Annotated in this window: 42 protein-coding genes (2 of these 42 running past the window's edge); 19 read left to right on the top strand and 23 right to left on the bottom strand. The window is 72.6% G+C overall.

Features of this window, described 5'->3' with window-relative positions:
* On the bottom strand, positions 1-1597 hold the 5' portion of the coding sequence (locus ABTZ54_RS28185) for a FlgD immunoglobulin-like domain containing protein (RefSeq protein ID WP_351668350.1). It extends 1784 nt beyond the left edge of the window; 1597 of the gene's 3381 nt are visible here — the first part of the coding sequence; its start codon is at positions 1595-1597; its stop codon lies off the left edge, out of view.
* Between the two features lie 191 nt (positions 1598-1788).
* Complete coding sequence (locus tag ABTZ54_RS28180) at positions 1789-3747, bottom strand: S53 family peptidase (RefSeq protein WP_351668348.1); 1959 nt, start codon at positions 3745-3747, stop codon at positions 1789-1791.
* A gap of 411 nt (positions 3748-4158) precedes the next feature.
* Between ABTZ54_RS28180 and ABTZ54_RS28175 the strand changes: the two genes are divergently transcribed.
* Positions 4159-5676: a chitinase gene (locus tag ABTZ54_RS28175; RefSeq protein WP_351668346.1), complete on the top strand. Its 1518-nt coding sequence runs from the start codon at positions 4159-4161 to the stop codon at positions 5674-5676.
* 63 nt (positions 5677-5739) lie between these two features.
* Here ABTZ54_RS28175 and ABTZ54_RS28170 read toward each other — a convergent pair whose 3' ends face one another.
* The 5 genes from ABTZ54_RS28170 to ABTZ54_RS28150 all read right to left on the bottom strand — a co-directional run bounded on the left by ABTZ54_RS28170 (position 5740) and on the right by ABTZ54_RS28150 (position 16476).
* Positions 5740-6282 carry a hypothetical protein gene (locus ABTZ54_RS28170; RefSeq protein ID WP_502997326.1) on the bottom strand — a complete coding sequence of 181 codons (543 nt, stop codon included), beginning with the start codon at positions 6280-6282 and terminating at the stop codon, positions 5740-5742.
* Between the two features lie 62 nt (positions 6283-6344).
* Entirely contained in the window at positions 6345-8036 is a 1692-nt protein-coding gene (locus ABTZ54_RS28165) for a helix-turn-helix domain-containing protein (protein ID WP_351668342.1), read from the bottom strand.
* A 76-nt stretch (positions 8037-8112) separates the two neighbouring features.
* A complete protein-coding gene (locus tag ABTZ54_RS28160; protein WP_351668340.1) occupies positions 8113-10416 on the bottom strand; it encodes an ADP-ribosyltransferase domain-containing protein in 2304 nt (767 codons plus the stop codon).
* A gap of 27 nt (positions 10417-10443) precedes the next feature.
* Entirely contained in the window at positions 10444-11802 is a 1359-nt protein-coding gene (locus ABTZ54_RS28155) for a lamin tail domain-containing protein (RefSeq protein WP_351668386.1), read from the bottom strand.
* Between the two features lie 333 nt (positions 11803-12135).
* Positions 12136-16476 carry a ricin-type beta-trefoil lectin domain protein gene (locus ABTZ54_RS28150; RefSeq protein WP_351668338.1) on the bottom strand — a complete coding sequence of 1447 codons (4341 nt, stop codon included), beginning with the start codon at positions 16474-16476 and terminating at the stop codon, positions 12136-12138.
* Positions 16477-16780: 304 nt separating this feature from the next.
* Between ABTZ54_RS28150 and ABTZ54_RS28145 the strand changes: the two genes are divergently transcribed.
* Positions 16781-23803 (top strand): ricin-type beta-trefoil lectin domain protein, encoded by a 7023-nt coding sequence (locus tag ABTZ54_RS28145; RefSeq protein WP_351668336.1) that lies wholly within the window; start codon positions 16781-16783, stop codon positions 23801-23803.
* A 91-nt stretch (positions 23804-23894) separates the two neighbouring features.
* On the opposite strand, the gene ABTZ54_RS28140 is transcribed toward ABTZ54_RS28145, so the two are convergent.
* A complete protein-coding gene (locus ABTZ54_RS28140; RefSeq protein WP_351668334.1) occupies positions 23895-25517 on the bottom strand; it encodes an FAD-dependent oxidoreductase in 1623 nt (540 codons plus the stop codon).
* 230 nt (positions 25518-25747) lie between these two features.
* On the opposite strand from ABTZ54_RS28140, the gene ABTZ54_RS28135 reads away from it, so the two are divergent.
* The 3 genes from ABTZ54_RS28135 (at position 25748) to ABTZ54_RS28125 (ending at position 27843) form a co-directional block, all read left to right on the top strand.
* A complete protein-coding gene (locus tag ABTZ54_RS28135; protein WP_351668332.1) occupies positions 25748-26416 on the top strand; it encodes a GAP family protein in 669 nt (222 codons plus the stop codon).
* A gap of 93 nt (positions 26417-26509) precedes the next feature.
* Positions 26510-26893 (top strand): BlaI/MecI/CopY family transcriptional regulator, encoded by a 384-nt coding sequence (locus ABTZ54_RS28130; RefSeq protein ID WP_351668330.1) that lies wholly within the window; start codon positions 26510-26512, stop codon positions 26891-26893.
* On the top strand, positions 26890-27843 hold the full coding sequence (locus ABTZ54_RS28125) for a M56 family metallopeptidase (RefSeq protein ID WP_351668328.1): 954 nt from the start codon (positions 26890-26892) through the stop codon (positions 27841-27843). Before ABTZ54_RS28130 ends, ABTZ54_RS28125 begins: the two co-directional genes overlap by 4 nt.
* A gap of 84 nt (positions 27844-27927) precedes the next feature.
* On the opposite strand, the gene ABTZ54_RS28120 is transcribed toward ABTZ54_RS28125, so the two are convergent.
* The 5 genes from ABTZ54_RS28120 to ABTZ54_RS28100 all read right to left on the bottom strand — a co-directional run bounded on the left by ABTZ54_RS28120 (position 27928) and on the right by ABTZ54_RS28100 (position 33827).
* Positions 27928-29334, bottom strand: a complete 1407-nt coding sequence (locus ABTZ54_RS28120) for an MATE family efflux transporter (protein WP_351668326.1) — start codon at positions 29332-29334, stop codon at positions 27928-27930.
* A gap of 6 nt (positions 29335-29340) precedes the next feature.
* On the bottom strand, positions 29341-30372 hold the full coding sequence (locus ABTZ54_RS28115; RefSeq protein ID WP_351668324.1) for a cysteine synthase family protein: 1032 nt from the start codon (positions 30370-30372) through the stop codon (positions 29341-29343).
* Positions 30373-30446: 74 nt separating this feature from the next.
* Complete coding sequence (locus tag ABTZ54_RS28110; RefSeq protein WP_351668322.1) at positions 30447-31805, bottom strand: type III PLP-dependent enzyme domain-containing protein; 1359 nt, start codon at positions 31803-31805, stop codon at positions 30447-30449.
* Entirely contained in the window at positions 31802-32791 is a 990-nt protein-coding gene (locus ABTZ54_RS28105; RefSeq protein ID WP_351668320.1) for an ornithine cyclodeaminase family protein, read from the bottom strand. Before ABTZ54_RS28105 ends, ABTZ54_RS28110 begins: the two co-directional genes overlap by 4 nt.
* A gap of 43 nt (positions 32792-32834) precedes the next feature.
* Complete coding sequence (locus tag ABTZ54_RS28100) at positions 32835-33827, bottom strand: TauD/TfdA family dioxygenase (RefSeq protein WP_351668318.1); 993 nt, start codon at positions 33825-33827, stop codon at positions 32835-32837.
* A gap of 373 nt (positions 33828-34200) precedes the next feature.
* Between ABTZ54_RS28100 and ABTZ54_RS28095 the strand changes: the two genes are divergently transcribed.
* From ABTZ54_RS28095 to ABTZ54_RS28080, 4 genes are read left to right on the top strand one after another with little or no spacing between them, the layout of a single operon-like run.
* The gene (locus ABTZ54_RS28095) at positions 34201-35760 is read left to right on the top strand and encodes an ABC transporter substrate-binding protein (protein ID WP_351668316.1); all 1560 of its coding nucleotides are present in this window, start codon (positions 34201-34203) and stop codon (positions 35758-35760) included.
* Entirely contained in the window at positions 35757-36827 is a 1071-nt protein-coding gene (locus ABTZ54_RS28090; RefSeq protein WP_502997325.1) for an ABC transporter permease, read from the top strand. Before ABTZ54_RS28095 ends, ABTZ54_RS28090 begins: the two co-directional genes overlap by 4 nt.
* On the top strand, positions 36824-37666 hold the full coding sequence (locus ABTZ54_RS28085) for an ABC transporter permease (protein WP_351668314.1): 843 nt from the start codon (positions 36824-36826) through the stop codon (positions 37664-37666). The genes ABTZ54_RS28090 and ABTZ54_RS28085 overlap by 4 nt, the downstream gene beginning before the upstream one ends.
* Complete coding sequence (locus ABTZ54_RS28080; RefSeq protein ID WP_351668312.1) at positions 37666-39780, top strand: ATP-binding cassette domain-containing protein; 2115 nt, start codon at positions 37666-37668, stop codon at positions 39778-39780. The genes ABTZ54_RS28085 and ABTZ54_RS28080 overlap by 1 nt, the downstream gene beginning before the upstream one ends.
* 7 nt (positions 39781-39787) lie before the next feature.
* Here the strand turns inward: ABTZ54_RS28080 and ABTZ54_RS28075 are convergent, their stop codons facing one another.
* The 4 genes from ABTZ54_RS28075 to ABTZ54_RS28060 all read right to left on the bottom strand — a co-directional run bounded on the left by ABTZ54_RS28075 (position 39788) and on the right by ABTZ54_RS28060 (position 42745).
* Positions 39788-40414: a hypothetical protein gene (locus tag ABTZ54_RS28075; RefSeq protein WP_351668310.1), complete on the bottom strand. Its 627-nt coding sequence runs from the start codon at positions 40412-40414 to the stop codon at positions 39788-39790.
* Between the two features lie 6 nt (positions 40415-40420).
* Entirely contained in the window at positions 40421-41251 is an 831-nt protein-coding gene (gene efeU / locus ABTZ54_RS28070; protein WP_351668308.1) for an iron uptake transporter permease EfeU, read from the bottom strand.
* Between the two features lie 181 nt (positions 41252-41432).
* Positions 41433-42374: a M48 family metalloprotease gene (locus tag ABTZ54_RS28065; protein ID WP_351668306.1), complete on the bottom strand. Its 942-nt coding sequence runs from the start codon at positions 42372-42374 to the stop codon at positions 41433-41435.
* On the bottom strand, positions 42371-42745 hold the full coding sequence (locus ABTZ54_RS28060) for a BlaI/MecI/CopY family transcriptional regulator (RefSeq protein ID WP_351668304.1): 375 nt from the start codon (positions 42743-42745) through the stop codon (positions 42371-42373). The genes ABTZ54_RS28065 and ABTZ54_RS28060 overlap by 4 nt, the downstream gene beginning before the upstream one ends.
* Before the next feature lie 229 nt (positions 42746-42974).
* On the opposite strand from ABTZ54_RS28060, the gene ABTZ54_RS28055 reads away from it, so the two are divergent.
* The 5 genes from ABTZ54_RS28055 to ABTZ54_RS28035 are packed head-to-tail and all read left to right on the top strand — an operon-like array spanning position 42975 to position 47007.
* A complete protein-coding gene (locus ABTZ54_RS28055) occupies positions 42975-43643 on the top strand; it encodes a DedA family protein (RefSeq protein WP_351668302.1) in 669 nt (222 codons plus the stop codon).
* Entirely contained in the window at positions 43643-44248 is a 606-nt protein-coding gene (locus ABTZ54_RS28050) for a phosphatase PAP2 family protein (RefSeq protein WP_351668300.1), read from the top strand. Before ABTZ54_RS28055 ends, ABTZ54_RS28050 begins: the two co-directional genes overlap by 1 nt.
* The gene (locus ABTZ54_RS28045) at positions 44245-44922 is read left to right on the top strand and encodes a phosphatase PAP2 family protein (protein ID WP_351668298.1); all 678 of its coding nucleotides are present in this window, start codon (positions 44245-44247) and stop codon (positions 44920-44922) included. Before ABTZ54_RS28050 ends, ABTZ54_RS28045 begins: the two co-directional genes overlap by 4 nt.
* Before the next feature lies 1 nt (position 44923).
* Positions 44924-45586 carry a response regulator transcription factor gene (locus tag ABTZ54_RS28040; protein WP_351668296.1) on the top strand — a complete coding sequence of 221 codons (663 nt, stop codon included), beginning with the start codon at positions 44924-44926 and terminating at the stop codon, positions 45584-45586.
* The gene (locus ABTZ54_RS28035) at positions 45583-47007 is read left to right on the top strand and encodes a sensor histidine kinase (RefSeq protein WP_351668294.1); all 1425 of its coding nucleotides are present in this window, start codon (positions 45583-45585) and stop codon (positions 47005-47007) included. Before ABTZ54_RS28040 ends, ABTZ54_RS28035 begins: the two co-directional genes overlap by 4 nt.
* On the opposite strand, the gene ABTZ54_RS28030 is transcribed toward ABTZ54_RS28035, so the two are convergent.
* Positions 46925-47740: a COG4705 family protein gene (locus tag ABTZ54_RS28030; protein WP_351668292.1), complete on the bottom strand. Its 816-nt coding sequence runs from the start codon at positions 47738-47740 to the stop codon at positions 46925-46927. The genes ABTZ54_RS28035 and ABTZ54_RS28030 overlap by 83 nt on opposite strands.
* Positions 47741-47885: 145 nt before the next feature.
* Here ABTZ54_RS28030 and ABTZ54_RS28025 point away from each other — a divergent pair, with 145 nt between their 5' ends.
* Positions 47886-49133: a cytochrome P450 family protein gene (locus tag ABTZ54_RS28025; protein WP_351668290.1), complete on the top strand. Its 1248-nt coding sequence runs from the start codon at positions 47886-47888 to the stop codon at positions 49131-49133.
* 200 nt (positions 49134-49333) lie between these two features.
* Positions 49334-49663, top strand: a complete 330-nt coding sequence (locus ABTZ54_RS28020) for a hypothetical protein (RefSeq protein WP_351668289.1) — start codon at positions 49334-49336, stop codon at positions 49661-49663.
* 23 nt (positions 49664-49686) lie between these two features.
* Here the strand turns inward: ABTZ54_RS28020 and ABTZ54_RS28015 are convergent, their stop codons facing one another.
* The 4 genes from ABTZ54_RS28015 to ABTZ54_RS28000 all read right to left on the bottom strand — a co-directional run bounded on the left by ABTZ54_RS28015 (position 49687) and on the right by ABTZ54_RS28000 (position 53745).
* The gene (locus ABTZ54_RS28015) at positions 49687-50724 is read right to left on the bottom strand and encodes a vWA domain-containing protein (RefSeq protein WP_351668287.1); all 1038 of its coding nucleotides are present in this window, start codon (positions 50722-50724) and stop codon (positions 49687-49689) included.
* Positions 50725-50799: 75 nt separating this feature from the next.
* On the bottom strand, positions 50800-51219 hold the full coding sequence (locus ABTZ54_RS28010; RefSeq protein ID WP_351668285.1) for an SRPBCC family protein: 420 nt from the start codon (positions 51217-51219) through the stop codon (positions 50800-50802).
* Between the two features lie 121 nt (positions 51220-51340).
* Positions 51341-52540, bottom strand: coding sequence for an MFS transporter (locus ABTZ54_RS28005; protein ID WP_351668283.1), 1200 nt, complete (start codon positions 52538-52540; stop codon positions 51341-51343).
* A gap of 83 nt (positions 52541-52623) precedes the next feature.
* The gene (locus ABTZ54_RS28000; protein WP_351668281.1) at positions 52624-53745 is read right to left on the bottom strand and encodes an AraC family transcriptional regulator; all 1122 of its coding nucleotides are present in this window, start codon (positions 53743-53745) and stop codon (positions 52624-52626) included.
* Between the two features lie 121 nt (positions 53746-53866).
* Between ABTZ54_RS28000 and ABTZ54_RS27995 the strand changes: the two genes are divergently transcribed.
* Positions 53867-54241, top strand: coding sequence for a PadR family transcriptional regulator (locus tag ABTZ54_RS27995; protein WP_351668279.1), 375 nt, complete (start codon positions 53867-53869; stop codon positions 54239-54241).
* A complete protein-coding gene (locus ABTZ54_RS27990) occupies positions 54238-54834 on the top strand; it encodes an HAAS signaling domain-containing protein (protein WP_351668277.1) in 597 nt (198 codons plus the stop codon). The genes ABTZ54_RS27995 and ABTZ54_RS27990 overlap by 4 nt, the downstream gene beginning before the upstream one ends.
* Positions 54835-54865: 31 nt before the next feature.
* Here ABTZ54_RS27990 and ABTZ54_RS27985 read toward each other — a convergent pair whose 3' ends face one another.
* On the bottom strand, positions 54866-55891 hold the full coding sequence (locus tag ABTZ54_RS27985; protein ID WP_351668275.1) for a LacI family DNA-binding transcriptional regulator: 1026 nt from the start codon (positions 55889-55891) through the stop codon (positions 54866-54868).
* A 202-nt stretch (positions 55892-56093) separates the two neighbouring features.
* Here ABTZ54_RS27985 and ABTZ54_RS27980 point away from each other — a divergent pair, with 202 nt between their 5' ends.
* Positions 56094-57671, top strand: the 5' portion of a protein-coding gene (locus ABTZ54_RS27980) for a fructose-specific PTS transporter subunit EIIC (RefSeq protein ID WP_351668273.1). It continues 498 nt past the right edge of the window; the window shows 1578 of its 2076 coding nt (coding positions 1-1578); the start codon lies at positions 56094-56096; the stop codon falls past the right edge of the window.

Below are 57671 nucleotides of genomic sequence, written 5' to 3'. Positions count from 1 at the left end.
AGTCGGAGAGCTTCACCGAGCGCAGGGTCGCGCCGGTGCGGACGTCGACGGCGTCGACCGTGCCGGGGGCGCCGCCGGTCGAGCTCTGCGACCAGAGGGTTCCGCCCTCCAGCGAGGTCGCCTGCCCGGTGAAACCGCCACGGGCGAAGACGATCTCGCCGGTGTCGAGGTCCAGGACCTTCTGCATGCCGTTCAGGGAGAGGAAGGAGGCGTACCGCCCCGAGGCCTCGACGTCACCGATGACGCCCCCCTCGACGACGGTGGTTCCGGGCAGCTGCTTGCCGGCGTCGACGACGACCAGGTTTTGGTGAACGTTCTGGTAGACGATCCGTCCGTCGCCCGTCGGTACGAGCGTGGGGCACTCGGACTCGTCCGCGCAGTGGGCGTCGAAGTCGCGGTCCGTGCCCCAGTCCTGCACCGGCTCGGCGCTGAGCGGGTCGGAGACGGAGAGCCGGGTACCCCGCAGGCGGGGCGTCTTCCACGGGATCTGGTCCACGGAGCTCAGCTCGCCCTGGGCGACCGCGATGCGGTGGCGGGAGGTGGGCACGAACGGGATCTGGTGGACCGTGTCGACGCGGAGCACGCCCATGTTGGCGTCGTTGCGGAGCGCGTGGACGGTACGGGTGACATCGGTGCCGAACCGGATGGCGAGCAGGCGCCCGTCCGGGGTGGGCCGGATGGTTCCGTGCACCTGGTCGAGGACGACGCGTCCCGGCCCGCCGTAGGTGGAGTACGCCGTCAGCGTGGACTCGTCGGGGTCGAAGGCCGAGCGGGCGATCACATCGTGGCCGACCATGCCGATCGGGGTGGTCTCCTCCGGCCAGTCCAGCTCGTAGAGGGGGGTCTGGCCGCCGTAGAGGCTCGCGTCCCAGACCTGGAGCCGCTTCTCAGGGGTGACGACGAAGACGTAGTCGCCCGCCGCGCTCACCTGCTGCGCGTTCTCCAGCGTCCACAGGCCGAGGGTCTCGGCCTTGATCCAGGCCGTCCGCCGCTGCCCGTCCAGCTTGTACGAGAGGAGGAAGCCCTTCGGGTTGGCCCCGCCCCCCACAGAGATGTCGGTGGTGCCTGGCCGGAAGCCCCAGACCGTGCGGTCCTTGGCGACTCCGTCGACGACGGACAGGGCGTGGACGGCGACGACCGCTCCGTCCTTGTACTCCCGGGTGATGACCTCGGTCCCCATCACGTCGGCGAACTCCTGGCCCGACGGGATGGTGACGGTCGTCTTCGTCCCGCCGAGGACATCGGTGAAGTCGACCTTGTCCTGCGCTCCGTTCAGCCGGGCGATCAGGTCGCGTCCGGTGCCGAAGAGCTGCGCGTCGGCGGGGCTCGCGTACGGGATGACCGCTCCCCCGTCGTACGGGACCCACTTGAGCCCCGTCTCCCGCTCTCCTCTGAGGAAGCCGGTGGAACCGGTCGCCTGCAGCCGTCCGGCGTACAGCTCCGCGTTCCGCTCGGCCGGAATCACGAGTTCGGCCGGAGCCGAGGGTGCCGCGGTCGCCGTGCCGGCGCCGAGTGGTGACACCGTGGCCAGCGCCGCCGTCAGCGCGACGGCTATCGCCGCGATACGCGCACGGCGGCGCGTTCGTATCTGTCGCAAAGAAGGGTCCCTCCCCGTATGCGTCCCTGCGGAGGTGAGGGCCGCGCTCCGCGCGGGGACCCCCCGGTCCATGCCCCCCACCTGCCTCAACTCCCCCGACAGTAACAGTGGGTCGCGGATGACGGAGGCCCCGGACACGTCGTGTCCGGGGCCTTCGTCCCTCTTCCGCCGTCCGCCTCGCGGCGGCGCTTCTAGCGCCGGGAGGCGAAGCGGTAGGAGTCCACGTAGCCGGGGGCCGGGGACCCGACCCCGGTGACCGCGTCGTAGCCGCGCACGGCGGTCAGCGAGCTGTCCTTGCCGAGGCTGCGCACCGAGGTGACCAGACCTTCGGAGGCGTCCGTGCCGTTCGCGAAGTCGTTGCGGGCGACGGCCAGATCACGGTCCTCGCCCAGCGGGTGGTCGGTGACGTCGTGGTAGAGCGGGGAGCCGTACCGGGCGTAGATGCCGGGGTTGGCGAAGCCGATCGGCAGGTGCCTGGCCTGCTGCGCCAGCGCCTGGACGCCCGCGACGACCGGGGCGGCCAGCGAGGTGCCGCCGATGCGGTACTCGTCGTACGACACGGAGCCGTCGGGCCAGGTCTGCGTCTGGCCGACCAGGAAGCCGGTGTTCGGGTCGGCGATGGCCGCGATGTCAGGAACCGTTCGCATCCGCGACGTGCCGGTCGCCTTGGCGAGCGCGTCGGGCACCACACCGCGCTGGTAGTCGGGCTGACGGACCGTCGCACTGGTGCCGCCGCCCGCTCCGCTGGTGTACGCGCCCGGGAAGCCGGTCCAGCTCGCGCCGTCCGCGGCGAGGGGCGCCTTGAGGGTGCCCCAGCCGGTCTCGAACTGGTAGCCGTCGTTCTTCCCGACGGCGAGCGAGGTGCCGCCGACCGCCGTCACCCAGGCCGAGTTGGCCGGGGTGTCGACCTGCTTGGTCCCGGTGTTGGCGACCTCGTCGCCGTCGTCGCCGGAGGAGAAGTAGAAGCCGATGCCCTCGATGGCGCCCAGCTTGAAGGTCCGGTCGTAGGCGGCCGCGATCTCCGGGGTCTCGTTGGCCTCGATGTCTCCCCAGGAGTTGGAGACGATGTCGGCGAGCCGCTTGTCGACGATCTTGTTGAGCGCGTCCAGCAGGTCCGGGTCGTTGCAGGAGGCTCCGGCGACGTAGACGACGTCGGCGTCCGGGGCGACGGCGTGCACGGCCTCGACGTCGAGGGTCTCCTCGCCGTACCAGCCGGACGCGTCGCAGTCCTCGGTGTGCGTGTACTCGGCCGGGGTGACCTGCCGGAGCTGGCCGGCGCGGTACGCCTTGTCGCCGTTGCGGGCGGCGTACGTCCGCGCGTCGGCCGCGATGGTCGGGCTGGCGTAGGCGTCGGTGATGGCCACGGTGACGCCCCGGCCGGTGTAGCCGCCCGCGCCGTAGGCGGCGCGCAGCTGCTTGCCGGTGTAGCCCTTGACCGCGTACGGGACCTTCGCGCCGTACGCGTCCGGGAGGGACTTCGCGATGCTCGACCCGTAGTACGTGGAGAAGGGGCCCGCGTTGCGGAATCCGGCGCCGGGGCCGGGCAGGGTGTCCTGGTGGGTGGAGCGGTGCGGGGCGTTGTCGAGGCCGGTCACCGTGAGCACCGCGTCCGCGAGGGCGCCCGGCGCGGAGGGGGTGGAGGTGGGGGCGCGGTAGACGGCCGAGCCCTTGCGGTAGTCGTGCAGCTGGGTCGCGAAGGCCTTCTGGGCGGCGGCCACGTCGCCCGAGACGGCTATGTAGTGCTCGTTCGTCCCGGTGACGGTGAGGCCGGACGCCTTGAGCCACCGCGTGACGGCCTCGACCTGCTGCGGCGTCGCGCCGAAGCGGGCGCGCACCTGGTCGGGCGTCAGATAGGCGCCGTAGAGCGCCGACTTCGGGTCGGAGACGGCCTCGGCGTAGGCGGTGAGGCCCCGGGGATCCCGTCCGGCCAGGTAGACGCGGGCGTCGACCCGCGCGGTCCGCGCGGTGCTGCCCTTGTCCGCGGCGTCGGTGGCCCAGCCGGGCCGGGCTCCCTCCAGCGCCACCCGGCCGCCGGGCACCGGAGTCGCGGCCTGCGCGGCCGGGATCCCGACGGCGAGTGCGCCGGCGAGCAGCGGCAGGGCCGCCGCGATGACCATTGATGTGCGCCGCATCGTACGGCTGCTTCCCATGTCTTCCCCTGTGGTGAGGCGTCCGCGAACTGCGCGCGGAGCGCGGCGGGTACGGCGCCACTCTTGTCAGGATCAGTTCACGCAGGGGGCAGGGGGTGATCAAGAGAGGTCAAAAACCTGTCAACGAAAAGGAATTGAGGGAAAGGGGGGCGGGCGGGGCCGGGGACATCTCCGCGTATGAGGGCCCGGTCCCTGGCTCACTGGACCAATCCGGCCACCCGCGCGCATCGCTCCAGCAAGCGCCCGTACCGGCTGGATGTACCACGCAACGAACGACGAAATTGGTCTAGTCCAAGTTTGGTCCAGGCCATTGACGTGCCCATGGCGCCGGGGTTACTCCGTATCCCGACACTCGTGCGTGACAAGGACGTCGACGCACCCTCCCCGCCCCCCCACAGTCATTGGATCGCCATGAGACGACGTTCGCTCCGCTCGGCGCTCACCGCCGCCGTGACCGCCGTGGCCGCCCTCGGCCTCGCCACCATCGCCACCTCCCCCGCCCAGGCGGCGACCCCGCTGCCCGCCCGGGTCTTCGCCCCCTACTTCGAGTCCTGGACCGGGGAGAGCCCCGCCGCCCTCAGCGCGCAGTCGGGCGCCAAGCACCTGACGATGGCGTTCCTCCAGACCGCGACCAAGGGCTCCTGCACCGCGTACTGGAACGGCGACACCGGACTGCCCATCGCCCAGGCCTCGTTCGGCGCCGACATCAAGACCATGCAGTCCCGCGGCGGCGACGTCATCCCCTCCTTCGGCGGCTACACGGCCGACACCACCGGCACCGAGATCGCCGACAGCTGCACCGACGTCAACCGGATCGCCGCCGTGTACGAGAAGGTCATCACGACCTACGACATCACCCGGCTCGACATGGACATCGAGGTCGACTCCCTCGACAACACGGCCGGCATCGACCGCCGCAACAAGGCCATCAAGCTGGTCCAGGACTGGGCCGCCACCAACGGCCGCCAAATCCAGATCTCGTACACCCTGCCGACGACCACCCACGGCCTCGCCGCGAGCGGGCTCGCGGTCCTCAAGAACGCCGTGACCAACGGCGCGCGCGTCGACGTCGTCAACCTGATGACCTTCGACTACTACGACAACGCCGCCCACGACATGGCCGCGGACACCAAGACGGCCGCCCAGGGCCTCTACGACCAGCTCGCCAAGCTCTACCCCACGAAGACGGCCACCCAGCTCTGGGGCATGGTCGGCATCATCGAGATGGTCGGCGTCGACGACTTCGGCCCGGCCGAGACCTTCACCCTCGCCAACGCCCGTACGGTCTACGACTGGGCGGTGGCCAAGGGCATCAACACCCTCTCGTTCTGGGCGCTCCAGCGCGACAACGGCAGCTGCCCCGGCGGTGCGGCCGCCGACGGCTGCTCCGGCATCCAGCAGAACACCTGGGACTTCTCGCACATCTTCGCCCCCTTCACCAGCGGGACGACCACCCCGACCGACGACTTCTCGGTGACCGCCACCCCGGCCGCCGCCACCGTCACGGCCGGAGCGTCCACCTCCACCACGGTGAAGACGGCCGTCACGGCCGGTACGGCGCAGACGGTGAACCTCACGGTCAGCGGCCTGCCCGCCGGTGTCAGCGCCACCCTCAGCCCCGCGTCGGTGACCGCCGGGGGCTCCTCGACCCTGACCGTGAACACGACGGCGGCCACGGTCTCCGGCACCTACCAGATCGTGGTCAACGGAGCGAGCCCGTCGGCCGGCCACGCGGCGGTCTTCTCCCTGACCGTCACGGGCGGCGCCACCCAGTGCACGGCGGCCCCGTGGGTCTCCTCCAGCGTGTACACCGGCGGCCAGCAGGTCTCGCACAAGGGACACACCTGGAAGGCCAAGTGGTGGACGACCGGCGAGGAGCCGGGCACCACGGGCGAGTGGGGCGTCTGGCAGGACCTCGGCGCCTGCTGATCCCCTGCCTTCGACAGGTCTGGGGCCCACCTCGTGGCGGGCCCCAGACCTGTCTTCGCGTGCTCAGGCGCCGATGCCGACCGAGGAGACGTAGCTGTACGCGTTGTAGTCGGAGTCGAGGTCGCTGATGACGTCGTCCCAGATCTCGTCCACGGTGCTGCCGTCCTGGGCGGCCCAGGCGTCGACGAGGTCGCTCCAGATGTAGCGGACGGTGATGGAGCGCTGGGACAGGCCGGGGCGCAGGCGCTCGGCGGGGACGTGGGACTGGTCGACGGGGTAGATCTCCATCCGGCGGCCGCGGCCGTCGTTGTCGAGGTGGCGCTTGAGCCAGCCGGAGCGGATCAGGTTCTCCCGCCGACGGAACCAGTAGGCGGCGTCGACCCGCTCGCGGTTCGCCGCGGTCGGGGTCACCTTTCCCTTCGACTTCATCCACGACCGGATCGTGCGCGCGGACACGCCCTGCTCGCGCAGGGCGGCGCGGCCCGCCGGACTGTCGAGGTAGCGCAGGCGGGCGACGAGTCCGCGCTTGGTGGTGATGGGTGAGGAGATTCCGGAGGAGTAGACGATGCGGTTGAGTTCCAGGATCAGGGCTTCGCCGCCCTTCATCCCCTGCGCATGGAATTTACGGAATTCACCCCAGCGGGACCACAGGTCCGGAGATCCCGACATCAGCGCTTACCTCCGAGGATGTAGCTTTCCTTTTCCTTGACCTGGTTCAGATCCCGCCCCTCCGGGAAGACCGTGCGCCAGTCGCCCGCCACGTGGAGCTCGTCCGTGCCGGAGATCTCCACGATCCGAAGTCCGGCCCTGTGGGCCTTGTTCGCCTTCATCCAGAGGTTCGCGAACGCCTTCGAGCGGATGATGTGCATCCAGTCCGGGCGGCGGATCTCACGGTTCGCACTGGACTCGCCGATCGTCGACACGAACTTGGAGTACATGGCCTTCACATAGGCCACCGTCAATTCATCGCCGTCCGCGGTCGCTTTCTTCCTGGTTTCCGCGAGCGCGCGGCGCAGCTTCTCCAGCAGCGCTTCCGAGGCGCCGGAGACGAGGGAACGGTGGATCACCGGGGCCTCGGCGAGGCCTTGGCGGGCGCAGTCGAGCATCAGGCGCAGCGTGGATTCGGTGACCCACAGCTCCCCCGGCTCCATGCGGGCGCCGAGCGGGGCGGGAAGGTCGTCGTGGTGCCAGTCGGGCGGGGTGACGAGGTGGACGCCGGCCTTCTTCGGATCGTGGACGCCGCTGGTGTCCTCGCGGAGCTGACCGATGGGCAGCCAGCACTTGAGCGCGGAGAGGTAGGCCGCGTTCATGTCCAGCGCGGTCACTTCGATCCGCTCGCCCTTCTTCGCCGCGGCGAAGAGCTCCGGGTTGCGCCACTTCGGGCGGCCCTCCCAGATGTCGTCCGCGCCCTTCTGTGACTTCTTCCGCAGGATCTCGGCGGTCGGCGGGAATTCCGAATGCTCGTACCGGCCTCCCACCCGCGAGGCCTTCAGCAGGCTCATGACGTCCGGGATCGCCGCCTTGATCAGCTCCGCCTGCGCGGCCTCGACGTCGCCGGAGCACGCGGACAGGACCTCGTGGACCCGGTCGGTGATCTGCTCCACGAGGGTGGCGGAGGCGTAGCCGGGGGCGCTTCGCGCGGGGCGCGGCGTGGCGTGCGTCGTGGCTTGCGCTGCCGGGGGGGCGGTCGGGGCCGACTCCGGTTCCGCAGGTGTTGCGGGCTCGTCGACAGGTGTCGGCTCGTCGACCGGCGCGGGCGTCTCGGGCGCCGCGTCCGCTGCCTCGGCGACCGCCGCCGCGCACTCCTCCGCGGTCAGGTGCTGGGGGAAGCCGTCGAGTTCGAGGGATGCCGGCTGCCCGCACAGCACACACGGGTGCCCCGGCACCCCGTCCGGCTCATCCGGCTCATCCGGCTCATCTGGCTCGGCACGGGCCGGTACGGGCGCCGGGTCGGGCGCCGGGGACGGGGTGACGGGAGCGGGCGGCTCGGGCGCCGGGGACGGGGTGACGGGAGCGGGCGGCTCGGGCGTGGGAGCCTCGGTGGTGGGAGCCGCGGCGGGTCGTTCTCGGGCCGGGAGTGGCGCGGCGAGCGCCTGAGTGCCGCCCTGGAGGCTGGGCACGGCTCCGTGCAGTACGCCCACCGCGTGCGTCGGCCCGGCCAGCACGTCCAGCGGATGCAGCCCGTAGTGGGCGGCGAGCAGGTCCACGTCCTCCAGGGACCAGTGGGACTTGCCCGCCTGCTTGCGCGAGACCTGCGCCTGCGACTGCCCGAGGCCGGCGGCCAGATCGCCCTGTCGTTCACCGGTCCGCGTCATCAGCGCGGCGACCGTGAGTCTCAGGACGTCCTCCATACCCATCATGGCGCGACACTAGCAAAACCTGTATGCGTCTTCCGCATTCAGGATCCGAGCCGCGCATGCCGCACCGCTTCCCCGCTCAGGAGACGAGCGGCGTGTCCACCTCCTTCAGCTTGACCGTGGACAGGCCGCCCCGTTCCGTCGTCACGTCCGTGACCTCCAGTTGGGTGCCGGGGGCGAGGATGTACTCCTCCTCCCCCGTGAACGCGGAGAAGCTGCGGATGCCCACCGCGCGGGCCGGGGTCACCTCGAACAGGGTCCGCTTGCCGCGGCTGCCGAGGAAGGAGCGGGCGACGCTCAGCTGCGAGGTGCAGGACGAGACGCCCCACCAGGTCACGGTCCCTCCGACCGGGTACTGCCGCCGCAGGTCCAGGCCGACGCCACGCCACAGGGGGCGGTGCTGGGCGGGGAGCTGCGAGACGGCGGAGAAGAGGAGTCGGAGGTAGGGGAGGTACGGGACGACCCGGGCGCGGTCCGGGGAGCGCAGGACGGCGTTGATGTCCCGGTAGAAGCCGGACTCGCAGGTGTAGAGGAAGAGCGCGGCGATCGTGTCGGCCGACAGTCCCTGCCCGGTCTGCCCGGTCTGCTCGTCCGCCCGCCGCTTGCCGAACTCGCGCGAGCGGTCGATGTGCCGGCCGAGCCCGGACAGCACGCCGGTGACCGGGGCGATGGCCTCCTCGAAGGGCATCAGCGGGGTGTCGAACACTCCGGTGAGCGGGGGCAGGACCCGGCCCTCGTCCTGGACGCTGGTCAGCCGCTCCAGGTACAGCTGGTGCAGCTCCATGGTCGAGGCGATGAAGGCGCCCATCCGAGCGGCCGCCTCGGACTCCGCGCCGGTGCCCTGCCCGCTCGCGGGCGGCTGGTCCCAGCCCTTGCTCGGCAGCCAGTCGATCGCCTCGGCGCCGAGTGACCGCAGGGCGTCGTTCACCGTGGTGAAGTGGTCGCCCTCGCAGAACAGGTCGCCCTGTGCCGCCGGGTTGGCGTGGTCGATGTGCCGGACCTCGACGTCCGGGTACTTCTTCTGCAGGCGCAGGACGGTCCGCTTCAGGCTGCGGGCGTGGGCGCCCCACCAGGCGAAGACGACCCCGCGGTCCTCCTCGTCCACGGCCTCCTGTTTGGCCCGGAGGATCTCCTCGACGATCCGTTCGGCCACCGGGCGCCAGAACCCGGTGTGCTGGTCGGTGCCCATGGCGCCGTCGGCGCTCGCGGTGAGGGAGGCGTTCAGGAGCAGCACGCCCTGGGTGAGCATCGCCTGGAACCACTCGGGCGGCTGGACCGTGTCCCGTTCCTTCAGCAGGGCGCGGACGTCGCCCACGGGTGTCTTCTTGGGGATGCCGTACTTCCACATGGCCGCCGCCTTGATGAGGCAGCGGATGCTGACGACCCGGCCGAACTGGCTGTCCTTCCAGTCGTTGAAGGTGTTGTCGAACATCGCGATGCCGGTGGCGCTCTCCGGCCGCGGGTACGGGTTCTGCCCGAAGGCGACGACCTTCCATTTGTGCGGCGGGTTGGGCTTGAGCGCCTGGAAGGTGAGCTCCCGTACGGGGACGACCTGGGGGCTGCGGCCGGGGCCGATGAAGGCGGCGGCGTCCGGGCGTGCCTCGATGACCGGCCCGAGGAGCGGGAGCCAGGGCTCCGCGCCGCCCGTGAACAGGGCGGTCAGGCCGAGCGGGTCGTTCGCGTCGGGCCCTTTCGGCGGTGTGATCCGCACCCTCGTGGTGGCCGGTGCCTGGTCGATGCCGGCGAGCTGGGCGGTGATGGTGGCGCGGAGCTCGTCGTCGTCCTCGAACCAGTGGTCGTGGAAGAGCGTGTAGCCGGTCCACATCAGATTCGCGCAGACGCGGGCCGGGACGCCGCCGGTCCTCGCTCCCATGCCGACCAGCGCGACCGAGCGGATGCTGCCCGGCGCGCGCCGGTTCTGCCGGTGCACGGCCTGGAAGGCCGCCGCGCAGGCCATCGCCACGTTCAGCGTCTCGCTCACGTCCTGCGCGGAGCGCACCATGGTCGGCGTCGAGATCACGAAGCGCGGGACTGCCGCCCCCGACGGGACGCACACGGCGCTGCCGACGGGCAGGCCGCCGGCGAAGCGGTCCTTGATCGCCCGCTTCACCCGCAGCTGGATGCCCGCTCCGAGGTGGCGCTTGATCACGGCGTCGACGCCGCCGTCCATCCTGCCCGCCGCGTTCGTCGGCGTGACCCACGCGTCCACGTTCTCGTCGAGGATCGAACCCCGGCGGATCTCGATGCCCGGCGTGTCGGCGAACGCCGCCCGCCACGCCTTCACCACGCCCTCGTTCACGTCCGTCAGCACGACCCGGAGCGTCGGCTCCGCGCAGCCCTCGGCCATCATGTATCCCCCTGTCAGGAAGGCTTCTTCCAGCACCTCCGACGCTAGTGGGGACCACTGACATCAGCAGGTGACGGTGCCCCTGCGGATCGCGTGACCGCTGGTGTTGCTGTCGTCCGACCAGTAGACGGGCTTGCTGCCGCCCACGCACTCGTCGGCCGCGGCGAGCGCGAAGCCCTCGTTGTTCAGGTTGGCCATGCCGGCCGGGCGGTTGTAGACGCCGGCCAGGGCGAAGCTGCCGTCGGTGCCGATCTTCAGGGTCCGGTGCTGGCCGGAGCAGGTGTCGTCGCAGACCAGCCACAGGCGCGCGGCCTGCGGCTCCCACTGGAGCTCCATCACGCCGGCCATGCCGCTGCCGATCGTGGCGACGCGGGTGGCGGTGCCGCCGTCCTCCAGCACGTACCCGTAGACGGATCCGGTGCCCTCGACACCGACGAAGAAGACGCCGCCGGTGTGCGCGCCGAAGCGGCTGGGGTCGTAGGCCGTGCCGGTCGACTCGTCCTTGAAGCCCGCGGCGGTCAGGGTGGCGTCGGGGATCCAGGTGAGGGCCTCGAAGCCGGCGTTGGAGCCGACGGCCGGCAGGCCGGCGGTCAGGTTCCACTCCTTGGTGGCGGTCAGGGTGGTGCCGGAGCCGGTGGTGACGTCGTAGCGCAGGACGGAGAGGCGGCTGGTGCCGGAGGCGTCGCCGTTGCGCTCGCTGGCGACGTACGCGCCGCCCGTGGCGCCCGCGCCGGTCAGGGTGACGGCCTCGCTGTCGGGCGTGCCGCTGCCGCCCGGGAAGCGCAGGGTCTTGCCGGAGGTCCAGCCGTTGGCGGTGTCCGGGCGCCAGCCGCCGGAGCCGTCGCGCACCAGCCGCCACAGCTTGCCGGAGTTCTGGGCGCCCCACAGCACCGAGCCCTCCTCGTACAGGCCGCTGAGGTCCGAGCCGAAGACGTTGGAGCCGTCCGCCGTCGCCACCGCGCTGCCGCCGGGCCAGGCCTGGGGGGCCGTACCGCCGCCGGAACCGCAGTTGTTCGGCGCGCCGAGCGTCAGGGCCGCCTGGCCGAAGGCGCCGGTGCCGTCCGGGCACCGCGACCAGGAGGTGGCGGAGTGGCTGGTCCAGGTGAAGCTGTCCACCAGAGTGCTGCCGCCGGGCAGGTACAGGCGGGCCTTGTCGCTGGAGCCGAGGCCGAACGACGCGGAGACGTCGAAGGCGCGCACGGCGCCCGCCGCGAGCGTCGTGCCGGACGGCACCGTGAACTTGGAGCTGTTGTTGTCGTCCTTGAGGATCCAGCCGGAGACGTCCACGGCGGCCGTTCCCTTGTTGAACAGCTCGATCGAGTCGTTGACGCTGCCGGTCGTCACCACCTCGTTGATGCGGATGTCGTCCGCCGGGGCCGCCTGGGCCGCGGGCGCGAGCAGCATGGCCGCCGCGGCGGCCATGGTGGAGCCGACGACGCCGAGGCGCAGCGAGGCATGGCGGAGAGCGCGGGGTGAGCGGGGAGAACCGGGAGCGCGTACGGCTTCGAGCACGATGTGTCCGTCCTGGGTGGAGGGCAGGGGCAGGGAGACTGGGCGAGACGAGGCTCCCGGTCGCTGCCGAACACCGGTCGGCATCGACCCACTCCCCATGTGAACGCACGCCGAACGGCAGGGCGACAGGCATCGGCCATCCGGCCGAGCCGCTCCGCCCCGGTCGCCGCTCCCCCGCGCCAACGGGAACGCCCCGTCCGCGAGGGACGGGGCGTTCGACGGGCCGCATGTGCCGCTGCTGTCCTACGGATTGACCGGCAGCGCGGGTGTGAAGATCGCGGGGACGCTCCACTGTTGGGCCGGGGTGCCGTTGCAGTCGAAGAGCTGGAAGACGGTGCCCCAGGCGCGGTTCGCCCAGGGTACGTCGAGGCAGCGGCCCGACTGCGGGTTGTAGATCGAGCCGTCGGCGCGCGGCTGCCACTGCTGGCCGCCCTCGCCGAGGCACTGCCAGAAGATCACGCCGCTCTGCGACGTGGTCTGGTTGCCGACGACGGCGACGCACTGGCCCTGCTGGGTCAGGGTGCCGTTGGCGTTGACGCTCAGCTTCTGCGCGTCGGTGCCGTTGCAGCCCCACAGGGCGGGGTGCATGCCGTTGCCGCTGTTGTTGTTCGGGGCGTCCACGCAGAGGTCCGGGGAGGCCGCGAAGCGGATCGGGCTGCCGGCGGTGGTGATCTGCGGGGTGTAGCCCTGGTAGACGGCGAGGTTGCTGACCCGGCCGGCCAGCCAGTTGCTGGACTGGCTCTGGTACCTGTACCGGCCCATGACCAGCTTGCCGCTGGGCGCCGGGCTGCTGTTCGCCGCGTGGAAGCCGCTGGAGGCCAGGCGGCCGTTGACGTACAGGCTCATGGAGCCCGTGGTGGCGTTGTACGTCGCCGTGAGCTGGGTCCAGGCGCCGAGCTGGAAGGTGTTGGCCGCGTTGAGCGTGGCGTTGAAGTCGTACGGCCAGCCGTCGTCGTCACCGCGGGCGATGGCGAAGCGCCAGTTCCCGGAGTCGGCCCACAGCATGAACGCGCTGCCGTGGACGCTGTCCTGACTGACGATCACACCGTCGGGCTTGTCCAGCTTCGCCCAGGTGCTGATGGTGAAGCTCTGCCGGGTGTCGACGGAGGCCGCCGGTGCGGTGAGGCTCGACTTCAGGGTGTCGTTGAAGACGGCGACGGTGACCGGGCGGCCGTCCACGGTGTCGCTCGCGTAGCTGATGTTCGCCTCGACGGCGTCGTTGCCCGCGGGGACGGACTTCTTGTTGTCCAGGCGCCACTGCACCGTCGGTGCCTGGGTGTTGCCGCGCGTGTGGTAGCCGTCGAAGCCGTTCACCGCGCCCGCGTTCACGGTGCCCGCCCAGGCGTGCAGCGTGCCGGCCGTGTCGAGGGCCCAGAAGTCCGGCACCCCGTCGTCGGTGACGTCGCCGTCGGAGCCGACCCGCGGGTAGCCGGTGCCGTTGATGCCCCAGCCGATACGGGTCGTCGGCTGAGCGGTGACGCCGGTGAACACGGTGTAGGTGAGGCCCAGTTCGTCGGTCCGGGTGGCGGTGGACAGCTTGTACTGGAAGATGTCGCCGCTGGTGCGGTTGCGCACCCACAGGGCCGGGGCCGTGTCGGTGGTGGTGGCGGTGGACACGGCCAGGGTGTTGCCGGGGACCATCAGGTCCTTGTCGTCCCAGTCACCGGTGCCCGACACCAGGGACGGCGGGGCGAGGGTCTGGTTCGACTTGACCGGGTAGAACCACAGGTTGCCGGACTCCACCGAGAGCAGGCCGGTGGCATCGGACACCTTGCGGCTCGGCGTCCGCGAGGTGCGGGCCGGGCCGGTCGGGGTGATCTGGCTGGAGTACTGCCAGGTCCCGACGTTGTGGTAGCCGGGGCAGGAGCTCCCGTACGCCGGGTCGCAGTCCGGCTTGTCGACGGTGTGCTTGGTGCCGAGGGTGAACACCCCGGGGTTGGAGAGCGTGTTGTCGTAGGCGAACAGGTCGCTGCCGCCGAGGCCGCCGACGGTGGCGGGCTCGCGGTGGACGAAGAGGTCGTCGACGTTGCGGCCCGGGTCGAGGGAGCCGCGGTGGGCGATCCGGTAGTCCTTCCAGGTGCGGCCGGAGCTCACCTCGGGCGCCTGGAGGGCGGTCGCGGCGGTGCCGCTGGGCGTGTAGCTCGCGGTGCTGCCGTCGGTGGCGCGCCCGTGGGTGACCAGGTTGCCGGACGTGTCCGGGATCAGGATGTCGGGCCGGGCGTCACCGGTGGTGTCGCCGAAGGCGACCGGGCCGTCCTTCCAGGGCACGTAGAAGGCGTACGAGAGGGTCTGCGAGGCGTTGCCCGCCTCGTCGAGCACGCGCGCGTACACGATGTTGGTGCCCCAGTGGGTGGGCTTGACGCTGATGCCGCTCGTGGAGAGCGGGCTGCCGCAGCTCTGCTGGGCGCCGGCGAGCTGCGGGTCGAAGCTCCACTGGACGCAGGCCAGGCCCGAGGAGCGGAGTCCGGCGCCGGGGCTCGGGTCGGACGCCGAGATCGGGATGGAGCCGGTGTCGCCGAGCCGCAGGTTGGTGATCTGGCCGTTGCCGGCCGGCGGGTACTGGGTGTTGGGGTCGGTGAACTGGCCGAAGGCCATGACCGGCGGGGTCATGTCGACGGCGAAGTGGCAGGTGGTGCTGGACGGGCCGCGCAGCAGGCCGTCGTCGCCGTGGGTGGCCCAGGCGTAGGAGTGGCCGTTCTGCAGGAGGCCGATGGGCAGCGCGTACCCGGCCTCGGACCAGTTCGAGACGAAGCCCGACCAGCCCTGGTGCGCGGTGGCGCCCGCGGTCTCGTCCCAGACGTCGACCCACTCGGTGAGCTGGCCCTGGTTGGGGCTGCTGACGCGGGAGATCAGGTCGGTGTGGGTGTCGGTGACCCAGCCGTACGAGGACGCGGGGACATTGCCGCACGCCTGGGTGTCACCGGCGACGACGCGGCGCGGGACCGGGTTGGCGCGCAGGTTGTCGGGGGTGTTGGGCGGGAAGTCGTACTCGGTGCTGAGGGTGGCGTTGTAGTTGAAGCGCTTGAAGCCCATCTTGTCGCCGGAGCCCTCGTTGCCGCGCAGGACGAAGGCGAGCGGCTTGCTGGTGTCGCGGATCGCGTCCCGCATGGCGCCGGTGACGTTGAAGTCGACGGGGATGTCGTTGTAGCAGGCGGAGTTGGTGCCGTTGCCGGGCACCCACTTGCCGTCCAGCCACTCCCGGACCTCGTGGTTGTTCCAGGACACCGAGCCGTCGAACTCGCGGGCCCGGTAGAGGTTCACGGGGTAGGTGGTGGAGCAGGACCAGTCGGAGGAGATGTACTGGTTGACCCGCAGGTTGGCGTAGTTGACGGTCGAGCCGTAGTACCCGTTGATGTCGAACTCGAACAGGGCGCGCTCGATGCCGTACGGGGATTCCCAGCCCTGGAAGCCCGAGCCGGGGTGGTCCCGGTCGTTCGAGCCGGAGCGGTCGAAGTTGCCGGTGCCGGTCCAGGCCTGCATGACCCAGGCGTGGTGCTGCTTGTTGCGGGAGTCCCGTGACCAGTCGGGGTCGATGTAGACGGGGTAGCTGGTGTTCGCGCCGTCGAGCAGGTCCATGGTGGGGGCCAGGGCGATGGCGCCACGGTCCTTGCCCGCCGTGGCGGTGGTCTTCGCCCGGGTGACCGGGATCTTGGCGATCGTGGCCCGGGCGCCGGGTCCTTCGGGGCTGCTCAGTCCGTCGATGGCGCCGTTGGCCTTGTCGACGGGCGCGGAGGCGTCCATGTCGGCGTACTTGCCGCCGCGCGCGGCCGGCCGGCGGGCCTCCTTCGCGGACCACATGAGGGGGGCGGGCGCGCGGAAGACGGTGTCGCGTCCGGCGGCGGCGGTGAGGTTGCCGTCCTTGTCCTTGGCGAGCGTGAGGCCCTTGGTCTCCGCCGGGAAGACCAGGTCCCGTACGGCCGGGTTGGCGGCGGCGGCCGGGCTGCGCAGGATGACGACGGTGGCGTAGCCGCCCCACTTGGTGGCGGTGACCTTCAGGTCGGTGTCGGGCGCCACGTTCTCGAAGAGGGCGCCGTTGCCGCTGAGGACCGGCTTGGGCAGCGCGCCGGGGAACGGCGAGGAGACGGACAGCTGCTGTCCGTTCTCGGTGGTCATGGTGGCCAGCGGGCCGGTGCCGCCGCCGGAGAGCACGAGGTCGGTGTCGGCGGCCCTGGGGGCCACGGTGCCGTCCGCGCGGGTGATCAGGGTGTCGTCGAGGGTGACCCAGCCGCCCTTCTTGCCCTTCATGCGCTGGGCTTCGATGGTGCGCTCGGTGCGCAGCTTGCCCTGGGGCGTGACGACGGTGGTGCTGAACTCGTCGGTGAGTTCGGGGATCTGGACGTTCTTGCCGGTGGCCCGGGCCTGCTGCTTCGCCTTCTCGGCGGCGAGGCGGGCCGCCGTCGGCTTCGGGCGCCCGGTGCTGCCCCGGGAGGCGGCGGGAGCGGGCGTGGTGGCGGACGGATCCGGCTTCGGTGCTGGTGCCGCCTGGGCCGTGTAGGGCGCGGTGGCCAGCAGCGCGGCCGACATCGCCAGGACCGCGGCGGCCGCAACCGGCCTTCGCAGTCCGGCTCTTGGTGCAGTGGACATGCTCGTGTACTCCCCCATGCATGTGCGTGTTCGCGGCGCGTGGCGCGCAGAGATCGGGGGCACTTTGGCAGGGGCATGGTCAACGATCAAAATGCGCCACGCGACATCGTGTCCATCTTGTGCGTAGCCTTCACGAATTGCACACGATGTGATCTAGAACACGTCCGAATTTGAACTGCTCATGGGATACGGGCGGTTGGAGCGCCTGTTACCTTCCCGTCCGATTGTGCCGTCGATCATTCGGACCGGCGGCGCCCTTCCACTTTCACTCTTCAACGGGGGTTGAGCGATGCCTCGCTTTGGCATGCGCCGATCCGGGCGACTTTCACGAACACGGGCCACCGTCCCGCTGATCGTCGCCCTGACGGCGTCCCTTCTGGCAGTACCGGCGGCCCAGGCCGCACCGGTCGGGCCGGACTTCGACAGAATCTGGCAGCCGCCGAAGACGCCGCTGCCGCACACCACCCCGATCGCCGGGACCGCGGCCGGAAAGCGCGGTCCCGTGGCCCCGCCCCGCGCGGTCCCGAAGCGGGCCACGCCCGCCGCCGCCGTGCCGGACGTCACCGCGCTGAGCGGCACCGCGCTGCCCACGAGGACCCCGGCCCGCGCGGGCCGGCTCCCCGTGTGGGTGGGCCCCGCCGCGAAGGCGGCGAAGACGCCGCTGCCCGCGGTGACCGTCGTACGCAACGACGGCAAGGCCGCCCGCGCCGCCGGCGTGCACGGCCTGATGTTCTCGGTCGCCTCCGTCGGCGAAGGCGCGTCCGGAACCGTGCCCGCCACGGTCGGTCTCGACCTGGCGGCCCTCCAGCAGGCCACCGGCGGGCAGTTCGCGGCGCGCGGCCGCCTGGTGACGCTGCCGGCCTGTGCCGCGACCACCCCCGAGGTGGCGTCCTGCCGGGTCCGCACCCCGCTCGCCACCCGCTACGACAAGGCCACCGGGCGGCTGACGGCCGACCTCGCCGTCCCGTCCCTCGCGCCCGCCCCCGCCAGGATCTCCGGCGCCGCGACCCGGTCGCCGCTGCTGGCCGCGGTGAGCGGAGCGAAGTCCTCGGGCAGCGCCCCGATGCTGCTGGCCGCCGAGACCGGCGCCTCGGGCGGCGGCGGCGACTACAAGGCGTCCGGGCTCAACCCGTCCTCGGCGTGGGCCGCGGGCGGCTCCTCCGGCGCGCTGACGTACAGCTACCCGTTCCAGCTTCCGCCGTCCCTCGGCGGCCAGACGCCGTCGCTGGCGCTCGGCTACGACTCGTCCTCCGTGGACGGCCGTACCTCCGCCACCAACGCCCAGGCCTCCTGGATCGGTGACGGCTGGGACCTCAACCCCGGCTTCATCGAGCGCACCTACAAGCCCTGCGACAAGGCGGGCATCACCAACTCCGGTGACCTGTGCTGGGCCGGCTTCAACGCGAGCCTCTCGCTCGGCGGCCACTCCGGGCCGCTCGTCCGCGTCGCCACCGGCGCGGCCGGCACGGACGCGGCGACCGGTGTGTGGCGGCTGAAGAACGACGACGGCACGAAGATCGAGTTCGGCTCCGGCGCCGCCAACGGCGTCCAGGACGGGGCGTACGCGAAGGTCACCGACACCGCCGGCACCGTCTACCACTTCGGCGTCAACCACCTGCCCGGCGGCGACAAGAGCGACCCGGCCACGAACTCCGTCTCCGGCGTTCCGGTGTACTCCCCCAAGTCCGGCGACCCGTGCTACGACTCGGCCAAGGGCAACGCCTCCTGGTGCACGATGTGGCAGCGCCTCCAACTGGACTACGTCGTCGACGCCCACGGCAACCTGGCGACGTACACCTGGGCCCCCGAGACCAACTCCTACACGCGCGGCGGCGGCCAGAACCCGGGCGCGGGCACGCTCACCGCGTACACCCGCGCCAACACCCTGGCCTCGGTCGCGTACGGGCAGCGCCTGTCCGACCAGGTCGCGGCCAAGGGCGGTCTCCAGCCCGCCGTCCGGGTGACGCTCGGCACCGCCGAGCGCTGCCTCGACACGGCCGTCTGCGACCCCTCGCAGCGCACCGCGGCGAACAAGAACAACTGGCCCGACGTCCCCGTCGACCAGGAGTGCAAGAGCTCCGGCACCTGCGCCAACCTCTCGCCGACCTTCTTCACCACCCGCCGGCTGGCGTCCGTGCTGACCCAGGTCCGGGTGAACAACGCCTGGCAGGACGTCGACTCCTACGTCCTGAAGCACTCCTTCCCCGACCCGAAGGACGCCACCAGCCAGAAGGCGCTGTGGCTCGACTCGGTCCAGCGCACCGGCAGGACCGGCACCCCCGAGGTCACGCTGCCCGCGGTGACGTTCGTGCCCGTGATGCTCGCGAACCGGGTCGACGGCACCGACCTCGTGCCCGCGCCGCCGCTGATGGACCGGCCGCGCATCCAGCAGATCAAGAACGAGACCGGCGGTGTCCTCAACGTCGACTACAACCTGCCGGCCTGCTCGCGCCTCAACCATGTGATGCCGCCCGCCGAGGACGACAACACCATGGCCTGCTACCCGGTCCGCTGGCTGCCGCCCGGCTCGGTCGCCGGCGCGGATCCCGTGCTCGACTGGTTCAACCACTACACCGTCGCCTCGCTCACCGAGAACGACACCACGACCGACGCCCCGCAGAAGATCACCAGCTACGCCTACGGCGCGGCCGGCTGGCACCGGGACGACAGCGAGTTCACCGAGACCAAGTCCCGTACCTGGGGCGAGTTCCGAGGCTTCGCCAGCGTGACCGCCACCAGCGGCAGCGGCAACGACGGCCCCAAGTCGCAGTCCCGGACCACCTACCGGCAGGGCATGAACGGCGACGTCCGCAAGGACGGCTCCACTCGCGGCGTCCAGCTCACCGACGCCCTCGGGCGCTCCGTCACCGACCACGACTGGCTCAGCGGCCAGACGCTCCAGACGGAGTCGTACGCTCAGGCGGGCGGCGGTGTCGTCAGCCGCAGCGTGTCCGCCGCCTCGGGCGAGGTGACGACCGCGACCCACGCGCGCGGCTCCGGCCTGCCGGACCTCGTCGCCCGCTACACGGCCACCACCAGCGCCGTCACGGCCGAGGGCAAGAAGGCCGACGGCACCTGGCGGTCCACGGTCACCACCACGACGACCGACTCCGCGCACAACAACCGGGTCTCCACCACCCTGGAGCAGGCCGAGGGCCTGCCGGACCTGTGCACCCGCGTGGGGTACGCCACGGGCCCCGACGCCCAGGTGACCTCCCTGGTGTCCGAGCAGACCGTCGTCTCCGGCGCGAACGCCTGCACCGCGGGCGCCGCGGCCGCCAACACCGTCACCCGGACCCGTACCTCCTACGACGGCCTGCCGAACGGGCAGGCGGCCGCCACCGCCGACGCGACGAAGTCGGAGGTCCTGGAGCGCTACGAGTCGGACGGCACGCCCTTCTTCGTGCCGACCGCGATCACGGCGTACGACGCCTACGGCCGGACGACCTCGGCCAAGGACCCGAACGGCAAGGACACCCAGCACCCGGACGGGGCCGTCACCACGACGACCTACACGCCCGCCGCGACCGGTGAGCTGCCCTCCACCCTGACGGTCGCCGCCCCTGTGCCCGGTTCGACGAGCACCTGGGACAGCGTCACCACCATGGACGTCCGGCGCGGTCTGCCCCTGACCGTCAAGGACCAGAACCTCAAGACGACCACGGAGACGTACGACGCGCTCGGCCGGCTCACCGCCGTCTGGCTGCCCGGACGCACCCCCGGGGGCAACCCGAACGCCAACATGACCTTCGCGTACGCCGTGTCCAACCAGGCCGGCGTCCCGTCGACGACGACCACCAACAGGCTGACGAAGGACGGCGAGACCCCGGTCTACGTCAAGGGCGTCGAGATCCTCGACGGCTTCGCCCGCACCCGGCAGACGCAGACGTCACCGGCCAACCCCGCCTACAGCGGACGGCTGGTCTCCGACACGCTGCTCGACTCGCAGGGCCGCAGCCGAACCGCCAACGCGCCCTGGTACAACGACGTTTCGGGACCGACCGGAACCCTGCTGCCCTCGGCGGAGAGCACGATCCCGTCGCAGACCCGCACCACCTACGACGGTCTGGGCCGCGCGGTGGTCACCGCCTCCTGGTCGCTGGGCGTGGAGCAGTCCCGTACGACGACCGACTTCAAGGGCGTCGACCGGACGGACGTGGTGCCCCCGAAGGGCTCCGCGCCGACCACAGTCCTCACCGACGGCCGCGGCCGCACCACGGAGCTGTGGCAGTACACCACTCCCACGGTGACCGGTCTGCCGGCCGACGCCGTCATCACGCGCTCCACCTACACGGCGGACGGCAGCCCGCTCACCCGTAAGGACACGGCGGGCAACACCTGGTCGTACGGCTACGACCAGCGGGGCCGCCAGATCACCTCCTCCGACCCCGACACCGGCACGACCACGCAGACGTGGGACGCCGCCGGGCGGCTCGGCAGCACCACCAACGGCAAGGGCCAGACGGTGACCTTCGCCTACGACCTGATCGGCCGCAAGGCCGGCATGTTCGACGGCACCGTCGCCACCGGCGCCAAGCAGCTCACGGCGTGGACCTTCGACACCGCGACGGCCGGCAAGGGCAAGCCCGCCTCGTCCACGCGGTACGTCGGCGGCACCGGCGGCCAGGCGTACACCACCACGATCAAGGGGTACGACGACGGCTACCGCGTCACCGGCTCCACGGTGAGCATCCCGGGCACGGACGCCGGACTGGCCTCGGGCACCTTCACGTACACGACCAGCACCGTCTACGACAAGATCACCGGCAGCCCCAAGGAGACGGTGCTCCCGGCGCTCGGCGGCCTGCCGCTGGACGACGTCGTGTACTCGTACAACGACTACGGCCAGATGTTCAAGTACGCGGGCGCGACGACGTACGACACGCAGACCGAGTACGACGCCTTCGGACGTCCGATCCGCTCGACCGTCAACCCGTGGGCCAGCCAGGTCGTCTCCACGACCGACTACGACCAGGCCACCGGCCGGGTCAAGCGGCAGTTCGTCGACAAGCAGACGTCCACCACGGGCGCGGTCCAGCAGACCGGCTACACGTACAACGACGCCGGGCAGGTCACCTCGATCACCGATGTCGCCGACAACATCCCGTCCCAGACCGACCGGCAGTGCTTCACCTACGACGCGCTCGGCCGGCTCACCACGGCCTGGACCGACAACGGCGGTCTGACCGCCCCGGAGTCCGGCCAGACCCAGGACCAGGGCGGCTGCGCCACCACCACGCCGGCCGTCGCGAACATCGGCGGCCCGGCACCGTACTGGCAGGACTTCGGCTACGACCTCACCGGCAACCGCACCCGGCAGGTCAGCCACGACCCCGCCGGTGACACCACCAAGGACGTGACGACCACCCAGACGTTCATCGCCCCCGGCACCGTCAACGCGCCGACCAACGCGCCCACCGCGGGCGGCGGTACAGGCGGTCCGCACGCCCTGCTCACGTCGACCGCCAAGACGACGACCACCACCAACAACGACAACTTCCAGTACGACGCGGTCGGCAACACCACGTCCTACCGCGCCGGCAAGTCGGGCACCAGCAGCCTGAACTGGAACGTCGAGGGCAAGCTGGCCTCGCTGACCACCGCCCCCCAGATCAAGGGCATCGGCGGCAAGTGCATGGACATGCAGGGCGGCAGCACAACCAGCGGGAACCCGGTGCAGATCTACACCTGCAACACCGGCGCGGGCCAGCGGTTCGCGACCGCCGGCGACCGGCTCTCCACCGGCAACAAGTGCCTGCAGGCCATGGGCACCGCGGCCGGGTCGCCGGTCCAGATCCAGAGCTGTGACGGCACCGCCGCCCAGACCTGGACGGCACGTACCGACACCACCTTCTACAACCCCGCCTCCGGCCGCTGCCTCGCCGTCCCCGGCGACGTCACCACCGACGGCACCGACCTCGTCCTCGGCGACTGCGCCACCACAGTGCCCGCCGGGCAGAAGTGGACCGTCCCCGACACGACGACGACCTACGTCTACGACGCGGACGGCAACCAGCTGCTCCGCCGCAACCCGGGCAAGACCACGATCAACCTCGGCACCGACGAGCTGACCGTGGACACCGCCTCCGTCAACAAGCCGCAGACCGGCACCCGTTACTACCCGATCCCGGGCGGCATGACCATCGTCCGCACGGGCGCGGGCACCGCCGCGGGGGCGTTCGTCGTCCAGGTCGCCGACCACCACGGGACCGGCGGTCTCGCCCTCGACCTGTCGACGCTGGCCGCGACCCGGCGCCCCACCGACCCCTTCGGCAACGCGCGCGGCACCCAGCCGTCGACGTGGGCCGGCGACAAGGGCTTCGTGGGCGGCACCAAGGACACCACGACGGGCCTGACCAACCTCGGCGCCCGCCAGTACCTGCCCACGGCCGGCCGGTTCATCAGCACGGACCCGCTGTTCGACGGCGCCGACCCGCAGAGCTGGAACGGCTACGCGTACGCGGACAACAACCCGGTCACCAACTCCGACCCGGACGGCCGGATGTGCCTGCACGGCTCGCCGGGCGGCGGCAAGGACGGGCGGTGCGCCGGGGTGTTCCTCGACACCGACGGTGTCATCGGCGACGGCTCCAACAACTGCGTCTGGGACTACTGCGCCGGACACGCGCAGCAGATGGAGGAGGCCGCGGACGCCGCGGGGCTCTGGAACCGCACCCCCCGAGGCCAGGGCTCCGGCCCCAACCACATGTCGGACGCGAAGAAGGCGTGGAACGCGTCCCACAAGGCCGCGCGCGTGGCCAAGGAGAAGGCCGCCTCACGTCCCCTCGGTCCGGCACGCTGGAAGATCGCCGAGGACTACATGTACGACGAGATCATGCGGAACCTCCGCTCCGGCGACTTCCAGCGGATCAAGGACGCCAACGAGAGCTGGCTCCCGTTCTCCATGGCCAAGGCCTCCAGCATGTGGGCGTACAAGGTCCATGCCGGATCCGACTGGGACCACAAGCCCAAGCTCAAGAACATGATGAACCTGTCGACGTCGTCGGACTACTACTTCACGGTCCCCGGCGGTGAGGACGAGGCCTACTACGACGTCTGGTCGAACGTGCACTACGGCTTCGTGGGCATGGCGGAGGGCTTCGAGCAGAGCTATCTGGAGGGTGGCGCCCAGGCGGCGATACCCGGCTCCGAGTTCTTCGTCGGCAAGACCGACATCGGCGACATCACCAGCGTCCGCCAGGGCGTCGAGATGTTCAAGAAGTACGGGACCGAGATGACCCGGGAGCAGTTCCACCAGGGCATGCTCGACACCATCAGCGCGATGAAGGAGAAGAAGGCCCCCCAGATCGAGTCGGCCACCGGCTGATCCGTCCCGTCCCCAACGGCAGTACCAGGGCGGCGGGTTCCCCTCACCTACGTGAGGGGAACCCGCCGCCCTGCGGTTCTTCCCGCGCCCGTCAGTCGGCGCGGGAGGCGTTCCAGGTGAGGTAGCCGCCGTCGAGGTTGCGGGCGCGGTAGCCGTGCTGGGTCAGGAGCCGGGCGGCGGTGTGGCCGCGGACGCCGACCTGGCAGTAGACGATCAGGGGGCGGTCCGTGGGGAGTTCGTCCAGGCGGGCCCGGAGCTCGTCGACGGGGATGTTGAGGGCGTCGGGCAGGGCGCCGGACCGGTGTTCGGCGGGGGTGCGGACGTCGAGGACGACGGCGCCTTCGGACACGGCCTGGTCGAGCTGGTGCCACTGGACGGTGTCGGTGGTGCCGGTGGCCAGGTTGTCGGCGACGTGGCCGAGCATGTTGACCGGGTCCTTGGCCGAGCCGTACGGCGGCGCGTAGGCCAGTTCGAGATCGGCGAGTTCGGGGGCGGTCAGGCCGCCGCGGATCGCGGTGGCCAGGACGTCGACGCGCTTGTCGGCTCCCTCGGCGCCGACCGCCTGGGCGCCCAGGATGCGCTGCGACGCGGGGTCGACGAGCAGCTTGAGGGCCAGGGGGCGGGCGCCGGGGTAGTAGCCGGCGTGGTGGGTGGGGTGGATGTGCAGGACCTGGTGCGGGATGCCGGCGGCGGTCAGGCGCTTCTCGTTCCAGCCGGTCGCGGCCGCCGTCAGGCCGAACACCTTCGCGACGGCCGTGCCGATGGCGGGCCCGCTGCTCACGGGGCGGCCGGTCAGGGCATCGGCGACGAGGCGGCCATGGCGGTTGGCGAGGTTGGCGAGCGGGACGAGGGTGGGGTCGCCGGTGAGGTGGTCGGTCTTCTCGGCTGCGTCGCCGACGGCGTGGATGTGGGGGTCGCTGGTGCGCTGCCGGGCGTCGACGGCGATCCCGCCGCGCTCCCCGATGGCGAGACCCGCGGTGCGGGCCAGGGCGGTGTCGGGGCGGACGCCGATGGCCAGGACGACCAGACCGGCGGGCAGGGTGGTGCCGTCGGAGAGTTCGACGGCCTGCGGCAGGACCTTCGTGACCTGGGTGTTCAGGTGTACGTCGACGCCGTGGGCGGCCAGCTCGGTGGCGAGGGGGGCGGCCATCTCCGGGTCCAGGGGCGGCAGGACCTGTCGGCCGAGTTCCACCAGGGCCACCTTCAGGCCGCGCAGGCGCAGGTTCTCGGCGACCTCGACGCCGATGAAACCGCCGCCGATGACGACCGCCGAGCCGGCGCCCGCCGCCGCCGCGGCGATCCGGTCGGTGTCGGTGACGTCCCGCAGGGTCATCGCCCGGTCCATCCCCGGCACGTCCGGGACGACGGGCCGCGCGCCGGGACTCAGGACCAGATGGTCGTAGCTCTCGACGTACGTGCCGCCCCCGTCCAGGTCCCGCACGGTCACCGTCCGCGCGGCCGGGTCCACCGCCAGCGCCTCGTGGCCCGTCCGTACGTCCAGGGCGAAGCGGGCGCGCAGCGACTCGGGGGTCTGGAGGAGCAGCGCGTCGCGGTCCTCGATCACGCCGCCGAGGTGGTACGGCAGACCGCAGTTCGCGTACGAGACGTGCGGGCCCTTCTCCAGCACGACGATCTCGGCCCGCTCGTCCAGGCGCCGCAACCGTGCCGCCGTCGACATACCGCCCGCGACACCACCAACGATGACGACCTTCACCAGGGCCTCCTCAGCCAACCTCGAACGTATACCCCCCACGGTATGTGCGCCTTGCGGGCCCACGCAGGGCCGAAAGGCCCGTCCGGCGGAGACGAAGGCCCCTACGGGCCCCTCACCGGACCCCGACCATCACCCGTTCGGCGGACAGCACTCGCCTCGCGCGCGCCCCACGCCGAGGGTGGGGTCCATCCGGGTCGCCCCGGCGGACACAGACTCCTTGGGGGTACGGGATGGGCGAGGCCATCGGTTCCATGCTCACGTCGGCGGTGGGCATCGCCATCAGTCCGCTGCCGTTGATCGCCGTGATCCTGATGCTCGCCACCCCGGCGGGGCGGGCCAACGGGATCGCGTTCACGGCCGGCTGGGTCGTCGGCCTGTCCGGCGTCGTCGCCGTCGTCGTCGCCGCCGGGAGCGGGCTGACCACCGGGGGCACGAGCCCGACCTGGGCCTACTGGCTCAAACTGGCGCTGGGCGCGCTGTTCGCGCTCATGGCGGTCAAGCAGTGGCGGGACCGGCCCCGGGAGGGGCACGAGGCCGAGCCGCCGAAGTGGATGCGGGCCATCGACCGGTTCACCCCCGTCAAGGCGGCCGGGCTCGCGGTCGTCCTGGTGGCCGCGAACCCGAAGAACCTGGTCCTGGCGATCGGCGGCGCGGTGTCCATCGCCACCAGCGACGCGAGCGGGGGCGGCAAGACGGTCGCGGCCGCGCTGATGGTGCTGATCGGCTCCCTGTGCACGCTGGTGCCGCTCGGGGTCTATCTGCTCGGCGGCGCCCGCGCGGCGCACGTCCTCGGCGGGTGGAAGGAGTGGATGGCGGCGCACAACGGGGCGATCATGACCACCGTGCTCGCCGTGCTGGGCACCAAGTACATCGGCGACGCCCTCACCGGCCTCGCCTGAGGCCCGGCATCCCGCTCGCACCGTTCCGCGACCTGCGCTGTCAGAGGAGGGCGGTACGTTGGGTGTTCCTGAGGAACGGGGATGAGGGAAGCGATGTCAGGTGACGGTGGGGGTGAGCGGCGTCCGCACGGTGAGCTCGTCGCGGACGTGCTGGCGGTGCTGTGGCAGTCGGGGCGGCCGATGACGGCGCGGCAGGTCAACGCCGCGCTCGGCCAGGGGCTGGCCAGGACGACGACGGCCACGATCCTGACCCGGCTGCACGAGAAGGGCACGCTGCGCCGGGTCCCGGCGGTGCGCGGGTTCGCGTACGAGCCGGTGGAGGACGCGGCCGGGCTCGTCGCCGGGCGGATGCGCCGTGAGCTGGAGAGCGAGCCCCGGCGGGATCTGGTGCTCAGGCGCTTCGTGTCCGCCCTGTCCGACGACGACGAGGAGACGCTCAGACGCCTGCTCCTGGAGGCCGAGGGCGGCTCCGAGTGACGTACGTCCTGGTGCTGGTCGTGCTGGCCCTCGCGTTGCCGTGGGGTGGGGCGGCCGTCGCCGGGCGGCTGGCCGGGGTGCTGCCGCCGCGCGCGGCGTGCTGGGCGCTGACCGGCGCCGCCGTGCTGCTTGCCGGCGGGACCGTCGGCGCGCTCTTCGGCCTCCTCCACGTGCCGTTCCTCGCCTCGTTGGAGCGGCTGCCGCTGCCGCGGGTGCTGGAGGTGTGGCCGGCGGCGGTTCCGCTCGCCTGCGCGGCGGGCGTGGCGCTGCTCGTCCAACTGGTGCTGCTGGCGCGGCGCCGGCTCCTGCACCGCTCGCTCCTCCGGCGCGCGTGGCTCTCGGCCGAGGCCGGCACGGGCGACGGTGACCTCCTGGTGATACCGGGAAGCGAGGTGGACGCCTTCGCGCTCCCCGCGTACCGGGGCCGCCGTGGGCGGGTCGTCGTGACGTCCGGGATGGTGCGGTCGCTGAAGGCGGGCGAGCGCGAGGTGCTGCTGGCCCATGAGCGGGCGCACCTGGCCGGTCGCCACCATCTGCTGTCGGCGGTCGTCGATCTCGCCGCCGTCGTCCACCCCGCTCTCCGTGGCCTGCGGGAGGCCCTGGCCTTCCACACCGAGCGGTGGGCTGACGAGGCGGCTGCCACCGCCGTCGGCGACCGCCGCCTCGCTGCCGCGGCCGTCGCGCGGGCCGCGCTGGCCGGGGCGTCCCCGGGCCGCGTCCGTGGCTATCCGCTCCTCTCCGCGACCAGCGGGCCCGTGCCTCGCCGGGTGGAGGCCCTGCTGCTGCCCGCACCCTCGGCACCACGCGGCGGCGCCCGTCGGGCGAGCGCCCTCGCCCTTGCGGGGACGGTGGTCGCCCTGGCGGCGACGGCCCTCGCGCTGGCCTACGGACTGCACGAGTACGTGGAGCACGCGGCGGAGCGGCTGACCGGCGCGGACGGCGGGCACTGATCGCGGACCCGGGCTGAGCGCCGGTCAGACCGAAGCAGGGCTGAGCCCGGGGCGTATCGCGGACCAGGGTCCGTCCGGCGCCGGTCAGGCCGGTGCCGTGCTGGGCTCGGGGCGGGTCGACGCCAGGGTGGTGTCGTAGCGCCGGAGCAGGAGCAGGGCCGTGGCGGCGAGGCCGGTGAGGAGGCCCAGCCAGATGCCCAGGGTATCCAAGCCGAGGGCGTACGCGAAGAGCCAGGAGGCGGGCAGGCCGATGGCCCAGTAGCCGATCAGGGTGATGCGGAAGCCGCTCCTGGTGTCGTCGAGGCCACGCAGCAGGCCGACCCCGATGTTCTGGGCGCAGTCGAAGAACTGCAGGAACGCGGTGACGACGAGCAGGTGGGTCGCGATGGCCAGGGACTGCGCCGAGCCGGTCTGGAGGAAGGGCGCGAGGACCAGGCCCGGCAGCGTGAGGTAGAGGGCGCCCACGACGGCCATGACGGCGCCCGCGCAGGCCAGCGCGGTGTTCTTGATGCGGCGGGCGGCGTCGTGGTCGCCGAGGGCGAGTTCGCGGCTGACGTTGATGGACGCGGCGTGGGACAGGCCGACGGCGATCTGGAAGACGATGTAGACAAGCTGGTTGACGGCGGTGTGGGCGGCGAGGGCGTCGGGGCCGAAGGAGCCCGCCATCAGCGCCGTGACGGAGAAGAAGCCCGCCTCGGAGCCGTACGTGGCGGCGATGGGGACGCCGAGGGCGAGGAGCCGCCGGACGGTGGCGGCGTCCGCCCGGGTGATGTCGAGGGTGAGCAGCGGGCCGAGCTCGGCGTCGCGCTTGGCGGCGGCGTACAGGGCGAGGAAGGAGAGGAGGTACACCGTGGAGGTGGCGATGCCGACGCCGGTGAGGCCGAGGCGCGGCAGGCCGAAGGTGCCGTGGATGAGCACCCAGTTGAGGGCCGCGTTGACGCCGACGGACGCGAGGGTGATCCGCAGGAGGGCCTGCGGGCGGCGCATCCCGACAGTGAACTGGCGCACGGCCTGGAACCACAGGCACGGCAGCAGGCCGGGGGCGAGGGCGTAGATCATCGTCCGGGTCAGGTCGACGACGGCCGCGTCCTGGCCGAGCAGGGAGAGCAGCTGTCCGATGCCGATCATGACGAGGGCGCCGGCGATACCGGCGAGGGTGGCGACGGCCAGGCCCGCGCGCACGAGGGCCTGGACTTCCCGGTGGGCCGGCTCCTCCGCCGGGCGGCCCGCCGCGTCGGCTCCGGCGTGCTCGGCCCGGGCGGCCGCGGCGGCGATCTGGTTGCCGAGGGAGGTGACCAGGCCGACGCCCATGGTGCGGATCTGGTTGAAGATGACGAGGGCGAGGCCGCCGGCCGCGAGTTCGGTGGTTCCGAGGAGGCCCATCATCACGGTGTCGGTGGTCGTCAGGGCGACCTGCGCGAGCTGGGTGAGGATGAGCGGGACGGCGAGCGTGGCGAGGGCGCGGCCGTCGCGGAGGAGCGTGGTCAGCATCAGGGGTTACCGGTTCCTGCGGAGCTTCGAGAGACGTTCGTCCAGGTCGCGTTCGACGTCGGTGCTGAGGAGGTGGCGCTCGGCCATCCAGTCGTCGTCGAAGACGGTGTCCATGTACTTCTCCCCTCCGTCGTTGATGAGGGCGACCATAGTGCTGCCGGGTGGCAGTGCGGGCAGCCGGGTCAGGGCCTCGTGGACCACGCCGCCGGCGGACCCGCCGATGAGCAGTCCCGTCCTGGCGACGGCGCGGCAGGTGGCGAAGGCCTCGACGTCGCCGACCTTGACGCCCTCGTCGATGAGGCCGAAGTCGACGAGGGCTCCGATCTCGGCGCCCTCGGGGGTGCCGGTGCCGGACTGGTAGTAGTCGTGGGCGGGTCCGCCGAAGGCGATCGACCCCTTGGGCTCCACGCCGATGACGGTGAACGCGGGGACGAGGGTGCGCAGTTCGCGTGCGGTGCCGCAGAGTCCGCCGCCGGTGCCGACCGCGCCGACGAGGACGTCGATCCGGCCGTCGAGGGCTTCGGCCAGTTCGTGGGCGACGGGGAAGTAACCGACGCCGTTGGCGGGGTTGTTGTGCTGCTCGGTGAAGACGGTGTTGTCCTGGCCTCGGGCCATGTCCTCGGCGAGTTCCTCGCGGGCGGCGGTGTGGAGTTCCTCGGCGTCGGCGTCGGCGTCGACGTGGACGAGTTCGGTGCCGAGCGCCTTCATGGCGCGCAGCTTGTCGGCGGCGGCGTGGTTGTCGACGACGGCGGTGAAGGTGTAGCCGCGTTCGGCGGCGATGACGGAGAGGCCGAGGCCCGTGTTGCCGGAGGTGGACTCGATGATCCGGCCGCCGGCACGGAGCTCGCCCGCGGCCTCGGCGGCGTCGATCATGGCGCGGGCCATGCGGATCTTCGCGCTGCCGGTGGGGTTGAACATCTCCAGCTTCAGCAGCAGGCGGCTGCCGGTCTCGGTGGTGGCGAGTTCCAGCAGAGGGGTGCGGCCGATGAGGTCGGAGACGCGGGAGACGACGGCGGGGCGCTGAAGGGCTCCGGACATCAGGGGGCTCCTCGTGGGGGCGGGGTGCGGGGCGGGTTGGGGCGGGGGCGAACGGGGCGTGTGGCGCCCCGGGTTCAGCTGAAGTGCCGGTCGAGGCGCCAGCGCGGGCGGGGCCGGTCGGTGCGGTCGACCACGACCTTGGGCGGCAGCGGCAGGTCGTGGAAGGGGGACTCGTTGGAGTCCATCTGGTATCCGGCGGTGTTCGGGTAGAGCAGGAGGTCGCCGGGGCGCGGCGGGTACGGGAAGGCGATCTTGCGCCAGGTGAGCAGGTCCGATTCCAGGCAGGTGGCGGCGCCCACGCTGGCCGGATGCACCCCGGCGGGGGTGGCGGGGTCGCGCGGGATCAGCCGCGGGTCGGGGAGGTACTCGCTGTTGAACCACTGCTCGGACAGGCTCAGGCTGGTGCCGTCGACGGTCAGGATCCGGTAGCCGTCACGGTCCTTGACGCCCTGGATCCGGAAGACGGTGGCTCCGGCCCGGTCGAGCAGGGCCCGGCCCGGTTCGAGGAGGAGCTCGATGCCGGCGTCCTTCACCAGAGCGGCGAGGTCGCGGCCGAACCCCTGCGGCCGGGTCGCGAGCAGCGCGGCGAGGGCCCCGGCGCCGGAGAGGGGCGAGTGGTACGGGTAGAAGTCGCCCGTACGGAACGTCCTGCCCGCGTGGTAGTGCGCGGGGCCCTGCGCGGCGAGGAAGGCGCGCCAGCTGTCGGCGTCGGTGTAGCTGACGGGCAGTCCGCCGCCGAGGGAGATCCGGCCGGCCGGCAGGCCCTGGAGCCGGGCGGCGCGGCAGAGCTCCACCAGGCGGGCGGCGAGGTCGGCGCGGGGCTGGAGGGCGTAACCGGAGAGGTGGAAGCTGAAGCCCTCCATCCGTAGCGCGGCCCCGGCTTCCAGGCACCGCTTGAGGGCGGCGGACAACGCGTCGTCGTCCAGCCCGAAGCGGGAGTGCGGCTGTCCGGCGGGAAGCACGCGCAGGAGCACGCGGGGCGGCCGCGCGTCGCCGTTCGTGGCCAGGGCGATCACCCGGTCGAGTTCGTCCAGGGCGTCCACGGCGATCGTGGCACCGTGGGCGACGGCAAGGCGCAGGAGCACGGGGTCCTTGGCGGGTCCGGTGACCATGAGGTGTTCGCCGCGTACGCCGTGGCCGAGGGCCTCGCGCAGTTCGGCGGCGGAGGCGACGTCCACGCCCGCGCCGCCCTCGGCGGCCCGTTCGACGAAGACGGCGGCCTTGTTGGCCTTCTTCGCGAAGTACACGAAGCCGTTCACGCCCGCGTCGGTGAGGGCGGCCCGCAGGGCGGCGAGGTTGGCGCTGAAGGCGTCGGGGAGCAGGAAGTGGAAGGGGCCGCCGAAGGCGTGGGACAGTTCGGCGGCGAGCCCGCTGGCGACGACGGCGTCGGTGGCGGGGTCGGGCAGGGCCGGGAGCGCCGGCCAGGAGGTCACTTCCACAGGGGTATCTCCGTGCCGAGGTGCTGGTCGGCGGCGAGCTGGGCGAAGCGGTGCCCGAGGGCGATGTCGGTGACGACGAGTCCGCTGTTGTACGCGAAGATCCGCTGTCCGGCCGCGGTACGGGCCCGGGCGGCGCCCGAGAGGGCGGCGGGCAGTTCCAGGTCGACGGCCGGGAGGTCTCCGTGCACGTCGGCCATGTCGGTGCCGGTCACGCGCATCTGGGCCTCGCTGGTGGCGATGACCCGGTCGGCGCGGTGCAGGGTGGAGGGGGCCAGGCCGTGGCCGACGAGGATCGCGGTCGCGCCGGGCTTGAGGGCTTCGGCCTCGACGGCGGCGGGGGTGTGGGGGCCGGCGGTGGCGACGACGACGTCGGCGTCCCGGGCGGCGCGGGTGGCGTCGGTGACGAGTTCGACCTCGCGGCCGGGGAAGTGGCGGTCCAGTTCGGCACGGACCGCGGCGATGCCGTCCGGGTGGGTGCCGGACAGCATCAGCCGGTCCAGATCCGGCAGGGTGGTCAGCAGGAAGGGCAGGGCGAGGCGGCCCTGGGTGCCGGTGCCGATCACGAGCGCGGTGGTGGCGCCGGGGGCGGCGCATTCGCGGGCCAGCAGAGCGGAGACGGCCGGGGTGCGCAGGGACCCGATCCGCGAGCAGTCCATCATCGCCAGCGGCAGGCCGGTGACGTCGTCGTACAGGGTCAGGGTCGTGTAGTAGTGCTGCTTGTCGCGGCTCTCGCGCAGTCCGTGCTTGTACGAGGTCTTGACGGCCACGACCTCGCGGGCGCCGTCGCGGCCGAGCATGGCGTAGGAGACGGAGTGGCCGTCGGCGGGCTTGACGGTGAGTTTGCGCGGGTTGTCGGACTGGCCCGCGGCGAGGGTGCGGTAGGCCTGTTCGACGGTGTCGACGACGTCGGTGAGGGCGATGTCCAGGCCGGCGAGGTCGCTGGTGGACAGTACGCGGAGGGTGGTGTCGTCCCGGTCCATGGGGGGCCTTTCGGAAGGGGCGGGCGGGGCGGGCGGGGAGGGGTCAGGTGGTGGTCCAGGCGGTGAGCGCGGCCTGTCCGTAGCCGTGTTCGCCGGTCTCGGCGGCGGGCCGCGTGGGACGGTTCTCGACCCGGACGGAAGCGCGCTTGAGCCAGCGGTCGGTGCCGTCGTAGCGGGCCTTGAAGGGGACGCGTCCGTGGACGACGAGGTCGTTGTCGACGACCAGGACGTCGCCCGGTTCCAGGCTGACGGCGACGGAGACGCGGGACAGTTCGTCCTCCAGTCGCCGGTACGCCTCCCGCCAGCCGGTGTCGGCCTCCTCCAGCGGGGTGTAGGCGGGATCGAACCGCAGGCTGAGGCCGTCCCCGCCCTCGAAGAGGGTCGGTACGGGCGCGGGCCGGCCGGCGAACCGCTGGGCCTGCTCGTAGGCGTCGTCGGGCAGGATCGGCACGACCGGCCGCTTCAGGAGTGCGACGTCCTCGTCGGCGAGTTCGGTCCGGCGGACGCTGGCCGCGGTGGTGGCGATGGCGTCGTGGTTGCGCATGCAGCACAGCAGGAGCAGATGCGCGCGGCCGGGGTGGAAGGCGTCCTCGGTGTGCGGGGTGAGCAGGACGGTGCTGGAGGCGCCGGTCTGCTCGCTCTCGTGCCCGGGCGAAGGGACGATGTTGTGGACGAACCGGCCGTCCTGCTGCCCGTCCCAGGCGATCGGCGTGCCCATCACGGCGGAGACGAGCAGCAGGACGACGTCCCACAGGGCGCCCGCGTCGCCGGCCGTCGACCAGTGCCCGGGAGTGGGGCCGACTTCGGCGTCGCCCAGGCGCAGACCGCGCAGGACGAACAGGCCGTCGGCGGTGTCCACGGGCCTGAGGCAGCGCCGGACGCCGTCGCTGAGCGCGCCGCACTCACCGGGCAGCGCGGCGAGGAGTCCGGGCGCGGTGGCGGAGCCGTATCGGGCGAGCAACTCGGCCGCGACGGTCTTGAGTTCGGCTGCTGCGGCGGCGTCGAGCGGGCGTACCGGGGCAGGGCAGGTGGGCACGGTGGCACCTTCCAGGCAGGACGGAGCGAGCACGGGCGTGCGGCATCGCCGCACCGGCTCGAAAGCGGCGTGGGGAACGCGGGAAGTGGGCGGTCCGGGCGGTTCGGGGCGCTGCCGGACACCAGGAAACTAACCCCGACGCTTGAGTAAGGCAACCCTAACCAAGACGCCCGACTACATCGACGTAGTCAAATTTCAGCCACGCGCCGCACGGCCGACGAGACGTCAACAGCGCTCCTGAACAGGGGATTTGCGGCATCGCCCGCGAAGGGCAGCCCACCGCCGGACGGGGCCGGGCGGCTTGCCAAGTCTGGCCGAGTTCGGTTAGGTAAGCCTAAGCAAACCCGAGCACAACCCCTGAGACGAGGACGACGTGGGTGTCACCAGACGACAGCTGCTGTGGGCCGGAACCGGCATCGGAGCGGCGGGAGTTCTCGCGGCCTGCGGCAGCGGCGGTACGGATCCCAAGGGCGCCGCGGCCCCTGGCGCCGCGTCCGGGAAACCTCGTCAGGGTGGCACGCTGCGGGTAGGGGCGCTGGGGAGGTCGAGCGCGATCACCCGCGACCCGCACGGCACCCAGGCCAACGAGAGCGACTACCTCATCCTCGCGCTCGCCTTCGACACCCTCACGGTGCCCGGCGCCACCTCCAACACCGCGCCCCGGCTGGCCGCTTCGTGGCAGCACTCGGCGGACCTGAAGACCTGGACGTTCCGGATCGCCAAGGGTGCGACGTTCCACGACGGCACTCCCGTCACCGCCGAGGACGTGGTCTGGTCGCTGAAGCGGCTGCGCGGCACCCCCTCCGGCGCGGCGCGCCTGCCCGGCATCCAGGCGAAGAACATCAGCGCCCGGGGCACGGACGAGGTCGTCGTGGTGTCCGACTACCCCAACGCCGAGTTCCCGCTGCTGACCCGCTTCGCCTCCTTCGTGATGAAGAAGGACACCAAGGACTCCGAGCTGGACAAGGCGCCCGGCACCGGACCGTTCAAACTGGACTGGTTCCGGGGCGGCAACGCCCGCCTCGTGCGCAACGAGAAGTGGTACGGCGGCGCCGTGCACCTCGACGCGATCGAGGTGACCATGTTCGAGACCCCGCAGGCGATGGCGAACGCCCTGCTCTCCGGGCAGATCGACCTCGCCTCCAACGTCGGCGCGGTCGCCGCCAGGACCGCCGGGTCCCGCACGGACGTCCAGGTGCTCCGCCGCCCGAACGACATGGCGATGCCGATCGTCATGCGTACCGCCAAGGGCAGCCCCTTCGCGGACGAGCGGGTCCGCGAGGCGATGCGCCTGGTCGTGGACCGCGACGCGATGGTCAAGCAGGTCCTGTCCGGTTACGGCACCGTCGCCAACGACATCCTCGGCACCGGCGACCCCGCCTTCGCCAAGACCATCCCGCAGCGCAAGCGGGATCTGGCCAGGGCCAAGCGGCTGCTCGGCGAGGCCGGGTTCGACCTGTCCAGGACGTACGAGCTGGTCACCACCGAGGACATCGCCGGTCTTGCCGACTCCGCCACGCTCTTCGCCAACCAGGCCCGCGAGGCCGGCATCAAGGTCGAGGTGGTCAAGCAGGAGTCCGGGGCGTTCTGGGAGAAGACCTGGAAGACCGGCGACTTCTACACGACCTACTGGGGCACCAACGACTCCGTGGTCTTCTTCGCCTCCAAGACCATGGTCGGCGAGGCCGGACAGAACGAGGCCGGCTGGCAGGACCCCGCCTTCGACGCCTCGTACCGCAAGGTCATCGGCACCGCCGACCCGAAGGCGCGGGCGGCGGCGCTGACGGAGCTCCAGCAGATCGAGCACGACCGCTCCGGCTACCTGCTGTGGGGCATGGCCGACGGCATCGACCTGGCCGCCGCCAAGGTCCGCAACCTGCCGAAGCTGGCCGGCTACGGACGCGTCCAGCTCGAAGGCGTGTGGCTGAGTTGAGCCACACGGCCGACACCGGCCCGGCGAGCGGCACCGAGGCGGGGGCCCCAGGCGCGGGGGCTTCGGCCGTGGGGGCTTCGGCCGTGGGGGCCGGCGTCCCCACCGGAGCAGCCGCCGCTCCCCGGGGCCCCGGTCTCGTCCTCGGCGTCGTCGGGACGGTCGGTCGGCGTCTGCTGATGCTGGTCGTGCTGCTCGCCGCCGTGTTCGCGGCGGTCGAGCTCCTGCCGGGCGACGCGGCCACCGCCTCGGCCGAGCGCGGGGAGAGCGCGGCCGACCTCGCGCAGCGCCGCCATCTGCTGGGCCTGGACCGGCCGTTGTGGCAGCGGTTCGCCGACTGGATGACGGCGCTGCCCAGCGGCGACCTGGGCACCTCCGCGCGCGGGCAGAAGGTCACCGACCTGCTCGCGGACCCCCTGCCCAACACCCTCGTCCTCGCCCTGAGCGCGTTCGGGATCACCGTGGTCCTGTCGCTGCTGCTGGGCTGCTGGGGCGCCGCCCGGCCGGGTCGCCCGGCCGACCGTCTCATCTCCCATCTGTCGACCGCCGCGTTCGCGGTGCCGGAGTTCGTGGTGTCCGCCGCGCTCCTGCTGATGCTGTCCCTGTGGACGGGCTGGCTGCCCGCCGTCACCGTGACCGGCGGTGACGGCCGACCCGCGACCTGGACGATGCTGATCATGCCGGTCCTGGCCCTCGTCATCCCCCAGACCGGCTGGAACACCCGGGTCGTACGCGGCGCACTCGCCGACCAGGCCGCCACCCCCCACGTGGAGGCGGCGCACCTGGACGGTCTGCCCCTGCGGCGCGTACTGCTGCGCCACCAGCTGCCGGGCGCGGTGCCTGCCATCGCCACCGGACTCGCCACCTCCACCGGCCTGTTGTTCGGCGGTGCCGTCGTGGTGGAGACCCTGTTCAACTACCCGGGCATCGGATCCGTCCTCGCCGGCGCCATCGCCGCGCGCGACACCCCGCTCATCGCCGGAGTCGTCATCTGCGCCGGCGCCGTCATCAGCCTGGTCCTCCTGGTCGCCGACCTCATCCGCCACGCCACCCTGGGAGCCCGCGCATGACCGCCGCCCCGCCCGCGGCCCCGCGCCCCGCCTCCCGCCGGGCGCGGGCCACCGTGCTCGTGCTGCTCCCGGTCCTCCCGTTGCTCCTCGCGCTGGTGGGCCCGCTGATCGCACCGCACACCGTCGACACCCCCGTCACGGCGCCCTTCGCCGCCCCCGGCGACGGCGCCCTGCTCGGCGGGGACCAGCTGGGCCGGGACGTGCTCAGCCGGGTGCTGCACGGTGGCACGCTCCTCGTGGCCGGGGCGCTGTTCGTTGCCGTCGTCACCACCGTGGCCGCCGCGCTGATCGGCTGCGTCGCCGTGCTGCGCCCGGCCCTCGGCCGCGCTGTCGAGCGCGGCGCCGACCTCGCGATCCTCCTGCCGCCGCTGCTTGGCATCATGCTGATCGCGCTCGCCTGGCCCGGCGGCGGACGCTGGGCGGTGATCGCCGCCGCCGTCGTCCTGGGCGTGCCGTACGCGGTCCGGGTCGTCGCCGCGGCCGCGTCGCCGCTCGCGACCGCGGGCTACGTCGAAGCCGCCCTGGCCCGCGGCGAGTCCACCGCCTACATCGCCCTGCGCGAGATCCTGCCCAACCTCCGCGCCACCGTGCTGACCCTGTTCGGGCTGCGGTTCGTCGAAGGCGTCTACGTGATCTCCATGGCCGGATTCCTCCAGATCGGCCCCCGGCCGCCCGCCTCCGACTGGTCGCTGATGATCCGTGAGAACGCCTCCGGCATCCTCCTCAACCCGTGGGCCGTGATCGCCCCCAGCGTGGCCATCGCCGTGCTGGCCGTCACCGTCACCATGGTCGTCCTCTCGCTGGCTCCCGACACCACCACGAAGGCGGCCATCCGCTGATGAACGACGATCCCGCCGCACCGCCCTCGGCCCAGATCACCGTCTCGGACCTGGAGATACGTCTCCCCGACGGCGCCGTGCTCCTGCCCTCGACCACGGCGCGGATGCGGGCCGGGCAGGTCACCGCTCTGATGGGCGCGTCCGGATCCGGCAAGACGACCCTTCTGCGCGCCCTCGTCGGGCACCTTCCCCCCGGCGCCGCCGTCACGGGCACGCTCGACGTCCTCGGCACGTCCCCGCACCGGCTCCCGCCCGACGAGCTCCGCACCCTCCGCCGCACCGCCGTCGCCTACGTGGGCCAGGACCCAGGCTCCGCCCTCAACCCGCGCATGACCGTGCGCCGCCTGGTCGCCGAGCTCGCCACCGCCCCGACGGACGAGACCGTACGGGCCCTCCTGACCGAGTGCCGTCTGCCGGCCGGCATCGCCGACCGCCGCCCCACGGCGCTGTCCGGCGGCCAGCAACGCCGCGTCGCCCTAGCCCGCGCCCTTGCCCGCACCCCCCAGGTCCTGCTGCTCGACGAGCCCACCGCGGGCCTGGACGCGCCCCTGCGCGACGAGATCGCCCACCTGCTGCGCACCCTCGCCACCGACCGCAACCTCACGGTCGTCGTCGCCACCCACGACCCACAACTCGCCGAAACGTGCGCCGACCACACCATCCGGCTTACGCCCCGAACGCCCCTGGCGTCTCCGGCGTCTCCAGTGCCCCCCGCATCTCCGGTGTCCCCGACCTCCCCGGTGTCACCGGCGTCCGAGGCGTCCGAGGCGTCCGAGGCAAGCCTGGCGCCCCCGGCCTCCCCAGCGTCCCCGGCCTCCCCGGCCTCCCCAGCGTCCCCGGCCTCCCCGGCCTCCCCGGCCTCCCCGGCCTCCCCGGCCTCCCCGGCCTCCCCAGCGTCCCCGGCCTCCCCGGCCTCCCCGGCCTCCCCGGTGTCACCGGCGTCCGAGGCACCCCCGGCACCCCCAGCGTCCCCGGCACCCCCAGCGTCCCCGGCCTCCCCGGCCTCCCCGGCCTCCCCGGCCTCCCCGGCCTCCCCGGCCTCCCCGGCCTCCCCGGCCTCCCCGGCAAGCCTGGCGTCCCAGGCACCCCCGTCACTCCCGGCATCCCCAGTACCCCCGGCACCCCCGGCACCCCCGGCACCCCCAGCACCCCCAGCACCCCCAGCACCCCCAGCACCCCCAGCACCCGGAACACTCCCGACGCCCCGGACGCCCACCGGTGCGGCGCACGCCCCCGGCGGGCCGCCCTCGACCCCCGCCCGCACATCTCCCGCCCGCACATCTCCCGCCCGTACGTCCCCGCCCCGTACATCTCCCGCCCGTACCTCCCCGCCCCGTACATCCCCCGCCCATACGCCCCCGGCCCCTCCATCCCCCGCCCATACATCCCCCCCTCCCCCCACCGAAGGCCTCTCCGCCGCCGCGATCGACGCCTTCTTCGGCGGCGGTCGACGGCGGCACCCCGCGCTCAGCGGGGCCTCGTTCGCCGCCCCGCCCGGGTCGGCCTGCGCCATCGTCGGGCCCTCCGGGTCCGGTAAGACGACGCTGCTCCGCGTGCTCGCGGGGCTGCACCCCGCCTTTACCGGGCAGGTGAGCCTCGACGGGCGGCCGCTGGCGGCCGACGTTCGCCGGCGGACCCGCGCGCAGCAGCGACGCGTCCAGCTCGTGCCCCAGAATCCGCTCGACGCCCTCAATCCGCGCCGTACCGTCGCCCAGCAACTGGCCCGCCCGGTCCGGCTGCACACCGACCTGCCCCGGCGCGCGGTGCCCGACCGCGTCGCCGAACTCCTCGACCGCGTCGGGCTCCCCGCCGACCAGGGCGGGCGCCTCCCCGGTGAGCTGTCCGGCGGGCAGCGGCAGCGGGTCTCCATAGCCCGCGCCCTCGCGGCGGGTCCCGACGTCCTGCTCTGCGACGAGGTCACCTCGGCCCTCGACGAGGACACGGCCACCGGCGTCATGGACCTGCTCACCCGCCTGCGCGACGAGCTCGGCACGACCCTGGTCGTGGTCTCCCACGAGCGGCGTCTCGTGGCCCGGTACACGGACACCGTCCATCTCCTGGAGGCCGGCCGGATCACCGGCCACGGACCCACGGCACGCCTCCTGCCCGCGTAGGCACGCTCTACCGGCCCGCTTCCCCGGCGTCGGCGGCCTCCCGCTGGACCAGCCGGAACCGCCCCTGGACCGGGGGCTTCCGGTCGGGGCGACGGGGGCGGTACGTGCCCGGCACGTAGGTGCTCCGGGGCTTCGGCGGCCGGACCCGGCGGGCCGCCGCCAGCAGGGACCGGAGCGTGGACGAGCCGGTGAGCAGCGCGCGGAAGCGGTGCTCACCGAAGCCGGCCGTCCTGACGGCGTCGCGTCGGGTGGTGCCCCGGCTCATGGCCGTCAGCAGGACCCGCACCATCGCCGGTGTGTGGCGCCTGCCCCGCCGCGCGCCGTGGGCGGTCGCCAGGGCGCGGGCCGCGTGGAGGGCGGCCGCGAAGGCGGCGTCGGTGTCGAGCCAGCCGCGCAGCACGTGCTCGGGGACGCCGGCCCACACGGCGGCGGCCTCGTGCCCCAGGCCCTGGGCGGCGGCCTGGAGCACGTCCCCCATGCGCGCCAGCAGGACGTCGCGCTCGGCGGGAGGGGCGTCCAGCGAGGCCTGGAGCGCGCGTTCGGTCTCCTCGCCGCCCTTGAGCCAGGCGATCACACCGTCGGCGTCCGGCGGCTCCTCGCCCGGTCCGGGCTCCGGCCTCCTGGGTTCGTACACCCCGTCCTACCGCGCCACGGGGGCCGGTGCGGTCCGCCGCGTACGTTCGGGCAGGAGGAAGAGGACCATCACCGGCACGACGTAGAGGGCCCAGACGACGACCTGGAGGACGGTGGGGTCGGGCTGGAAGTTGAACACGCCCTTGAGCAGCGTGCCGTACCAGGAATCCGGCGGGATCGTCGTGGAGATGTCGAAGGCGAGCCGGTGCAGTCCGGGCAGGAAGTCGGCTTCCTGGAGGTCGTGGATGCCGTAGGCGAGGACGCCGGCCGCGACGGCGACGAGCATGGCGCCGGTCCAGCGGAAGAACTTCGCCAGGTTGATCTTGAGGGCTCCCTTGTAGAAGAGCCAGCCCAGGACGACGGAGGTGGCGAGGCCGAGAATCGCGCCGATCAGGGGGCGGACGCCGTCCCCGGTCGCCTGGACGGCGGTCCAGATGAACAGGGAGGTCTCCAGGCCCTCGCGCCCGACGGCGAGGAAGGAGGTGACGACGAGGGCGCCGGTGCCGACGGCGAGGGCCGCGTCCAGTTTGCCGTGGAGTTCGGTCCTGAGGTGGCGGGCGGTGCGCCGCATCCAGAAGACCATCCAGGTCACCAGGGCGACGGACAGCAGGGACAGGCTGCCGCCGAGCGCTTCCTTGGCCTGGAAGGTCAGGGTGGAGGACCCGAACTGGAGCAGGGCGCCGAAGGCGAGCGAGAGCCCGACGGCTATCCCGACTCCCGCCCAGACCGGTGGCAGTTGACGCCGGTTGCCGGTCTTGACGAGGTAGGCGATGAGGATGCAGACGACGAGGCTGGCCTCCAGGCCCTCGCGCAGGCCGATCAGGTAGTTCCCGAACACGCCATGTCCTTTCTCGGCGGAAGTGGGTGCGCCGTACGGCGTTTCCGGCGTGCTGTGCGCGCTGAAGCGGCCCGGACGGATCACCGTGCCCGAGCCGTCGCGGAGTCTACATAAATGTAGTCACTCAAGAAAGGCTGCCCTAACCGCCAGGGCCGCCCCGGTCGACCGCGAGGAGGCCCGGTCAGTCCGTGGGGTGCTCCCCCTGCGCGACCTCGACCTCGCCGTGCAGCCAGACGGCACCCGCCAGGGAGGAGGCGCCCGCCGCCGTGGCGACGAGCACCATGACCAGCAGGGGCGCGGCGATCCGCCGCATCGGCGAATGGGCGAGGAGGGCCTTGACCCGAGCCGGTACGGGCCCGGTCGTCCCACCGGCGGCGACGGCCGGACGCGGGGGCACACCACCGCGCGAGGTGGCCGCGAGCGCGGCGCGGCCGACGGCCCGCGCGGCGAGCCGCCGGTCCCCGCAGGCCAGGGCCGCGGCCTCGTCCGCGGCGCGCTCGGCGGCGTACGAGACTTCCGGGACCACGGCCGACAGGGCCGGGTGGCACCAGCCGGCGAGCTGCGCCGCCGCGAGGAAGAAGTGGTGCCGGGCGGCCAGATGGGCGCGCTCGTGCCCGAGGAGCGCCTCGCGTTCACGGGGGTCGAGCGCGCGGAGCATGCCCGCGGTCACCACGATCCGGTCGGCGCCCCGCGGGCCGCCGGGCAGCGCGAAGGCGTCCGGCCGGTCGTCGTCGACCACGCACATGCCGCCGGACTCCGGCAGTCCCGCCACCCGCTCGTGCGCCCGGCGCAGGCGCGCCGCCTCGGCCGCCGCACCTCTCGTGCCGACGGTGACGGACACCGCGAGCGCGGCGGCGGCCAGCGCGGAGGTGCCGAGGGTGAGGGCCGGCGGGCCCGCCTGGACGGGGTGGATCAGATCAGCGAGACCGGCCACCAGCGGAAGGTGGAGGGCCAGCGGGAGGAGGAGGACGCCGAGGCAGGCGACCACGCCGAGGGCCAGGACGGCGGTGGCCGTGGTGACGGCCACGAGGGCGATGTCCGGCCGGACGCGCTCCACGGTCCGCCGGGCCAGCGGCGGGAGGGCCCAGGGGAGCAGCAGGGGGATCAGGAGCAGTGCGATCACTCGTGGTCTTCCTCCAGCAGGCGGCGCAGCTCGGCCTCGTCGTGCGGACTCAGCCCCTCGACGAAGCGGGCAAGGACCAGGCCCCGGTCGTCGCCGACCTGGTCGAGCGCGCGGTGCATGCGCCGGGCGGTCAGGCCGTGCGCGTCCTCGACGGCGAAGTAGACGAAGCCCCGGGTTCCGGGGCGGCGTCCGATGGCTCCCTTCTCGTGCAGGCGGCCCAGCAGCGTGGCCACGGTGGTGCGCGCCAGGTCCTGGGGTATCGCCGCTCTGACCTGCGCCGCGGACAGGGGCGCACCGGCCGCCCACAGCGCCGCGAGCACGCTGGCCTCCAGCTCGCCCGCGGGCCTGCGTTCACTCTCGGAATCCGTCATGGAACCCCCGTCCACCCGATTGCGTCTACAGTCACGTAGACCGACTACTGATCTGTAGACAGGATAGGCGCTCACCGCCGCCCCACACCCGTGAGCACGCACACCCCGACACCCGGCCGTGCCCCCGCGACGAGAGCGTCTACAGTCCAGTAGTCTGTCTACAGACCTGTAGTCGCTCGATTGTTCGCACGTCCCCGTCCGACGCCCGCTCCTCTGAGAGGCCCCCTGTATGGCCACCTCCGTGAACGCCGCCACCGACCTAGCCGTCAACGTGCTCGACGCCCACTCCCTCCTGGCCGCGTTCGGCGTGCTGGGGATAGCGGTGGTGATGTTCGCGGAGACCGGACTGCTGGTCGGGTTCTTCCTGCCCGGCGACTCGCTGCTGTTCACGGCGGGGTTGCTGTGCGCCGGAAGCGCGGACAAGGGGTCGGCGCTCTCCCTGCCGATGGTCCTGGTGGCCTCCGTGGCCGGTGCCCTGGCCGGCGCGCAGGTGGGCTACCTGATCGGCCGCAGGGCCGGCGGGGCGCTGCTGGCCCGCAGCCGGTCGAAGCGGCTCCGTGAGGGCGCCGAGCGCGCCGAGGAGCTGCTGGCGAAGTACGGGCACGCCAAGGCGATCGTCCTGGCGCGCTTCGTCCCGGTGGTCCGCACGGTCCTCAACCCGCTCGCCGGCGCGCTCAAGGTCCCGGCGGGCGTCTTCACCCTCTGGCAGGTCGTCGGCGGTCTGGTCTGGACGGTCGGTCTCGTCCTCGCGGGATACGCGCTGGGCGCCTCCATCCCCAATGTCGACCGGTACCTGCTCCCGATCGTGGCCCTGATCGTCGCCGTGTCCCTGCTGCCGCTCGCGATCGAGCTGCTCCGCTCGCGGCGGTCCGCCCGGCGCCAGAACGGCTCCGTCTGATGGCCCCCGCGTACGACGGGTCGCCCGTCGACGGCTCCGTCTACACCGACGTGACCGACCTGGCCCATCGCTCGCCGGGCTGGCTGGACGGCCTCGTCACCGCCTGGTCGGACTACGGTCTCGCCCTGTTCGCCATCCTGATGGTGCTCGCGTGGTGGCGGGCCCGGCGCGCCGGCACACCCCAGGTGGTCACCGCGCTCGCCGTTCCGCTGATCACGGTGCTCGCCTTCGGCGCGGACGCCCTGCTGAAGTCGCTCGTGCGCGAGGACCGGCCGTGCCAGACCCTGCGGGTGCCCACGCTTGAGGCGTGCCCCGCGCCGGGCGACTGGTCCTTCCCCAGCAACCACGCCGCGCTCGCGGCGGCGGCCGCCGTGGCGCTGCTGTTCGTGTCATGGCGGCTCGGCGCCGTCGCCCTGCTCGCGGCGGTCCTGATGGCCGCCTCCCGGGTCTGGGTGGGCGTGCACTATCCGCACGACGTCCTCGCCGGATTCCTGGTCGGCGCCGCCGTGGCCGGTGTCGCCGCATGGACCGTACGGCGCAACCAGGACGCGTGGGCGGGGCGGCTGAAGCACGGTCCGCTGCGGCCCCTCCTGGCCGGTACGTGACCCGGTCCCGGGTCTCCCGCCGCACCGGGTGGGCGGCGCTGACCGCCGCGACGCTGTTCGCCCCGCTGTCGGCCCGGGTCCTGCGGGATCCGGGCCCGCTGTCCGCCGACGCGGCCCTGCACCGGTGGTCGCTGGAGCACCGCCCCCCGGTCGCCGAGGCGGTGGCCCGCGCCGTCACGGCCACCGGCACCGGCATCGTCCCGTACGCCCTCCTGGTGATCGCCGGACTGTACGTCGGCCGCACCGGACGGGAACGTGCCCGGACGGTCGCCCTGCTGGTGCTGTGCCTGGGAGCGGGCCAGGCTCTGCGGTACGCGACGATGACCGCGCTCGCGCGTCCGCGCCCCTCGGTCGGCGACTGGGCCACCCACGCTTCGGGCTGGTCGTTCCCCTCCGGCCACGCCGCCACGGCGGCGATGACCGCCGGACTCGTGATCGCGGCGCTCCTCCTGCGGGGCGGGTCCCGCCGCGTGCCGCGCCGGACCGTCGTCACGCTGATCGGTCTCTGGGCGGCGGCCGTGGGCCTCACCCGGGTCCTTCTCGGCGTGCACTGGTTCACCGACGTGGTGGGCGGCTGGCTCTTCGCGACGGCCTGGGTCTGCTGCCTGGCCTGTGTGTACGCGCGCCTCGCGCACGCCCCGCGCCCGCAGACCTTCTCCCAGGAAGCCTCCTGACGTGCGCCGGCGGGTCCTGGTCGTCGAGGACGACCCCGCGCTCCGGGACGTCCTGCTGCGCGGGCTGCGGGACGAGGGCTTCGACCCCGCCCCGGCGGCGGACGGCGCGGGGGCGCTGCGGCGGGCCGGGGACGGCTTCGACGCGTGCGTGCTCGACGTCGGACTGCCCGACGCGGACGGCAGGGACGTCTGCCAGGCCCTCAGGGCACGCGGGTTCGGCGCGCCCGTCCTCTTCCTGACCGCCCACGACGGCCTCGCCGACCGGCTGACCGGGTTCTCCGCCGGGGGCGACGACTACCTCGCCAAGCCCTTCCATCTCGCCGAGCTCGCCGCCCGCCTGCGCGCCGCGCTCCGCAGGTCCGGCCCTCCGGTGCCGTCGGTGGCGGGCGACCTGTCCCTCGACCCGGTCCGCTACACCTGCGCCGTCGCGGGTGCGGAGCTGGACCTGACGCCGACGGAGTTCCGGCTGCTCGCGGTGCTCATCGCCGCGTCGGGCGCGCTGGTCACCCGCCGTGAACTCGTCCGCGCGGGCTGGCCCGAGGGCGCGCGGGTCAGCGACAACACCCTCGACCAGTATCTGAGCCGGCTGCGTCGCAAGCTGCGCGAGGCGGGCAGCGACCGGACGCTCGGCACCCACCGCGGCATGGGACACCGCCTGTCGTGAGCCCGCACCCGCGCGGCCTGCTCCCGCGCACCCTGCGGGGCCGCCTCTCGCTGGTCACGCTCGCCGCCGCGGCCCTCCTGATGACCGTGCTCACCGTCGTCTTCAACGGGGTCGTCCGCCATCGGCTCCAGCAGCAGGCCGACGACCATCTGCGCACCCGCGCGACCGCCGTCGCCGCGACCGTGGACACCACGGGACCCGCGGTCCGCGTCGTCGAAGTGCCCCACGACGACGCGCTCGACGCCGACGTGTGGATCCACGCCGGGCGCGTACGGCTCGAATCACCGCCCGGGGTGGCCGCCGACGGTCCGCTCGGCGGGGCCGCGGACGCCCTCGCGGCCGACGGCGGCCGGCGCTGCGTCACGGTCGACGGCCCGGAGCCGGTCCGCATGTGCGCGCAGCCCGTCACCGGCTCCGGCGGTTCCGCCGCCACCGTGGTCACCGCCCTCGCGCTCAGCCCGTACCGCGGCTCCGCCGACACCGTGCTGTACGCCTCGCTCGCGCTGGACGCCGCCGTGCTCGCCTGCACGTACGGGCTGACGCGTCTCGCCGTGGGCCGCGCGCTGCGCCCCGTGCGCACCATGACCGAACAGGCCGCCGCCTGGGGCGCGCTCGCCTCCGAGCGGCGCTTCGGCGCCACCGGGAGGCCCGAGGAGCTCGCCCGGCTCGGCGACTCGCTCGACGCCCTCCTCGACCGGATCCGGGCCGGGCTGCGGCACGAGCAGCAGCTCACCCGGGAGCTCTCCCACGAACTGCGCAACCCGCTCGCCCGGGTCGTCGCCGAACTCGACTGGCTGAACGGCCGGCCCCGCTCCCCCGACGAGGCGCGGCGCTCCCTCGCCGCGATCGAGGACGCCGCCCGCTCCCTCCACACCATCTGCGACACCCTCCTCGACGACGCCCGCGGCGCCGCCGCCCGGGGCGGGACCGCCGACGTCCGGGCCGTACTCGTCCGGCTCACCGCGCACCTCCCGGAGCCGGGACCGGTCGAGGTCGCGCTCGCCGACGTCGCCGACGGCCTCACCGCGGCCGTGCCGGCGGCGCTCCTCGAACGCGCGGTCGCCCCGGTGCTCGACAACGCCCTGCGCCACGCGCGGACCCGGGTCCGGCTGAGCGCCACGCACGAGGCGGGGAGCGTACGCGTCGAGATCACCGACGACGGCGCGGGCGTGCCGCCGTGGTTCACGACGGAGCTGTTCCGGCCCGGACGGCGCGCCGAGCCCGACGACGGACACGGCGGAGCGGGCCTCGGACTGCCGCTGGCGCGGCGCCTGGCCCGCTCGGTGGACGGTGACGTCCGGTACGAGGAAGGTCACCGCCCGGGCGCGCGATTCGTGATCACGCTGCCGTCCGGCCAGCCCGGTCCTCCTCCGTCACATCGCGTCGGGTCACCGCGAGATACCCGACGAGACCGAGGATGACGGCCAGGAACACACCGCTGGTGACGACCGTGCCGAGCCCGAGGCCACCGTCGTCGACGGGCTGCGCCAGGTAGTCGCCCATCGAGGCGCCCAGCGGTCGGGTGAGGACGTACACGGTCCAGAAGCTCAGCACGGCGCCGAGGCCCAGGGTGTAGTGCGTGAGCGCGACCGCCACGATGACGAGGCCGAACACCAGCACGGCGAGCCGGTAGCCCAGGTCCATGCGCTCGGCCACGAGGTCACCGGCCGCGGTGCCCAGGGCGAAGGTGAACAGCACCGCCGCCCAGTAGAAGGCCTCGCGGCGCACCGAGTCGACGCGCGTGACGGACAGCGTCCCCTCCAGCCGGTACCAGGCGGCGAACGTCACCGCGAGCGCGAGGGCGAAGGCGACCGTGGTCGCCTCCAGCGGGACCTCCAGGTTGTCCGTGAGGTTGTCGCTGATCAGCGTGCCGACGACGCTGACGAGGACGACGACCAGCCAGTAGACGCCGGGCCGGTAGGCGCTGGTGCGGAACTGCGCGACCAGCGCGAGGGCCAGCAGGACCGTCATCACCAGGGAGGTGCCCGTCAGCCCCAGGCCGAGCCGCGCGTCCAGGTAGTCCGCCGCGGTCTCGCCGACCGTCGTGCACAGCACCTTGATCACCCAGAAGTAGACGGTGACCTCGGGGACCTTGCTGAGCCGGGCGACGGCGGGCGTGAGGGAGCCGGTGGCCGACTGTGTCTCGTATGTCATGACGCGGACGCTGCCAGCCGCCGCCTGAACGCATCCTGAACACGGTCGCGCCGGATCCGGCTTCGGCCTCCGGAAGGAGTTGTACAACCGGCCTTCGAGGCCGCACTGTTGGCCGGTAATCGTCCACAGAGTCAGGAGACCCGGTTTGTCCTCGCACTCCCCCGCGCCCGCGCACGTCGTCGACCCCGCCGGTGGCTGCCCGCACGCCCTCAACGCCGCGTTGCTGGCCCGGGGACCCGTCGCGGACGTCGTCCTGCCCGGCGGGGTGAGCGCGGCGGTCGTCCTCGGGCACGACGCGCTCAAGGAGTTCCTCTCCCACCCCGACGTGGCCAAGGACTCCCGCCACTGCCCGGCCCTGAGCGACGGCACGATCCCGGCCGACTGGCCGCTGCGGGTCTTCGCCAACGCCCAGGGCATGCACACGGCCGACGGCGCCGACCACCGGCGGCTGCGCTCCCTGGTCGGCAACGCCTTCACCGCCCGCCAGGTGGAGCGGCTGCGGCCGCGCGTCGAGGAGTTGACCGCCGGCTTCCTCGACGACCTCGGCCGGGCCGCCGCCGAGGACCCGGACGGCGTCGCCGACCTGCGCACCCATCTCGCGCTCCCGCTCCCGATGAGCGTCATCTGCGAGCTGCTCGGCGTCGACCCCGAGCACCACGCACGGCTGCACGCCCTCACGTACACGGTGATCATCGCCACCGACACGACCCCGGCGGAGGTGATGGCCGCCGTCCGCGAGCTCGTCGAGCTGCTCGGGACGATCGCGGCCGCCCGCCGGGCCGTCCCCGGCGACGACCTCACCAGCGCCCTGATAGCCGCCCGCGAGGACGGCGACGACCGGCTCACCGAAGCCGAACTCATCGGCACGATGCGTCTGATGCTGGTCGCGGGCCACGAGACCACCCTCAATCTGATCACCAACGCGGTACGGGCCCTGTGCACCCACCGCGACCAGCTGAAGCTGGTCCTCGACGGCGAGGCCACCTGGTCGGACGTGGTGGACGAGACGCTGCGCTGGGACGGCCCGGTCAGCTGGTTCCCCTTCCGCTACCCCACCCGCGACCTCCCCCTCGGCGACACCGTGATCCCCCGAGGGACCCCCGTCCTGGCCGGCTTCACGGCCGCCGGGCGCGACGCCGCCTTCCACGGTCCGGACGCGGACCGCTTCGACGTCACCCGGCCCGGCGCGGCCCGCCACCTCTCCTTCGGCCACGGAGCGCACTACTGCGTGGGCGCCCCCCTCGCCCGCCTCCAGGCCACCATCGCCCTGGAACGCCTCTTCACCCGCTTCCCCGATCTCGATCTCGCCGTTCCCGAATCCGAACTGCCGCACCAGCGCAGCTTCATCGGCAACAGCGTGGAGTCGCTGCCGGTCCGCCCCGTACGGCGCTGACGGCCCATTCCCGCTGGTCGCGGGCGGTGCGTACCGGCGGATCCAGCCGCCGGCACGCCGCCGGGGCGCGGGCACACGGCCTCGCGCACTGGCGCCTCTTCGCCAACTTCGCGCGCTTCCGCCCAGTGCGGCACGCGCCCCCCATAGGTTCCTGCATGGGTGCCCGGTGCAGGGCATCCGTCATTCGACAGGAGGCTCTCATGCATGCTCGTCCGCGTGTCGCGGGAACGGTCGCCGCTCTGGTCCTCGCGGCGGGTGGTCTGCTGACCACGGCCCCCGCGGCCAACGCTTCCTCCTCGGCCCCGGCCGCCCTGAGCTGTTCCGCCCGTCTGATCACCGGCAGCGGTGGGCACCGGGGTGCCGACATCACGTGCAGCGGCTCCTCGTTCACCGGCGTCATCGACTGCAAGCGCACCGACAACGGTTATGTGTACCGGCACTTCGGCAACCGCGTGCCGTCCGGCGGCACGTCGACCGTCTGGTGCGACCTGACCGCCACCGTGATCTCGGCGTACGGCACCCCCAGCTGACCCTGCCCCCCGGGGGCGACGGGTCAGACCATCACCAGCAGCCGTGTCTGCGGCACCAGCTTCCTGTTCACGCTGGTGCTCTGCACGAAGACGGTGAACTCGTCGTTGTGGTCCGGCTTCACCCGGACCTCCTCGTCCGGCAGGCCGAGCAGGGCGCGCGCCTGCGGGCCCGTGTACACCCGGTCGGTCTTCTTCTCCAGCACCGCGATCTGCTTGCGGGCCTGGATCTTCTCCGACTTGCTCAGCTGGTAGTAGGCGCAGCCGGTCCGGTAGGTGTGCCCGCTCTCGACGACCTGCTCGCGGATCGCCACGTCGCGGGCCACCGGGACGAGTGCGAAGTCCGAAGGGCTCACCGGGACCAGACCGGCCGCCTCGACGCTCTGCCTGCTGACCGCGGCGCCCGCGGTGAAGACGGACCTGGATCCCCGGATGCCCTTGGTCCGGCCCACCATGAACTTCTCGGTGGCCTCCCGGATGACCTGCCCGGCCTCCTGGAGTCCCTGGGTGCTCGTGGCGTCCCAGATGGCGATGTTGTCCTTCGGGAAGCCGCACTGCATGGCCTCGCGCCTGCCCATCTGGTCGGGGACCAGGACCGCGAGCGTCCAGTTGTCCTCCTGGGTCTCGATCATCCCGGCCACGGCCGCGACGAGGGCCCGGGGGTCCTGCGCCGGGGCGTCCGGGCAGCGGTGGCTCGCGTTCTCCTGGCCGTCCGTCAGGACGAAGGTCAGGAAGCTGTGGTCGCCGTAGAGCTGCGCCGTCTGGGCGAGCTCCCGCTGCGACTTCAGGGCCGCCGAGAGCAGCGCGGTCATCCCGCCGACCCGGTAGAGCTGCTTCAGCGACGGCATCCGCAGCACGTCCTTGTCGTAGATGACGCACTCCACCTTGTCGGCGAAGACGTACACCGTGACCCGGGTCTCCTGGTCCAGCTCCCGCGACCTCCGCGCGAGGTACTCGATCTGCTGGTCCGCCACCTCGACGACCTTGCTCCGCAAGTGCGCCATGGACGAGCTGGCGTCCAGCACCAGAGCGACGTGGTTGATGAAGTTCTGGGTACCTGCCATGACGTATCCCCCTCGTTCGGATCGATGGGTCAACCGTCCCACGCACCACTGACAATCGATCGGACGGACGGAGCGTCAGACGGAGAGCGCCTGATGGAGGGCGTCGAGGCCGTCGCGGTAGATGCCGGTGAACAGCTCCTCGACCTCGGCGTCGGTGACACCGTCCGGGGTGAAGCGGCCGGACCACTGGACCTCGGCGACGTCGTCCCGGCCGGCGACCGGGTGGACCCGGAGGGTCGCGACGTACCCCGTGACGGGGAACGGCGCCTCAAGGATGGCGTAGCTGTAATGCCGCTCGGCCTCGCTGAAGGCGAGCAGCCGCTCGACGATGACAGCTCCGTCGGGGTCGGTCAGACGGCGGATCCGGCCGCCTTCGAGAGCCGTGCTCACGGGGATGTACGGGAGCCAGTCCGGGAGGGCGTCGAAGCCGCCGATGAGGCTCCAGACCCGCTGGGGCGAGGCGGGGACGATACGGGAGACGGACGTGGAAGCCATGGGCGTTCCTCCTGGGTGGTGGTCGGCGATCCACCCGAAGGGTCCCGCACCTGGCCCCCGGTGCGGCGCGGAATGATCCGATCGAGGTCCACGTCGCGGGCGAAGCCGTCCTGAGGGGACGTCAGTGGTGCACGGGCGTCCGGTCGGCGGCGACGGCGGGCTCGGGCGTGCTCGCGCGGGCGCGGCGTTCCAGCGCGGCCGACCAGAGGGCGAGGCCGAGGGCGGCCGCGGCGAGGGCGGCGCCGACCCAGTTCGGGGCCGTGTAGCCGAGGCCGGCGGCGATGACGATGCCACCGAGCCAGGCGGCGAGCGCGTTGCCGAGGTTGAAGGCGCCGATGTTGACGGCGGAGGCCAGGGTCGGCGCGCCGTGGGCCTGGTCGAGGACGCGCTTCTGCAGCGGTGGCACCGTGGCGAATCCGAGCGCCCCGACGAGGAGGACGGCGACGGCGGCGAGGATCTTGTCGTGGGCGAGGAGGGTGAACAGCGCGAGCACGCTCGCGAGCCCGCCGAGGGTGACGTACAGCAGGGGCATCAGGGCGCGGTCGGCGTACCGGCCGCCGATCAGGTTGCCCGCGAACATGCCGACGCCGAAGAGGACGAGGAGCCAGGTGACCGCGCCGTCGGAGTAGCCGGCGACCTCGGTCATCATCGGTGCGATGTAGGTGATCGCGGCGAAGACGCCGCCGAAGCCGAGCACGGTCATCGCCATCGCGAGGAGCACCTGCGGGTTGCGGAACGCGGTCAGCTCCCGGCGCAGGTGCGCGCCCTCGGGCCGGGGCATGGCGGGCACCAGCCTGGCGATGCCGAGCAGTCCGGCCACGCCGAGCGCGGCGACGATCGCGAAGGTGACGCGCCAGCCGACCGCCTGCCCGATGAACGTGCCGAGCGGTACGCCGATGACGTTGGCGACGGTCAGGCCGGTGAACATGGTCGCGATGGCGCCCGCCTTCTTCTCCGGGGCGACCAGCCCGGCCGCCACGACGGACCCGATCCCGAAGAACGAGCCGTGCGCGAGCGAGGCGATCACGCGGCCGGTGAGCATCAGCCCGAAGTCCGGGGCGAGCGCGGAGACCGCGTTCCCGAGTACGAAGAGGCCCATCAGCATCATGAGCATCCGCTTGCGGCTCACCTTGTTCCCGAGCACCGTCAGGACCGGCGCGCCGACGACGACACCGAGCGCGTACCCGGTGACCAGGAGGCCGGCGGTGGGGATGGAGACACCGAAGTCACCGGCGACCTGGGGCAGCACACCCATGATCACGAACTCGGTGGTGCCGATGCCGAAGGCCCCGATGGCCAGGGCGAGGAGTGCGAGAGGCATGGGTTCGACCTTCTGGGATTACTTGAGCAAGCTCCTTAGACGCTTCGACAATACTTGCAGACGCGTTATATGCGCAAACGCCACTAGTTCTCGCGTGGTGCCGGGTGACGGCGGAGTTCGCTCGGAGTGCGTCCGGTCCAGCGGGTGACGGCGCGACGGAGGGTCCGGGCGTCGGCGTAGCCGTTCCGGGCGGCTATCGCGTCGGTCGTCTGGCCGGTGGTGGCGAGCAGGCGGGTGATGCGTGCGCGGCGGGCGGTCTCCAGCTCGGCCCGCCAGGTCGTGTCGTGTTCCTCCAGACGGCGTTGGAGGGTGCGGCTGCTGAGCGCCATCCGTCGCGCCGTACCGACGAGGGTCACATCCTGCTCGTCCCCTTCGACGGCGCCCTTGAGGGTGGTACGGAACAGGTCCAGCCAGTCGCGCAGCGGGATGGCCCGGGCGAGGCTCTGTTCGGTGTTCTGGCGCAGGAGCGCCGACAGGCCCGGCTGGCCGTAGGGGCCCGGAGCGCTGAGGTCGGCGGTGCGGAAGGTGATCGAGCTGACCCGGTGCTCGAAGTCGATGGCCCGGGTGCCGAAGAGCTCGGCCAGGGTGTCGTGACGGTGCGGGGCCTCGGCCGCGAGCGCGACGCGGACCGGGGCGACCGGCGACCGGCGCGCTTCGCACAGACGCCTCCAGACCACGCCGAGTATGTACGAGCGGACGGCGTTGGCGGCTTCGTAGCCCAGGTCCGCGTCGTTCACGTGGCTGATGGTGACCTCGTACCCGTCGTCGTCGACGAGGAGGGCGTGGCTCCGGACGTCACCCGCGGCCGCCAGATAGTGGGCGGCGTCCTGGATTCCTTCGAGCGGTGTCACGGCCGAGGTGATGAGGTAGTCCCACGGGCCCAGTCGCCCGAGCGCCGACTGCTCCGTCATGACCGCCGCGACCTCGGTCCAGGGCGCCTTGGTCGTCATCAGCTCCCAGATGCGCCCGTTCGTGGCGGACGGTGTGCGGTACCGGTCGCTGTTCAGGTGCTCCGGCGCCAGCCCCAGGAGCTCAGCGCCCGCGCTCTCCCGGATCCCCAGGAGCGAGGCGCTGTGCAGCATCAGCCGGGTGAAGAAGGCGGGCTTCGTACCGGGGTGAGTGTGCGCGACCGGAAGCGGCTCGGGGAGAGCGGCCGGCGACGCGTCCGTGCCTGCGCCGGGCCTTGTGCACCTCGATGACGTCATGCGAGTCCCTCCGTGCGGGCCGTCCGATGATCTTCCTGGCCACCGGGGAGGCTACCGGGCCAGGCACTTTTCGATGACCCCCTTTTCCGGCCCCCTTGCCCCACCAGGTATCTTGCATTGCATGGAACCAGGCGATTCGACCAAGCAGGCCAGGGCCGCCGCCCAGCTGCGCAAGGGCGTGCTGGAGTACTGCGTGCTCGCCCTGATGCGGGACCGCCCCCGCTACGGCGTCGAACTCCTCCGCGCCCTGGAGGACTCCGGCGCGCTCGCCACCGGCCAGGGCACGGTCTACCCGCTGCTGTCCCGGCTCCGGCGCGACGACCTGGTCACCACCACCTGGCAGGAGTCCGACTCCGGACCGCCCCGCCGCTACTACGCGCTCACCGACAGCGGCCGGGCCGCGCTCGACGAGTTCACCCGCGTCTGGCCGGGCTTCCGCGACGCGGTCGACACCTTCCTGGCCACCCCCCACCCCCTCACCGGAGACCTCGCATGAAGACCTCTGCCGACCCCGTACGCGACTACCTCGCCGCCGTCGAGCGCGAGGCCGCCACGCTCCCCGCCGACCGGCGCCAGGAGCTCCTCGCCGACCTCGCCGAGCACATCGAGGTGACGCGCTCCGAGCGCCCGGACACCGCGATCGGCGAGGTCCTGGCGGAGCTGGGGGATCCCCGTACGATCGCGGCGACGGCGCTGTCCGAGGCGGGGAGCAGGGGCATCGCGGCCCCGGCCGCCGGCGGTACGGAGGCACCCGCGCGGCGCGGGAAGGTGCACCCCCTGGTCCCGCTCCTGATGCTCGCCCTCTCCCTCCCCTTCATCATGGTCTTCCCCGAGCTGCCCGGCCCGCTGTTCGGCGTCCTGTTCCGCGTCGTCGGCGCCGTACTGCTGTGCACGTCCGTGCACTGGACCGCCGTCCAGAAGACCACCGGCGTGCTGGTCACCGCCGTCCTGCCGAGCGTCGTCATCGCGACCTCGAACCTGTCCGACGGCGGCCCGGCGACCGGCACCCAGACCCTCCTGGCCAACCTCGGGATGCTCGCCCTGGTGGCGGGCGCGGCGGCGTGGCTCTGGCGGGTACGGCGCGTCTGAAAACTCTGGTGGGTCCGGCGCGCCTCAGGGCTCAGATGGTGGATTCGCCGCGGGCCGCGCCCGCGTACGTGCGGATCTCCACCGGGACGACCGAAGTCCGGGGGGCGAGCGGGACCGCGGGCCTGTCGAGGCGTTCCAGGAGCATGCGGGCCGCTCTGCGGCCCACTTCCTGCGCGTCGTACGCCGCGACGGTGAGCGGGGCGTCGAGGAGGTCCGCGGTGTCGACGTCGTCGAAGCCCGCCACGGCCACGCGCGTCCCGGACGCCTGCGCGGCGCGCAGGACGGCCAGGGTGTTGCGGTTGTTGGCCGTGACGACGGCCGCGGGCCCGGCGGCCAGGAGCTCGCGGGCGGCCCGCAGCGCCAGGCCGGGGTCCGTTCCGCACTCCCTGACGAGCGCGGGATCGTGCGGCAGGGCCGCCTCGTCGTGGGCGGCCAGGAAACCGCGCAGGCGTTCCCCACTGGTGTAGGCCGCCTCGGTGTTCCCGAGGAAGGCGATACGGCGGTGCCGCTCGGCGATGAGCCGGTGGGCCAGCGCGCGGCCGCCGCCGTAGTCGTCGACGAGGACGCAGTCGGCCTCGTGGCCGACGGGCGGCCGGGCCACCAGGACCGAGGGGATGCCGGCGGTGTGCTCGGGGCGCAGATGCGTCTGGTCGTCGCCCGCCGGCACGACGATCAGCCCTTCGACGCGGCGGCCCACGAAGTCGGTGGTCAGCGCGCGCTCCTTGGCCTCGCTCTCGGCGGTGTTGGCGACGACCGTGAGGAGTCCGTGCCGCTCGAGCTCCGACTCCACGCCGAGGGCGAGGCGGGAGTAGAAGGGGTTGGCCAGGTTGGTCACGGTGAGGGCCACCAGGCGGGTGCCGTGGCCGAGGCGTAGCGCCCGGGCGTTCTCGTTGAGGCGGTAGCCGAGCGCGGAGACGGCGGCGAGGACGTCGCGGCGCGCGGTCTCGCTGATCCGGGGGTCGTCCCTGAGCACACGGGAGACGGTCATGCTGGACACCCCCGCGCGCGCCGCGACGTCGCGCATGGTGGGCTTGCTGCTCGTGTTCCGCGGTGGCATCGCGCTGTCCTGCTTCCCGTCGGGTGCTGCCGTACTCAGTATCGGCGGTGGGGCCCTGTCGGGGTTCTCCCTGGCCGGGCGGACGGGAATTGGGGTCCACCGGCCGTCCCGTACGGGACTTTCGCCCTGCCGTCGGGCCTTCCTCACCCCCTTATGTTATCGATAACTCGCAATGAGGCGAGGATGAGGAATCGAGACCCGAATGCCTTCTCCCCACACCCCCGAGCTGCGGCTCGTAGCCATCACCGCGTGTCCCACGGGCATCGCCCACACCTACATGGCCGCCGAGAAGCTCCAGCAGGCCGCCGAAGCCGCCGGGCACACCATCAAGGTCGAGACGCAGGGCTCCATCGGCGCCGAGAACGTCCTGACGGCGGCGGACATCGCCGCGGCGGACGGCGTGATCATCGCGGCCGACAAGGACATCGACCTGAGCCGTTTCGGCGGCAAGCGCATCGTCGCCGCCTCGGTCGCCGACGGCATCCACCGCCCCCTGGAGCTGATGGAGCGGACCAGGACGGCCCCCGAGCACAGCGCGACGGCGTCGTCCGCCGCCCCGCCAGGCGGCGGACGGGAACGCGGCGTGGTCTACAAGGCGCTGATGAACGGCGTCAGTTACATGATTCCGTTCGTCGTCGTGGGCGGTCTGCTGATCGCCGTCTCGCTCGCCCTCGGCGGCACCCCGCAGGCCGAGGGCGGCCTGGTCATCCCCGACGGGTCGCCCTGGAAGCACGTCTTCGACATCGGGGTCATCGGCTTCCAGCTGATGGTGCCCATCCTGTCCGGCTACATCGCGTACGCGATCGGGGACCGGCCCGCGCTCGTGCCGGGCATGATCGGCGGCTGGATCGCCAACACGGGCGCGCTGTACGGATCCGAGTCGGGCGCGGGCTTCATCGGCGCGATCGTCACCGGCTTCCTCGCGGGCTATCTGGTCCTGTGGATCAAGAAGGTCAAGGTCCCGAAGTTCGCCCAGCCGATCATGCCCATCATCGTGATCCCCATCGTGGCGACCACGGCGCTCGGCATGTTCTTCATCTACGTGCTCGGCAAGCCGATCGCGGGCGTCTTCGGCGCCCTCACCTCCTTCCTCTCCGGCCTGACCGGCGGCAGTGCGGCGCTGCTCGGCGTCGTCATCGGGCTGATGCTCGCCTTCGACATGGGCGGCCCGGTGAACAAGACGGCCTTCCTCTTCGCCACGGGGCTGATCGCCGAGGGCAACCTCCAGGTCATGGGCATGTTCGCGGCCGGCGCCTGCGTACCGGCGTGCGGCATGGGTCTTGCCACGCTGATCCGCCGTCGGCTCTTCGACGAGCAGCAGCGTGAGGCCGGTCTCGCCGCGCTGTTCATGGGCTTCTTCGGAATCGCCGAGGGAGCGATCCCCTTCGCCGCCGCCCGCCCCGCCCAGGTCATCCCCGCCAACATGATCGGCAGCGCGGTCGCCTGTGGTCTCGGCGGCGCCTTCGCCGTCACCGGCGCGGTGCCGCACGGCGGTCCGATCGTCGCGCTCATGGGCGCGATCGGCGGCGTGCCGCTCTTCTTCGTCGCGGCCGGAGCGGGGACGGCCGTCACCGCGGTGACGGCGGTCGCCCTGCTGGAGCTCAGCGACCGCCGGGCGGAGAGCCGTGCGGGGGCCACCGCTTTCTCGGAGCCGGTGCCGGTGCCGGTGCCGGCGGGTGTGGCGGCGGGGGTTCCTGCGGGTGTGGCTGCGGCGGTTCCTGCGGGTGCGCCGGCGGGCGTGGCGGCGGTGCCCACGGGTGCGGCTGTGTCCACGGGTGCG

The sequence above is a fragment of the Streptomyces sp. NPDC094032 genome (genome assembly GCF_040303965.1).
GTDB lineage: Bacteria > Actinomycetota > Actinomycetes > Streptomycetales > Streptomycetaceae > Streptomyces.
The sequence above is the reverse complement of the archived record's forward strand: the minus strand, read 5'-3'. Positions and strand labels throughout refer to the sequence as shown.

What these genes read in the sequence shown, in the direction of transcription:
- ABTZ54_RS28180 (WP_351668348.1), bottom strand. Translation starts at nt 3,747, where the DNA reads ATGGGAAGCAGCCGTACGATGCGGCGCACATCAATGGTCATCGCGGCG.
- ABTZ54_RS28175 (WP_351668346.1), top strand. Translation starts at nt 4,159, where the DNA reads ATGAGACGACGTTCGCTCCGCTCGGCGCTCACCGCCGCCGTGACCGCC.
- ABTZ54_RS28170 (WP_502997326.1), bottom strand. Translation starts at nt 6,282, where the DNA reads ATGAAGGGCGGCGAAGCCCTGATCCTGGAACTCAACCGCATCGTCTAC.
- ABTZ54_RS28165 (WP_351668342.1), bottom strand. Translation starts at nt 8,036, where the DNA reads ATGATGGGTATGGAGGACGTCCTGAGACTCACGGTCGCCGCGCTGATG.
- ABTZ54_RS28155 (WP_351668386.1), bottom strand. Translation starts at nt 11,802, where the DNA reads ATGGCCGCCGCGGCGGCCATGCTGCTCGCGCCCGCGGCCCAGGCGGCC.
- ABTZ54_RS28150 (WP_351668338.1), bottom strand. Translation starts at nt 16,476, where the DNA reads ATGTCCACTGCACCAAGAGCCGGACTGCGAAGGCCGGTTGCGGCCGCC.
- ABTZ54_RS28145 (WP_351668336.1), top strand. Translation starts at nt 16,781, where the DNA reads ATGCGCCGATCCGGGCGACTTTCACGAACACGGGCCACCGTCCCGCTG.
- ABTZ54_RS28135 (WP_351668332.1), top strand. Translation starts at nt 25,748, where the DNA reads ATGGGCGAGGCCATCGGTTCCATGCTCACGTCGGCGGTGGGCATCGCC.
- ABTZ54_RS28130 (WP_351668330.1), top strand. Translation starts at nt 26,510, where the DNA reads ATGTCAGGTGACGGTGGGGGTGAGCGGCGTCCGCACGGTGAGCTCGTC.
- ABTZ54_RS28120 (WP_351668326.1), bottom strand. Translation starts at nt 29,334, where the DNA reads ATGCTGACCACGCTCCTCCGCGACGGCCGCGCCCTCGCCACGCTCGCC.
- ABTZ54_RS28115 (WP_351668324.1), bottom strand. Translation starts at nt 30,372, where the DNA reads ATGTCCGGAGCCCTTCAGCGCCCCGCCGTCGTCTCCCGCGTCTCCGAC.
- ABTZ54_RS28105 (WP_351668320.1), bottom strand. Translation starts at nt 32,791, where the DNA reads ATGGACCGGGACGACACCACCCTCCGCGTACTGTCCACCAGCGACCTC.
- ABTZ54_RS28085 (WP_351668314.1), top strand. Translation starts at nt 36,824, where the DNA reads ATGACCGCCGCCCCGCCCGCGGCCCCGCGCCCCGCCTCCCGCCGGGCG.
- ABTZ54_RS28080 (WP_351668312.1), top strand. Translation starts at nt 37,666, where the DNA reads ATGAACGACGATCCCGCCGCACCGCCCTCGGCCCAGATCACCGTCTCG.
- ABTZ54_RS28060 (WP_351668304.1), bottom strand. Translation starts at nt 42,745, where the DNA reads ATGACGGATTCCGAGAGTGAACGCAGGCCCGCGGGCGAGCTGGAGGCC.
- ABTZ54_RS28055 (WP_351668302.1), top strand. Translation starts at nt 42,975, where the DNA reads ATGGCCACCTCCGTGAACGCCGCCACCGACCTAGCCGTCAACGTGCTC.
- ABTZ54_RS28050 (WP_351668300.1), top strand. Translation starts at nt 43,643, where the DNA reads ATGGCCCCCGCGTACGACGGGTCGCCCGTCGACGGCTCCGTCTACACC.
- ABTZ54_RS28030 (WP_351668292.1), bottom strand. Translation starts at nt 47,740, where the DNA reads ATGACATACGAGACACAGTCGGCCACCGGCTCCCTCACGCCCGCCGTC.
- ABTZ54_RS28020 (WP_351668289.1), top strand. Translation starts at nt 49,334, where the DNA reads ATGCATGCTCGTCCGCGTGTCGCGGGAACGGTCGCCGCTCTGGTCCTC.
- ABTZ54_RS28015 (WP_351668287.1), bottom strand. Translation starts at nt 50,724, where the DNA reads ATGGCAGGTACCCAGAACTTCATCAACCACGTCGCTCTGGTGCTGGAC.
- ABTZ54_RS28010 (WP_351668285.1), bottom strand. Translation starts at nt 51,219, where the DNA reads ATGGCTTCCACGTCCGTCTCCCGTATCGTCCCCGCCTCGCCCCAGCGG.
- ABTZ54_RS28005 (WP_351668283.1), bottom strand. Translation starts at nt 52,540, where the DNA reads ATGCCTCTCGCACTCCTCGCCCTGGCCATCGGGGCCTTCGGCATCGGC.
- ABTZ54_RS28000 (WP_351668281.1), bottom strand. Translation starts at nt 53,745, where the DNA reads ATGACGTCATCGAGGTGCACAAGGCCCGGCGCAGGCACGGACGCGTCG.
- ABTZ54_RS27995 (WP_351668279.1), top strand. Translation starts at nt 53,867, where the DNA reads ATGGAACCAGGCGATTCGACCAAGCAGGCCAGGGCCGCCGCCCAGCTG.
- ABTZ54_RS27990 (WP_351668277.1), top strand. Translation starts at nt 54,238, where the DNA reads ATGAAGACCTCTGCCGACCCCGTACGCGACTACCTCGCCGCCGTCGAG.
- ABTZ54_RS27985 (WP_351668275.1), bottom strand. Translation starts at nt 55,891, where the DNA reads ATGCCACCGCGGAACACGAGCAGCAAGCCCACCATGCGCGACGTCGCG.